The organism is Streptomonospora sediminis (assembly GCF_054778995.1).
In genome coordinates, this window is record NZ_BAAGYZ010000122.1 from 1 (window position 1) to 56,150 (window position 56,150).

Below are 56,150 nucleotides of genomic sequence, written 5' to 3' on the forward strand. Positions count from 1 at the left end.
CGCGTGCGCCGCCGCGGTGTCGGCGGCGGCGCGGACGAACGCGGCGAGCGCGCGGTCGCGGCGGTCCTGCGGCCAGGCCGCGATCAGGGTGGTGCGGCGGCCTTCGACCGGGACGGCGACCAGGCCGCGGCCGAGGCTGCGGGCCACCGACTCGGGCAGCACGGCGGCGATACGCCCGAGCGCGATCAGCTCGGCCACTTGGCCGGTGTCGCTGATGAGCGGTCCGCCGCCGGGCGACTCCCCGCTCCAGCGCGGAAAGGTCTCGCCGGCCAGTTCGGCCGGCCGCACCGCGGTGCGGCCGGCCAGCCGGTGTGTGGGCGCCAGCACGACCAGTTCGCGTTCGGTGAGCAGTTCCTCGGTGGCCAGACCGGACAGGTCCTGCTGCGGCAGGCGCAGTAGTGCGACGTCTGCGGTTCCGTCTCGCAGCAGGGCCTGCTGCTCGCCGATTCCGCAGATCAGGGTCTCGACCTCGACCGCGTCGGGGTGTGCGGCGAACCGGGCCAGGACCGGTTCGAGCAGCCCTGCGTCGCCGCCGGGTTTCGCGGCCACCGCCAACCGCGGCTCCGCCCCGGCGCGCCGCGCGAGCCGCTCGGCCGCTTCCAGGGCGGTGAGCGCCGCCCGGCCCTGCTCCAGCAGCACCTCGCCGGCCCGGGTCAGCGAAACCCGGCGGCTGGTGCGCTCCAGCAGCCGCACACCGATCCGGCGCTCCAGGCGCTGGATCGCGCGGGACAGCGGCGGCTGGGCGATCCCGAGCCGATCGGCGGCCCGGCTGAAATTGCGTTCCTCGGCGACCGCGACAAAGTAGGCCAGCTCTCGGGAATCCATACCCTCATGGTATAGCTGTGCGCTGCAATCGGTCTTGGTGTTCCACACCCGCGGCTGGTGGGCTGAAGCCATGACAGAAACCAGAATCGCCCTGGTCACCGGGGCGAACAAAGGGATCGGCCACGCCATCGCCGCAGGGCTCGCCGAGGCGGACATGACGGTGCTCGTCGGAGCACGGGACATCGAGCGGCGGAGCACTGCGGTGGACCGGCTGCGCGCCGCCGGCGGCGACGCGCACGGCATCACGCTGGATGTCACCAATGCCGACACCGTCGCAGCGGCCGCCACGGAGATCGAGCAGCGGTTCGGCCGGTTGGACGTCCTGGTCAACAATGCCGGGATCACCGGCGACAAGCGGCAGATACCGGGCACCGGCACCGACGTGCTTCCCGAGGTCCGCAAGGTGTTCGAGGTCAACTTCTTCGGCCTGGTCGCGGTGACCGAGGCAATGCTCCCGCTGCTCCTGCGCTCGCCCGCCGGGCGGGTGGTGAACCTGTCCGGGCGGGGCGGCTCGCTGACCGCGATGGCCGCACCGGACGGCGGATTCGCCGACCTGCCGGCGCTGCTGGCCTACCCGGCGAGCAAAACGGCGATCAACGCGGTCACCACGCAGTACGCCAAGCACCTGCACCCGCACGGAATCCTGGTCAACGCCGTCTGCCCGGGCCACACCGCAACCGAGGGCAACGGGTTCACCGGCGAACGCACCCCCGACCAGGGCGCCGCAATCGCGGTACAGATGGCAACACTGGCCCCGGACGGCCCATCGGGCACATTCACCGACGCCGACGGCCCGATCCCCTGGTAGCCGTCCGGCACCGGGCACCGGCCCACCCGCCGACGGCGTGCTGCCTGCCGGGGGCCGCGGCCATCTCGGCGCACTGCGGGCCGGGGTAGGGCGCGGAGGCGGGCGTGCCCCCTGGCCGGACACGAGTCAGGACCGCGTGGCGGTGACCAGCCAGCCGCGGGCCGGGATGCGGACTGCGCCGTCCACCTCGAAGGACCGCAGGATGTTGCGGACCGCCGCGTGTGCCCGTTGCCGGGCCGTCTCGTCCGCTGCACCGGCACCGCCGGCAATGGAGCGCAGTTGTGCGCTGAACAGGAAATCGGTCGCGTCGCCGGCGTCGCGGCCGATGGGGCTCAAGACCTCGAACCCGGTCGCCGACACCGATGCGAACCCTGAGGCGGTCAGCACCGCGCGGACCTGGTCGGGATCGGCGAAATCGGCCACGCCGGGCGCCTGCTCGGCCGGATCGGGCATGGGCAGGTGCTCGGCCACCGCCGCGAAGACCGCTTGGACGTCTTCGCCCGGCTCCCGGTGGCAGACGAAGGCCAGCCGGCCGCCCGGTTTGGTCGCGGTGGCGATGTTGGTGAACGCGGCGACCGGGTCGGCGAAGAACATGACCCCGGCGCGGCTGATCACGGTGTCGAAGCGGGCCGAGCCCAGCGGGTGGACCTGGGCGTCGCCCTGTTCAAAGGCCGCGTTGGCGATTCCTTCGGCAGCGGCGGTGCGGCGTGCGCGCTCAAGCATGGGCGCCGACAGGTCCAGTCCGACGGCGCGGCCCCGGTTGGCCGCGCGCGCGGCCAACCGGGTGGTGTGTCCGGTGCCGCAGCCGACGTCGAGCACCTGGTCGTGTTCGCCCAAGGCGGCGGCTGCCAGGAGCGGTGCGTTGTATTGGCCGGCCATGCGGTCGTAGCGCTCGTGGTACTCGGCCCAATGCCGGCCGTCGGTACCGTTCCATTCCTCGAACTGGCGGGTGTTGGCGATGGTCGGCATGAGGGCGCCTTTCCGTCCGTACTGCGGTCAACGGAAGGGATCCGGGCTCGGGTGCCCGCTCGCCGGGCCGGGCCGCCCGTATCGCCGCCGCCCGCACCGGTCGGTTCCCTATGCCGGTGAGAATCGCAGAGCGGCGCGCCGGGGGCGATTACCTGTCAGGTAAGGCGGCGCGGTCGCGCTGGGCCGCCCTGGGGATATCGGGGCTCCGGCCCGTGCGGCGAAGACCGCTCGGGCCGGGCCTGTCCGGACTGACCGCGCGGATCGGTCCGCCCGGCGCAGACCGCTCGGATCAGGCCATGGGGCCGGTCGCCGGTTCCTGCTCCTGCTCCTGCTTACGGACGGCGAGGCGTCCCGTGCGGTGCAGCCACCAGTCGGCGATCAGGGTGCCGATGGGAGGCACGGACGCGGCCAGGGCCACCAGCACCACCAAGAAGTTCCAGCGCAACTGCAGGGCGGCCGCCAGGGTGATGGCCACGTAGAGCAGGAAGGCGCCGCCGTGCACGGGGCCGAAGAACTCCACGCCGGCCTCGCTGCCGCTGCCCAGGTACTTGACGTACATCCCGCCCAGCAGCCCGATCCAGGTCAGGGCCTCGGCGATGGCCACCACACGGAAGGCGGTCGCTGTGACACGCGGACTGATGCGCACGCTGTTCCTCGAATCCGGTCGGGTCGTTCCCCGGCGGTCGCCGCGGCTCGTCGCTTCTCAGGCTAGGGCGGTGGCTGGGCTGCCCGGTGCCGGGGCCGGGCATCGAAGCGGAGAGGTTCGCGACACCCGGACGGCGCGCTCCACGGCGGCTGCGCGTCTGGGACGGCGACGGCATCGCCCCACTCCAGACCACTAGTTGCGTTCCGGAACGCGCTTCCGTATCTTTTCGGGATGGACGTCCCGTTTATGGCTCGGGCCGGACGGAAGAACGCCCATCCCGTCGGCAACCCCAGGAGAGACCCATGCAGTACCGCACCCTCGGCCGGACCGGCATCAAGGTCAGCCCCTACGCACTGGGCGCATTGATGCTCGGCGCCCCCATCGGCAACTCCGACCACGACGACTCGATCAAGATGATCCACAAGGCGCTGGACGCGGGCATCAACCTCATCGACACCGCCGACGCGTACTCCCGGGGCACATCGGAGGAGGTCGTGGGCAAAGCGCTCGCAGGGCGCCGCGACAGCGTCGTGCTCGCGACCAAGTTCGGGCTGCCCATGGGGGACGAGCCCAATCAGCGGGGCACCTCGCGGCGCTGGATCACCACAGCGGTCGAGAACTCGCTGCGCCGGCTGGGAACCGACTACATCGACCTGTACCAGATCCAGCGTCCGGACCCCGATACCGACATCGAGGAGACGCTGTCCGCGCTCACGGACCTGATCCGCAGCGGAAAGGTCCGGGCGATCGGCACCTCCACGACGCCCGCTTCCGACATCGTCGAAGCACAATGGACCGCCGAACGGCGCGGACTGGAACGGTTCCACACCGAGCAGCCGCCCTACTCGATCCTCAACCGCGGCATCGAAAGCGAAGTGCTGCCGACCGCCCAGCGCCATGGGATGGGCACCCTGGTGTGGGGCCCGCTCGCGCAGGGCATGCTCACCGGCCGGGTCCGCCGGGGGCAGGAGAGCGACCTCGTGCGCGCCTCCATGTCCTTCTTCACGGTCTTTGGCAACGAGCTCCGGCTGGATGCCGTCGAGCGGCTCATTCCGCTCGCCGAAGAGGCGGGGATGCCGATGACCCACCTCGCGATGGCGTTCGCGATCGCGCATCCGGGCGTGACGAGCGCGCTCCTGGGGGCGCGCACGATGGAGCAGCTCGACGACCTGCTCGCCGGTCTCGACGTCACACTCACCGACGAGATCCTCGACCGGATCGACGAGATCGTGCCGCCCGGCACCGACGCCGGCGCGCTCGACCAGCGGTACCAGCCGCCGGCACTGCTGCAGCCGGGCCTGCGCCGCCGGCCCGTCGGCGAACGCGCCGCCGTCTGAGCAAACTCCGCGCCCGCCGGCACGGCCGCCGGCGGGCGTTGGACCTTAGGATCGTCCCCATGGCGACGCGACTTGTTCAGATTGCGATGAATGCACGTGACAACTCCGCCCTCGGGCGGTTCTGGGCGGAGGCGCTCGGCTGGCAGGTCACCGGCGACGGACCCGTTGAGACCAACCTCGAACCCGAGGGTTCGGTCTATCCCGACCCTGCCGTCGTCTGCATCGATGTACTGCGCGTCCCGGAACCCAAAACGGTGAAGAACCGGGTGCACATCGACCTCGCCACCACCTCCGCGGACCACCAGGCGGACCTGGTCGCGCGGTTGCGGGATCTCGGCGCGGTGCCCGCCGACGTCGGCCAGGGCGACGTGCCGTGGACGGTCCTGGCCGACCCGGAGGGCAACGAATTCTGCGTGCTGGAGCCCCGACCGGTCTACCGGGACACCGGACCGGTGGCCGCGGTACTGGTCGACTGCGCGGATCCGCGGGCCATGGGCCGGTTCTGGGGCGAGGCGATGGACTGGACCCTGCACGAGGCGACCGCCGATCAGGCGGTGCTGCGCTCCGCCAAGGGCGTCGGCCCGTACCTGGAATTCATCCGCACGCCCGACACGAAGACCGTGAAGAACCGCATCCATCTCGACCTCCGGCCCTACCCCGGCGACGACCAGGACGCGGAGGTGGCCCGGCTGCGCGCCCTCGGCGCCACCGACACCGACGTGGGCCAGGGCGACGAGTCGTGGACGGTCCTGGCCGACCCGGAGGACAACGAGTTCTGCGTCCTCACCCCGCGCTGACGCGGAGCCGCTGCCCCTGCAGAGCGGGCGCCGGCCCGCCGCGCATCAACCGCGCGGCGGGCCGGCTGCGATTCGGCCCAGTCGCAGGCTTATCGCGGCCGTGAGCGTGAAAACCCCCGCCTGGTACAGCATCGCGTGCCCGAACGCGGCGCCGGAGTCCGCGGCAGGCGCGAAGTAGGCGAGGGCGGCGAGCGTGATACCGACCGACCCGCCGAGTTGCTGGGCGGTGGGGAGCAGCCCTGACAGCGAACCGGTGGTCTCGGTACCGGCGCGCGCCAGCACCAGCGAGAACACCGAGGCGGTGAACGCGCCGAACGCCGCTCCGCCCAGTGCGAGCAGCGGCGCCGCCGCCCACGGGTGCGGCGCACTACCCACGAGCGGGGTGAGCCCCGCCATGACCGCGGCCAGTGCCGCCGCGGCAGCGGTTAGCAGCCGCGGGCCGTGGTGGCGGGCCAGGCCGGGAGCGCACCGGCTGCCGGCGATGGCAGCGGCCGCGAACGGCGCCGACACCGCGGCGGCGGCCGGCGCGGAGTAGCCGGCGGCCTGCTGCAGGTGCAGGAACAGCAGGTAGGTGAACGACGGCACTCCGGTGTTGAATACGAAGACCAGCAGGATGCCGGTTCGCGCCGTCCGGTCGCGCAGGGCCGCGGGGTGGATCAGCGGATCCGGGCCGCGGCGCTGCACCAGGGCGAAACAGCCCAGCACGACCGCGGATCCGGCGAGGCTGCCCAGGGTCCACGGCGGCCATCCCGCATCGGGCCCCAGGGCGAGTGGCAGGATCAGCGCTCCGAATCCGACCGTGGCAAGCACCGCGCCGAGCCCGTCGATCCGTTGCCCGGGGGCGGGGCGCGACCGCGGCAGCACTCTTGCCCCCACCAGCGCGGCAAGGGCCACCGGCACGGCCACCAGGAAGATCGGCCGCCAGCCCATTCCGAGCAGGTCCGCACTGATCAGCAGCCCCCCGAGCAGCGGCCCGACCAGCGAGGCGACCCCCATCGTCGCCCCGTACAGCCCCAGGGCGTGCGCGCGCCGCGAGGCGGGCAGCGCCGTCTGGATGATCGAGAGGACCTGGGGAGCGACGAGGCCGCTCCCCGCGCCTTGGGCCAGCCTGGCGGCGATCAGTACGGCGGGTGTGGGCGCGAACGCGCACGCCGCCGAGGCGATCGCGAACACCGCGGTTCCGATGGTGAACAGGCGCCGGTAACCGTAGCGGTCGCCCAGCCGCGCCGCCGTGATCAGCAGGCACGCGTACGTGAGCGTGTAGCCCGCGAGCACGAGCCGCACCTCGCCCGGTCCGGCGTCCAGGCCGTGCTGGATACGGGGTGCGGCGACCTGCGCGATCGTTACGCTGAGCAGCTGCACGAACGTGGCGCTCAGCACCACGGGCAGCACAAGCTTCGGCGCGGCGGCGGGCCCGGCCTCTTGGGCCGCGGGCGGGGTTCCGGCGGTCATGGACGCCGTGCGTCCGCGAGCGCAGCCGCCAGTTCGGCGGGGCGCGCGGCAAAGGGGCTGTGGCTGCCCGGCAGGGTCTGCACGGTGAACGGGTTGCCGGGGTAGGCGGCGTCGGCCTCGGCGATCATCAGGTCCTGGACCGCGGGATGCAGCGCCCGGTCGTCGGCGCAGCGCAGGAACGTGCGCGGGATGCTGCCCCAGCCCCGGGCGGTCAGGGTGACCGGGCTCGCCGGAATTGCCATGGGCAGGTCGGGGCTGAGGGCCGTCCGCCACCGGTCGAACCGGTCGGCGGGTGTGTCGTGGTAATGGGTCTGGCGCAGTTCTTCGATGTAGCCGGGGTCGGCGGAGAGCGGGTTGATCCGCAGGGCACCGATGGCGTCGGGATCGGCGACCGGTAGCCCGCCACCGTGCGCGGCGGCGTTCTCGGGTGCGGACAGGTAGTCGTAGAAGCGCGGCCGCTGCGCCGGGACGAACGCGGACAGGTAGACGATGCGGTCGACGAGTTCGGGCGCGCGTTCCGCGGCCAGGGATGCGGGGCCGCCGCCCGCGCTGTGGGAGACGAGGACGACGGTGCGGGCGCGGGCGCGGACCGAGTGCAGGGTATCCAGCACCGCGTCGGCACACTCGTCCATCGTCATGCCGGCCAGCTCCGACTTCTCCGTCCGCATCCCGGGTTGGGCTGCGGTGAGGTAGCCGCTGGGCAGCGGAGCCGCGAACCCGTGGCCGGGCAGATCGATGGCGACACTCGCCGCGCCGAGTGCGGCGAGCGCGCGCTGGGTGGGGCCCCAGTGGGCGGCGCTGTGCCAGGCACCGTGCACCAGTACGAACAGTGTGTCCAGCCGGGTTTCCGTCTGTGTGGAGGTCATGGGCTCATTCCATCCAGGACGAAGCCGACTGTGTTCTGGTATGTCTTACTCGGCGGCGCTTGATATCTCTGGGATATCGGCTGCCCTCAACGCCAACCGAGGAAGGAAACCGCATGGAAGCACGGCATCTGCGCTACGCGGTGGCGCTTGCCGAGCATCGGAACTTCCGCCGGGCAGCGGCGGCCATCGGGATGGCGCAGCCGCCGTTGTCCAAGCAGATCGCGGCCTTGGAGAGCGAGGTCGGCGCCCGGCTGTTCGACCGGACCGCGCACGGCGTCGTCCCCACGCCCGCAGGTGAGGCGTTCCTGGTCAGGGCGCGCCGGTCGCTGGCCGAGGCGTCCGCGGCCGCGGTCGATGCCGCGCGGGCCGCCCGCGGCGAGACGGGGCGGCTGAGTCTGGGGTTCGTCGCCTCGGCACTGCTGGACCCGCTGCCCGTTGTGCTGAGCCGGTTCGGGGCCCAGCGGCCGGGCGTGCGCCTGATGCTGCACGAGATGGCCACGAGCAGGAGCACCGCCGCACTGCTGGCCGGCGAGCTGGACATCGCCGTCGGGCTGGGACCGCCGCGCGGGACCGGCGCGGAGTCGCTGGTCTCGGTCACCATCGGACGCGACCACCTGGTGGCCGTGGTCGCCCGGACCCACCCTTATGCGGGGCAGCGGACGGTTGCGCTGGAGCAGTTGCGGCACCAGCAACTCATCGTCGCCGCGGGCGAGGACGAGCCGGCCATCGCCGTCGGACTGCGCACTCTGCTGGGCGCCGCGGCGCACACGCTGGAGGGCGCCACGGTCGCCCGTGACGTCCACACCATCACCGGTCTGGCGGCGTGCGGGGTGGGTGTGGGCCTGGGCCCTTCGCGGATGCGGCTGAACGCTCGGCCCGACGTGCGGTTCTGCGATGTGGTGCCGCGGACCAGGCTGCCGGATCTGACGCTGTCGTTCCGCGCCGACGACCGGTCGCCCGTGCTGGCGGCTTTCTTGGAGACCATCCGCGGCAACTGCCCCGATGTGGGCGGGGCGCTGGACCAGCGGCTGGGGGCGCGTTGAGCGTTCCAGCGGAAAGGGCAACGCCGGTGGCGGCGGCCGGTGCCCCGCCGCACGCGCGGCCGCGCAGGCCAAGGAGCGTGGTCCCGGCCGATTCGCACCGACCGGGCCGACGACGGGCCGAACCGGGTCCGGCCCGCATCCGAGGCAGTGCCCGGAACAGCCCGTTCCGTCCGACCGCGGCACCCGGATACGTTGATGCTTCCCGTATCACGGCGTGTTCCAGGAGGGTCGGCGATGGCTGCGGTTGCGAGCCGGGTGGTACTCGGTGTGTGTTCGGCGTTTTCGGTCGCCGGCGGCGCGGCATTAGTGGCGATGGTCATCCGCTACTTCGGCGCCAATGACTACGTGCCTGTGTTAACGGATTTCGGCTGGTGGGGGATCCTCGCTGGAATGTGCGCTTTTGCCGTCTACGTCGGTGGCGCCTTCCGCGCGAACCTCTTGCTGCGCGTCGGCGCCGGCCTCGGGCTCGCGGGAGGTGCCTACGCGGTCAGCGCGGTCATCGCGTTCATCGTCTCGTTTCTGGGCGATCCGGGCGGCGAGCGGGGCAATCTTGCGGACGGCACCACCGGATTCCTTTGGCTGGCCGCCGGCGCATACTTCCTCTGGCAGTCGGTCTCCGGCAGGTGGCCGGTGAGCGGACAGGAGCGCTGAAGGGGCGGGGCGCGATTCCTATATTCGGTTTAGGTTTTTGTCCAGGTGGTGACGGCGGAGCCGCCTCCTTTACGGTGTAGATTCCCTCAACCGCGAACCGGAACCGCTGGTACCGCCCGACCGGGCAACCACTACACTGGAACCTGACATTGACGTCAGGTACAGCTCCGCGGCGGGCCGGAAAACGGACCGGAAAGACGGACGGCGGCGGATCCAGCGGAAAGAGAGCTCGGCCATGCGGATCGGCGAACTCGCCAAGCGCTCCGGGGTGAGCGTCCGCGCTCTGCGCTACTACGAAGAGCAGCGGCTCCTGGAATCGGCGCGGACCCCCGGAGGCCAGCGCGACTACCCCGAAGAGGCCGTCGACCGCGTGCAGCTCCTCCAGCAGCTCTACGCCGCCGGCCTGGCGAGCCGGACCATCGTCGATCTGCTGCCCTGCGTGACCACCGGCCGCGCGACATCGGAAATGCTCGAGCAGGTCACCGCCGAACGCGACCGCATCGCCGCGCGGATAGCCGAACTAGGGCAGGCCAAGGACAAGCTCGACAGCGTGATCGAGCATGTCGCCGCGGCCCGCGCCGCACCCCCCGGGTCCAGCTCCGCCGCGGACTGCGGATGAACGCCCCCGGGCGCGCGCCGGCGCGGGCACCCGCACCGGGCCGGAATACGAGCGCCTCCGCGGTGTTGTCGAAGCTGTGAAGAAGATCGGATTCCTCTCCTTCGGCCATTGGACGCCGTCACCGCACTCCCAGGTGCAGTCGGCCTCCGACGCACTGCTGCAATCGATCGAGCTGGCCGTCGCCGCCGAAGAGGTCGGCGCCGACGGCGCGTACTTCCGGGTGCACCACTTCGCCCGCCAGCTCGCGTCGCCGTTTCCGCTGCTATCGGCGGTCGGGGCGCGGACCAGCCGGATCGAGATCGGCACGGGCGTGATCGACATGCGCTACGAAAACCCGCTCTACATGGCCGAGGACGCCGGATCGGCGGATCTGATCGCCGGCGGGCGGCTGCAGCTCGGGATCAGCCGCGGCTCGCCCGAGCAGGTCATCAACGGCTATGAGTACTTCGGGCACCATCCGCCCGAGGGCGGCACGGACGCCGACATGGCCCGCGAGCACACCGCTGCCCTGCTCGACACCCTCAAAGGCGAGGGGTTCGCCCGGCCGAACCCCCGGCCGATGTTCCCCAACCCGCCCGGGCTGCTGCGGATCGAGCCCCACTCCCCCGGCCTGCGCGAACGGATCTGGTGGGGTGCCGGCAGCCGGGCCACCGCCCAATGGGCCGGCGAGCAGGGCATGAACCTGATGAGCTCGACCCTGCTGACCGAGGACGCCGGGATGCCGTTCCATCAGCTGCAGGCCCAGCAGATCCGGCTCTTCCGCGAGGCCTGGCAGGCCGCCGGCCACGGACACGAACCCCGCGTCTCGGTGAGCCGCAGCGTGTTTCCCCTGGTGACCGACTTGGACCACCAGCTTTTCGGGCGGCAGGCGGGCAGCACCGACCAGGTCGGAACCCTGGAGTCCGGCCGGGCCAGGTTCGGCAAAACCTACGCCGCCGAGCCCGACAAACTCGTCCGCGACCTCGCTCAGGACGAAGCCGTGGCAGCCGCGGACACGCTCCTGCTCACTGTGCCGAACCAACTGGGCGTCGACTACAACGCCCACGTGCTCGACAGCCTGCTGCGCTACGTCGCCCCGGAGCTCGGCTGGCGCTGAGCCGGCGGCCCGGCGGCCGGGCCGCCGACCGCGCTCACCGGGCGTCGCGCCACTGCACGACCAGGTGCGCCCGGCCCCGCTGGACCGCAAAACGGCCCTCCTCCGGTGCCGAGGCGGGCACCGTTGCGGGCCGGGGGTGCAGGGCGAAGGAGAGCCGGCGCCCGCGGTGGGGCTCCCACGCGGCGATCTCGGCGGCCATCTGCTCGGCAAGGCGCGCGCCGCCGCCGGTGTGGGCGATGACCCCGGCCTCGTGGCGGCCTTCGCCGCCGGCGGCCGGGCGCAGGGTCAGGTAGGCCAGGCCGCGGCTGTCGGGCGTGATGGCCGCCATGTTCCCCCACGGCAGCCGCGGAGTGACCACCTCGTCGTCGATGGCCTCGGGCCGCACCGGCATGCGCGAGAGCGAATTGTCCAGGCGCAGCGCGAGCCAGAGCCACATCGGGTCCAACGGCTCGTTGCCGCCGAAGGTGACGCCCGTCCAGAACTCGTGGCGGGGCTGGTCCAGTACGCCGCGCAACCGGTCCTCGTCGGCGAACTGGTCCTGGTTGGCCTGGACGACCACCGCGCAGTCGCCGGTCAGGTCGATCCGGCGGCGCGGGTCGTCGCCGGTGCCGCCGCGCAGCGGCACGAACGTGCACAGGGAGCTGTCGACGCTCGCCCAGTGGTCGCCGGCCGACTCAAAGGCGATGCTGCGCGAGACGTCGCCGGCGATACGCACCGGCGCCACCAGTCGCCCGCCTTCGGCCAGCTGGTCCAGCCAGGCCGGCGGCATGTGGTGGGTGCCCACGGTGGCGATGACCCGGTCATAGGGCGCCCCTGTGGCGTGGCCCAGCGCACCGTCGCCGCAGACGGCCTCGACATTGCCGGCGCCGAGCGCCGCGAGGCGGCGGCGCGCGGTTTCGACCAGGTCGGAGTCGATGTCGACGGTGGTCACCCGGCCGCGGCCCCCGACCAGGTGGCCCAGCAGCGCGGCGTTGTAGCCGGTGCCGGCGCCGAGTTCGAGTACGCGCTGGCCGGATCTGGCGCCGAGCTGGTGCAGCATGGTCGCGACGACGCTGGGCTGGGAGGCGCAACTGATCGCCTGGCCGGTTCCGTCGAGCTTGGTGTCGATGGTCTTATCGGTGTAGACATCCTCGACCGGCGCGTCAGGCAGGAAAAGGTGGCGCGGTACCGCAAGCAGCGCCTGCTCGATCGCAGCCGAGCCGAGCCGGCCGCGTTCCTTCAGCTCGCCCACCAGCTCGCGGCGCAGCTCAGCGGCAGTTGCGTGGTCGGCGGCGGATACAGGGTTGTCGATGGTGGACATCGGCGGCCTTCCGGGACGGGGACAGGGCACGGCAATCCGCTCGGACGCGTTGGATGCACGCCCCGGTACGGAGCGTAGCCCCCACCATCCTGCAACGGGAGTCCCCGCCGGATTTCGGTCAGTGCACTGGCCGCCGGGCCGCCTGCCCGCGAGCCGGCGGCCCGGCGCCGAAGGCCAGGGACCGCAACCATACGTGGCCTTCGTCACACCGGCCATCGGTGGTGCGGTACCGCCCCTGCGGTCGGATCCGGCGAATCGCGAGTCCGGGCTGCACAGGGTTCGCCACGATCGGGGTCCGGCCGCGTCCGGTGCCCTCCGGCCGCGGCGCGCCGGCAGCCGTACGGAAACAAACCGGCTTTGCAGCGGTGGACAACCGGGACCGCCGTCCACATCATCGGGGAAGGCGAAGAACGGCCGGGAACGGCCGGCCCCCACCCCCGTTCTCTTAGGCGGCACCCGGTGAAGTTCAGTTACGCCATGCTCCCCGACCACCCCCTATCGCAATCCCTGGACTCCATCGAACTCGCCGATGAGCTGGGGTTTTACGCCTGCTACGCCGCTGACGAAACCTGGCACAAGGACCTGTGGGCACTTTTCGCCGCCGCCGCCGGCCGTACCAGCCGGATCCGGTTGGGCCCCAGCGTCTCCCCGGTGACACTGCGGGAGCCCACCCTGATCGCCCAGGCGCTCGCCACCTCGACGAGCTCTCCGGCGGGCGCGCCGAGGCTGCGTTGTCCAGCGGGAACTTCGGGCTGCTGGCGCAGTACGGCATCGACTGGACCCGCACACGTCCGCTGTCCCGGGTCAAAGAGGCCCACCACGTGATCCGCACCCTGCTGGACGGCGGGGCGATCACCTACGACGGCGGGTTCTACTCCTACAACGGCCTGTTCACCTTCGCCCGGCCGGTGCAGCACCGGTTGCCGCTCAAGCTCGGGGCGATGCGCGGGCCGAAGTCCTTCGAGGCGGCGGGCGAGCTGACCGACGGCTGCCACCACGCGCTGAGCTACACCCGCGAGGCATACGACTACGCGGTGCACCACGTGCGGGCCGGGGCCGAGCGGGCCGGCAAGGACTGGCGGTCGCTGGACATCGGGGCATGGGTCGTCTTCGCGACCGGCCCCGACTCCGCAGCCGCCAAGGATGCGGCCCGCAGCATGGTCGGTATCTACGCGTCCTCCATGCCCGCGGAGCAACTGCGCCGCAACGGCGTCGACCCGGCCGAGCTCAAACCGATCGTCGACGCCATCGCTGCAGGCGACCTGGCCCGCGGGGTCGAGCTGACCACGCCCGACCTCGCCGACCGCCTCTCCATCGCCGGGACACCCGAGGAGTGCCTGGAGAAGATCCAGCGCGACATCGCCCCCAGCGGCGTGAACCACCTGATCTGTGCCGTCACCGACCGCGCGCTGGTCCGGGCCTTCACCGGCCGCGACGTTGCCGAGGCGGCCGGCGTGGACGCCCAGCTCCGCCTGATCCACGAACGCATCATGCCCGCGTTCGGCTGAGGGCGGCCGCGGCGGCGCGGTGCGGACCGCCGTGCGGCCCGGGCGGGCATTCCGCTGGACGTCTGGTTGCCCCGGTCTTGCCGGGGTTGCGCAATGATGGCCGGATTCGGCCAGCGGGGCGGCGTGCCGCAACCCCTGGAAACCTCTAGCGTTGTCGCGGCCTCAGATCCGTCCCGGTCCGTGCCGGACGGACGACCCCAAGCCCAGAGGGTGCGTGATCGTGCGAGCTTCGACCTGGGTTTTCCGCACCGCCGCGTCGGCGGCGCTGGCGGCAGGACTGACCGCCTGCGGCGGCGCCGATGGCGGCGAATCCGCCGCGGGCCCGTCTGCATCCGCCGCCCCGTCAGCGTCTTCGCCCCCGCCCGCATCGTCGCCATCACCACCGCCGACTTCGCCGTCGGCCGCTTCTTCGTCGCCGGCGGCGAACTCCGCCGCCGATACCGCCCGCGATGTCTGCGGCAAAGCCGTCCCCGCCGTCGAAGCCCGGCAGGCCGGCGACCTGCAGCTCGCCGAGAGCGGGGAGCGGCTCGCACTCATGATGGTGGTGTCCTCCACCCCCATCGACGACGAACTGGTCGAGATCTACAACGAGAATCCGGACCAGCAGAAGGCGGTGGAGCTGATCGCCGACTGGTGCGCGGAGAACGGCTACTGACGCGGTCCGGCGCCTGCCGGCCACGCGCCCGGCGAGGTTGGTGGCGACCATGCGGAAATGCCTGTCCGGCCTTTAAAATCCGGGCATATTTCTGCATGGTCATTTCGGTGCGCCGCCGGCCCCGGCCGCCTGCGGGCCGGACCAGTGCTCAGCCGTCAGCCACCGAACCCGATCCGCGTGGCCCGCCCGTCCGGCCAGGTGACGACCGCGTGTTCCGCACCCGGCCCGACCTGCACCGCGGGCCGCGGCCGGGCGGCGGTTTCCGTCCCCGCGCCCGCACCGCCCACGCGCACCAGGCAGGCCAGCACCTCGCCGGGCGCGACCTCGGCACTGAACCACGGGACCGTTGTCGTGCCCCGCAGCGGTCCGACGTCGCCCAGGTGTTCCTCGCCCGACAGCGGTGACGGGTGTTCGGTCAGCGCCGCGACCACCGACTCCAGCCCGCTGTCCGGTACCACCGGCCAGCCGCCCACCCGCAGCCGCCACCGCGCGCCGCCGCCGTGGACGGGTTCGGAGCCGACCCGCACCAGCCGCACCTCGTCCGGGCCGCGTACCGCCGACCAGACCTCCAGGGTCGGCCCCAGCCGGGTCTCGCCCCGGCGGCCGGACCCGTGGTCGGGGGTGGTGTCGCCGCCGGCCGCCACCCAGTGGGCGCGCCAGCGGGACCCGCCCACCGAGGCCGGCTCGTCACGGGATACTCCCAGGGCGGTGAACCCGGTGCGGTGGGTGGCCGTGCCGTGCTCGTCGAGGACGACCACGCTGTTGTCGAGCGGGGAGGCGAGTGTGTCGCCGATGAGCGGCGGGACCGTGCCCGATGAGTGGCCCAGCCGCGCATACAGCGGCGAATCGCTGATGAGGTCGCCTTCGGCGGCGTGGTCGGTGCCGTGGTTGACCAGGCGCACCAGGCCGTCTTCGGCGGTTGCGCTGAGGATCCACCCGGGCGCCCGCAGCTCCCGCTGGGCATCGCCGGTTTCCACGGGCAGGGGCAGCTCCTGCGCGGTCCACACCGGGTGGTCGGCCGGCAGCACCAGGCCGAAGAACCCCTTGGCCGCCCAGTAGGGCGACCCGCCCCCGGAATAAGACTGCTTCATCGCCGGCCAGGCGCCGTGCCAACCCAGTGACAGCAGCCCTTCGGCGCCGGGTGCGCCGTGGTCGTGGAAGTGGCGCAGGATCCCCGATGCGGCGCGGCGGATCCGGCCGGGCGCCAGCGTGGTGGCGCCGCTCCAGGCGCCGACCCACAGCGGGGCCGCAGCCGCCATCCGGTAGATGAGGCTGCGGCCCTGCAGCACGGGGCCGCCGTCGGCGCCGATCAGGTGGATGTGGTCCTCAAGGAACCGCGACAGGTCCGCGCGCCAGCCCGCTGTCCGCTCGGGCTCCGGCGGTTCGGCCGCCAGCGCGGCCCACACCAGCGGGTAGAAGTGCAGCGCCCAACCGCAGTAGTAGTCGAAGGAGCGCTCGGGGCCGTCGGAGAGCCAGCCGTCGGCGCGGGCGAGGCCCGCGTGCACGGCCAGCCCGTGGTCGATGTCGGCCCGGCTCCACGGTCCGCCCGCCGACCGGAGGAACTCTTCGGCGATGATCTGGAACCAGACCCAGTTGATCGGCGGGTAGGTCTCGCCCACGACCTCCGACATCCAGGTGAGCACCTGCCGCTGCTCTGCGTGGGCCATCCGGTCCCACAGCCAGGGCCGGGTCAGCATGAGCACCAGGGCGATCGAGGCGGCTTCGACCTTGGCCTGCCCCAGTTCGCCGGGACGCGGCCAGCGCTCCTCGCCGAGGGGGTCGGTGCCGGCGAGCAGCCCGCTGCGGTACCGGCCGAGGAAACCGTGCGGGTCGGCGCCGCCGTTTCCGGTGACGAGGAAGCCCGCCAGCAGGAAGGTGCGTGCGAAACCTTCCAGCCCGTCGCTGGCGGGCCCGCTCGAACTGGAGGGGCCGGGCAGGTCGAACCGGGCGCCGCCCGGCGAGGCGTAGGGGCGCACGCTCAGCAGCAGGTGTTCGGCCAGGGCGACCCAGTGGTCGCGGGTCCACCCGGTGTAAGGGGACAGCTCGCGGTCCTCGGGCGGCAGCCGCAGGGGCGGTGCGGCAGGCGATACCGGCGCGGACGGCGACGGAGACGGCTGTGGCGGGGTTGCGGTCATGCGGTCACCTCATAGGTCTCGCGGGTGATCGGGTGCAGGGCCGGCCGGCCGGTGCGGAACCTGTCGAGTTCGTCCAGGGCCGCGAGCGACATGCGTTCGGTTTCGGAGTCCAGGGATCCGGCGATGTGCGGGGTGATCACGACGTTGTCGCAGTCGTAGAGCACCGAGGTGTCGGGCAGCGGTTCGGGGTCGGTCACGTCGAGGACCGCGTACAGGCGGCCGGTGCGGCACTCCCGCTCCAGTGCGGGGGTGTCGACGAGTCCGCCGCGCGCGGTGTTGATCAGTGTCGCGCCGTCGCGCAGCAGTGCCAGGGCCGCCGCGTCGATCATGCGGCGGGTATCCGGTAGCAGCGGGGCGTGCAGGCTGACCACGTCGGCGCGCGGGTAGGCGTCTTCGGCCGTGGTCAGGCGGGCGCCGCTCGCCGCCACGTCGCCGGGGTCGGCGTAGGGGTCGACGACCAGCACCTCGAAGTCGAACGGGGCGAGCAGCCGGCCGAGCAGCCGTCCCACCCGGGACCAGCCGACCAGGCACACGGTGCGGCCGCGGTTGGTGAGCGGGCCGCGGCCGGCGGTGTAGGACCAGTCCGACCGGAAGGTGCGGGCGTCGCGCGCCAGGAACGGAACGCGCTTTCCGCACGCCAGGATCATCGCCAGTGCGTACTCGGCCACGGGGATCGCGTTGGCCGAGGCGGCGGTGGTCACCCGGATACCCCGCTCCAGCAGAGCGGGCGGGACGTGGTCGCGCACACTGCCCGCGGCGTGCAGCACGGCCCGCAGCCGCGGTGCGCCCGCCAGCACCTCATCGGTGATCGGCGGGCAGCCCCACGAGGTCAGCAGCACCTCGCACTCGGCGAGCCGTTCGCGTGCCGCGGGCCCGTCGAACGTGCCCACCCGGAGCGGATCTCCCAGTTCGGCCGCTGTTTCCAGCCGGTCGAGCACCGCCGGAGTGAACTGCAGACCGAAGGTCCGCCGGTCCATCGCCAGCAGCACGCGCGGCCGGGTGCCGCGCCGGCCGCCGCCGTCCGGGCGGGGTCCGTGGGCGGTTTCCGCGCAGATGCCCATCACTGCCCTTCCGTTGCTCGTCCGCGTACCCGGCCGGCGCTGCTGCCCACCGGCCGGCGGCCGTGCCCGGCAGCGGCGCGATCTTGACCGTGTCGCATCTCACCTCTACTGTGGAAAGCGCATTCCGTTGTGATAGACGTTACACCACCGCGCCGAGGCGCCTACCACCCACCCCCTGCCCCCTGCCCCACCCACAACGCGAGGAGAAGTGATGGGCGCGGTCTCCTTACCCGCCGCGCCACGGAAGCGGCCACCCCGGAACTGGACCGGGCTGGCGTTCGTGGCCCCCTTTCTGGTCGTCTTCGGCGCCGGCGTGGTGGCACCGCTGGGCTACGCGGCCGGCCTCAGCCTCTACCGCGACCAGCTGATCGGCGGACGCTCCTTTGTCGGCCTGCAGAACTACGCCGACGTCGCCACCGACCCGCGGTTCCTCGACGGTGTCACCCGGGTCGGGGTGTTCCTGCTGGTCCAAGTGCCGATCATGATCGGCCTGGCCCTGCTGGTGGCGCTCGCGCTCGACTCCGGGCGCATCCGGGGCATGCGGTTCATGCGGCTGAGCATTTTCATGCCTTACGCCGTGCCCTCTGTGGTGGCGGCCCTGATGTGGGGATTCATCTACGGCGACCAGTTCGGGCTCGTCGGCCAGTTCAACGCCGCGACCGGGCTGGGGCTACCGAGCCCGCTGTCGGCGGACTGGGTGCTCCCGGCCATCGGCAACGTTGTCACCTGGGAGTTCGTCGGCTACAACATGCTGATCCTCTACGCTGCGCTGCGGTCCATTCCCGAAGAGCTCTACGAGGCGGCCGACATGGACGGGGCCGGCGAGATCCGCAAGGCGTTCAGCGTCAAGCTTCCGGCGCTGCGGCCCGCCCTGTGGGTGGCCGCCCTGTTCTCGATCATCGGCAGCTTCCAGCTGTTCAACGAGCCCAACGTGCTGCAGTCGCTGGCACCCGCCGCAATCAGCACCCACTACACCCCCAACATGTACGCCTACCAGCTGGCCTTCAACGCCAACCAGGTCACCTACTCCGCGGCGGTGGCGGTGGTGCTGGGCCTGATCACGGTCGTGGTCGCCTATGCGGCCCAGCGGATGACCGCGCGAAGGGAGTCGCGATGAGCAGCAGCGCGACGGCCCCACCGGCCGCAACCGGCACCGCCGCGCCCGCACCCGCGGCACCGCGGTCGGGCCGGCCGCCGAAGCGGCGCAATGCGGGCGGGCCGCGCAAGCGGCGCACCAACTACGTCCTGCAGGCGCTGATGGTGCTGATGGTGGCCTACACCCTGCTCCCGCTGTACTGGCTCACCGTCAACGCGACCAAGTCCAACGGCGAACTGTTCCGGTCCAACGGCCTGTGGCTGGGCTCGGAGATCTCGCTGTGGGACAACATCGTCACCACGGTCACCTACCAGGACGGCATCTACCTCACCTGGCTGTTCAACACCGCGCTGTACTCGGTGGCGGGTGCCTTGGGGGCGACCATCATCTGCGCCTGGGGCGGCTATGCCCTGGCCAAGTACGACTTCCCCGCCAAACGCCTCGTACGCGCGATCGTCTTCGGCGCCATCACCATCCCGGCGACCGCGCTGGCCGTGCCCACCTTCCTGCTGTTCGCCGAGCTGGGGATCACCAACACCCGCCTGTCGATCATCATCCCGGCCCTGGTCAGCCCGTTCGGCCTCTACCTGATGACGGTGTTCGCCGCCGATTCCGTCCCCGACTCCCTGCTCGACGCCGCCAAGATCGACGGCGCCAACGCGTGGACCACCTTCTGGCGCGTGTCCTTCCGGCTGATGGCCCCCGGATTCGCGACGGTGCTGCTGTTCAACCTCGTCCACACCTGGAACAACTACTTCCTGCCGCTGATCATGCTCAGCGACCCGGATCTGTATCCGCTGACCGTTGGCCTGAACCAACTCAACAACCAGGTCACGACCGGCGCGAACCTCGAACCGGTCTACAACGTGGTGCTCACCGGATCGCTGCTGGCGATCGTGCCGCTGATCGCCTCCTTCCTGTTCCTGCAGCGGTTCTGGCAGTCCGGCCTGGCCGCCGGAAGTGTCAAGCAGTAACCCCCACCCAAGGAATCGCCATGCGCCTGTCCCGAACGATCCTGCTCACTGCGGCCCCGGCCGTGTGCACCGCCCTGCTCGCCACGGGGTGCGGCTCCGGCGGCGGCGACGGCGGCGGATCCGCCGCCGAACGCTCGGCCCAGATCGAAACCGCGTTGGAGGAGGGCGGTGAGCTGACCCTGTGGACCTGGAGCACGAAGTTCGACACGGCGGTGGCCGCCTTCGAGAAGGCCCACCCCAACGTAAAGGTCGACCTCGTCAACGCCGGCCAGTCGGCCGACCAGTACACCGCCCTGCAGAACGCGATCAACGCCGGCGAGAACATCCCCGACGTCGCCATGGTCGAGTACTTCGCGCTGCCGCAGCTCGCGCTGTCCGAACAGCTGGTCAGTGTCGACGACTGGGGGCTGGGCGGGCTCGAAAACCGGTTCACCGAGTCCTCGTGGAGCCAGATGACCTACGAGGGCGCCACCTACGGCCTGCCCAACAACACCGGGCCGCTGGTCACCATCTACAACAAGGAGCTCTTCGACGAGGTCGGGATCGAACCGCCGGCGACCTGGGACGAGTACGCCGACGCCGCGGAGAGGATCAAGGAGGAGAAGCCCGACTCGCGCATCGCCTCCATCGACCCCGGTGACGCCGGCGGCCTCGACAGCCTCATCTGGCAGGGCGGCGGCCGCCCGTTCCAGCACGAGGGCCAGAGCGTGACGGTCGACTTCACCGGCAAGGAGACCCGCAAGGTCAACGACTACTGGAGCGACCTGCTTGAGCGCGACCTGGTCACGGCCGAACCCGGCTGGACCGACGAGTGGTGGCGCAGCCTGGGCGACGGCTCCCTGGCCACCTGGACCACCGGCGCCTGGGCGCTGGGCAACATCTCCAGCACGCTGACCGACAACGCCGGCGACTTCCGTGTCGCACCGGCACCGGTCTGGGACGAGGACGACCCGCAGAACGCCGAGAACGGCGGTTCGGGGTTCTCGGTCCTCGAGGGCAGCGACGATGTCGCGCTGGCGATGGGTTTCCTGGAATGGTTCTCGACCAACGAGGCGTCGGTGGACGCGCAGGTCGAAGCCGGCTCCTTCCCCGCGCAGCGGGCGCCGCTGGAGGACCCCGAGTACCTGGAGAAGGAGTTCGACTACTTCGGCGGCCAGCAGGCCAACCAGGTCCTTGCCGACGCTTCCGGCGCGGTGGTCCCCGAGTGGCAGTATCTGCCGTACCAGGTCTATGCCAACTCGGTCTTCGGCGACAGCGTCGGCCCGAAGATCAGCGAGGGCGGGTCGGTCCAGTCCGGTGCCGAGCAATGGGGCGACCAGCTGCGGTCCTACGGCGAAGAGCAGGGATTCGACGTCGGCTGATGCCGCAGGGCCGACCCGAAACCGCGCGGTGCCCGCGCCCCGGGGACCGCCCCGGGGCGCGGGCCGGCAGAGAGAAGGACGAGGTCTGTGGACAGGACGGGCGGTTCCCCTCCTCCGGTCACCCTTGAGGACGTCGCCCGGCGCGCTGGGGTCTCCCCCGCGACCGCCTCCCGCGCGCTGAACGGCAGCGCCCGCAAGGTCCGCGACGAATACCGGACCCGCGTGCACGCGGCGGCCGTGGAACTGGGCTACACCGCCAACACCGCCGCCCAGGCGGTCGCCCGCGGGCGCGGCGAGCACCTGGCCCTGCTGGTGAACGGCATCAACGACGACTACTTTTCGCCGGTTGCCGCGGGTGTGCTCAAAGCGGCCGAGGCCGCCGACCGGATGGTCACCATGGTCTCCAGCCGCAACAGCGCGCAGCAGGCGGCGCAGATCGTGTCGGCGCTGCGCAGCCAGCGCCCGCGGGCGATCATCCTGGCCGGCGGCCGCTCGGTGACCAGCACCGTCTGGGAGCGGCGGCTGGTCGAGGAGCTCGCCGCCTTCCAGGCCGAGGGCGGGCGCGTCGTCGCGATCAGCGAGGAGGGCATGCCCTTCGACACGATCGCCCTCGACAATGTGGCGGCCGGCCGCGACCTCGCCGCCGCAGCGGCCGGCCTCGGCTACCGCGAGGTGGTGGTCCTGGGCGGGCCGGCCGACGCGCGCACCGCCTACGACCGGGTGCAGGGTTACCTGGCGGGCCTGGCCGAGTGCGGCATCGAGGTGCCGCCCTCGCGCGTCATCCACTGCGGGTTCGACCGCGACGGCGGGTACTCCGCGGCCGGCGAGTGCCTGCGCCGGCGCATGGGCATGGAGCTGGTGCTGGCGATCAGCGACACGGTGGCCGTCGGGGCGATAGCGCGGTTCCGCGAGGCCGGCATGGCGCTGCCGGGCGACGTGGCGGTGGCCGGGATCGACGATGTGACGGTGCTGCGCGACGTGACCCCGGCGCTGACCACCGTCCGCCTGCCCTGGCCCGAGGCAGGGCGCGCGGCGCTGGACCTCGCGCTGCGCGATACCGGGACCGGTACCGGCACCGAGCCGCGGCGGGTGCGCATGTCCGGGCACGTCGTACTGCGGGAGAGCACCCCCGGCACGGCCGCCGGGCGGACCTGAACAGGCTCCGCCCGGCGCGCCCGGCGCCCGCGCGGCGCGGCGCGGCGCGGGGCGGGGCGGCGTCAGGCCATCGGCAGCACGGTGGCGCCGATGAGCGCGACCAGCAGGGCGAACACCGAGGCCAGGAACTGCGCCAAGGTGTAGGTCTTGAGGCCGCCGGACACCGAGAACCCGGGGAGCTTGGCGGTCACCCAGAAGCCGCTGTCGTTGATGTGGCCCAGGCTCAGCGCACCCGCCAGGCACGCGACGGCCACCCACACCGGGTGGACACCGATCGTGGGGCCCAGCGACCCCATGATCGTCATCGTCGTGATCGAGGCGACGGTGCCGGAGCCGACCGCCACCCGGAAGGCCATCCCCACGCAGTAGCAGGCCAGGAGTGCGACGAAGAAGTTGCCGCCGAACGCCGCCACGGAGTCGGCGATCAGCTCGCCGATACCGGCCTGCTCGAGGATCGCGCCGAAGGCACCGCCGGCCCCGGTGATGAGCAGCACGATTCCGGCGCTCTGCACGGCGGTGGTGGCCGAGGCGTCCATCTCGTTCCTGCTCATGTTGCGCGAGGCAACGGCGTAGGCCACGAGCACGCCCAGCAGCAGCGCCACGGTCTTGTCGGTGACCAGGGCCAGCGCCGCGGGCATGCCGCCCGCCGCCGCGCTCCACACCGTGCCCGCGATGATGAGCAGGATCGGGGTGAACAGCGGCAGCAGCGAAATGAGGAAGCCGGGCTCGCGGCGTTCGGTGCCGGTGCTCTGCTCGGCAAAGGCGGGTGTGCCTTCCTCGTCGCGCTCCGGCCGCCAGATGCGGGGCAGGATCGCCGAGTAGGCGGCCACCGCGAGCAGCACCGCCACCAGCGCGCCCAGCCCGCCGACGAGCAGCATGATGCCGACGTCGAAGTGCATGATCTCGGCGGCGGCCAGCGGGTTGGGTGTCGGCGGCACCAGGGTGTGCGCGGTGCCCGCGCCCAGTGCCACCGCTCCGACCGCCAACGGCATGGGCTTGCCGGCCTCGCGGGCGATGGCCACGGCCAGCGGGACGAGGATGACGAAGGTGACGTCGTAGAAAACCGGGATCGAGAGCAGGAACGCGGCGCCGGCCAGGCCGTACATGGAAAAGCGCGCCGAGGTCGCGTTCACCAGGGTGCGGGCGATCACGCGGGCACCGCCGGAGTCGGACAGCAGCTGCCCGAGGATGATGCCGAATCCGACGGACAGCCCGATGCCGGTCATGAGCTCGCCGAAGCCGCCGGCCGCCGCACCGGCGAGCTCGGTCAGGGGGATGCGGGTGAGCAGCCCGAGCAGCAGCGTGCCGATCACCAGTGAAATGGCCGGGTGGATCCGGACCTTGATGATCAGCACGACGATCACCAGGATGCTGACCAGCAGCCAGAGCAGATCGATCATGTGCGCGACCACCGCTCCGGCAGGGTTGATGCGTCGGCCACTGGCTTCTCCTTTGCTTGCGGGCCGGTGTGCGGGCAGCCGGAAGGCCGGCGCCGCGCGGGATCGGACATACGCCGATCGCAGCGGAACCGCGCGCCTCCCGGCCGCCCCGAAGGCCCTGGGGTGTTCTAAAGGGTCAGAGCTGTGCGGCCACCAGGCGCTGCCGCTGGGGTTCGCCGAGGCCGTCGATGCCGATCTCCATGGCGTCGCCGGCCCGCAGGTACGGGAACCGCTTCGAGAGGGCGACGCCTTGGGGGGTGCCGGTGTTGATGAGGTCGCCGGGTTCCAGCACCGTGTAGTGGGACAGGTGGCGGACGATCTCGGCGACGGTGAAGATCATGTCCGATGTGGTGGAGTCCTGCCGGGCTTCGCCGTTGACCCGCGACCACAGCCGCAGGTCCTGCGGGTCGACCTCGTCGGCGGTGACCAGCTGCGGGCCGACCGGGTTGAACGTCTCGGCGCACTTGCCCTTGGACCACTGGCCGCCGGAGTCCTGGATCTGGTAGTCGCGTTCGGATACGTCGTTGCTGGTGACGTAGCCGGCGACGTGCTCCAGCGCGTCCTCGGCACTGGCCAGGTAGCGGGCTCTGCGCCCGATGACGACGCCGAGCTCGACCTCCCAGTCGACCGCTTCGGCGCCGGGCGGAACCGCCACGTCGTCGTAGGGGCCCACGACGGTGTTGGGGTGCTTGAAGAAGAGGATCGGCACCTGCGGCGGCGGGCTGCCGGACTCCGCGGCGTGCGCCGCGTAGTTCTGGCCGATGCACAGCACGGCGGTGGGCCGGGCGATGGGGGCGCCGATGCGCATGTCCGCGGCGCCGGACAGCGGCTCCAGCCGGCCGTCGGCGGCGGCCTCGCGCGCCCGGTCGATGCCGTCCGCGAGGAAGCCGCCGTCGATGTCGGCGGTCACCGGGCGCAGGTCCAGCCTGCGGCCGTCGCCGTCGACCGCGACCGGGATCTCCCGGCCGGGCTGTCCGAGTCTCATGAATCGCACGATCGAAATCTCCTACTGCCTAACTGATGGTCCGTGGACTAGGCCGCGTTTGGTGGGTCGCTGCCCTACTGCGCAGCACCCCGCACCGAAACGGCGCTTCGCGCATCCGGCGCGGGGCACACACCAGTGCGCCGCTCGCTACGGACGGACCCACCAAACACGACCTAGTGGGTGAAGGGGCGGGTCCGCTCGACCTCGGGGTTGAGTTCGACGCCGAACCCCGGGGTGTCGGGCACGCGCAGCCGGCCGTTCTCGGGCACCGGCTCACCGAGGAGCAGCGGTGCGAACATCGGTACGACCTCTTCGGCCGTCTCGTGCATCATCAGGAACTCCGCGAACGGGCTGTTCGTGCGCGTGGCGACGAAGTGGTACGAGTACACCGACGACCCGTGCGGGACGACCATCGCGCCGTGCGCGTCGGCCAGCGCGGAGATTTTGATGAGTTCGGTGATGCCCCCGCACCAGCCCACGTCGGGCTGGATGATGTCGGCACCGGTCTCCAGCAGCTGCCGGAACCCCCAGCGCGTCGCCTCGTGTTCGCCGGTGGTCATCAGCATGCCGGTCGGCATTTGGCGCTTGAGCTGCGCGTATCCCCAGTAGTCGTCGGGGATGAGCGCTTCTTCGATCCACTTCAGGCCGTAGTCCGCGGCCCGGTGCGCCAGCCGGGTGGCGTAGTCGACGTCAAGGGACATCCAGCAGTCCCACATCAGCCAGAAGTCGTCGCCGACCCGCTCGCGCATGTCGGCCAGTTCGGCGAGGTTGCTGCGCAGCCCTTCCTCGCCTTCGGCTGGTCCGTGGTGCAGCGGCATCTTGCCGCCGATGAAACCCAGTTCCTTGGCGATATCGGGGCGGCTGCCGGTGGCGTAGAACCGCAGTTCGTCGCGCACCGGTCCGCCCAGCAGCGCGTGCACGGGCTCGCCGCGCAGCCGGCCCAGCAGGTCGTACAGTGCCAGGTCGATGCCGCTGATCGCGTTCAGCACCACCCCGCGCCGGCCGTAGAAGAGCGTGGACCGGTACATCTGGTCCCAGATGCGCTCGATGTCGGTGACCGGGCGCCCTTCGAGGAAGCGCGACAGGTGTTTTTCGACGATCCAGGCGCCGATCTCGCCGGCCGTGGTCACCGCGAACCCGGTGGTGCCGTCGTCGGCCTCGATCTCGACGACCAGCGTGCCCAGCACGTTGAGGCCGAAGCTCTGCCGCGAGCCGCGGTACTCGGGGTAGCCCGACATCGGGGTGGCGATGTGGTCGTCGATCCAGTGGTAGCCCGGCTGGTCGTGGTAGTCGGCGCCTTTGCCGCGCACGGTGGATGCGCGAACGTGCGCGATGGTCCGCTCCATCGTTACTGCTCCTGGTCGAGTCGGATCAGGACCTTGCCGGGGGTGCCGTCGCCCGCGGCCAGCGCCGCGAACTCCGCGGGCCCCTGCGAGAGCGGCACCTGGCGCGAGATCAGCGCTCGGGCCTGGGGCGGGGCGGTGCCGATCCAAGCGGCGGCGTCGGCGAAGTCCTGGGCGGAGTAGGTGAACGAGCCCACGAGCGCGCGTTCCTGCGTGCTGATGAGGAAGGCGTCCAGGGCGACCGTGGGAGCGCCCATGCCCACCAGGCACACGGTGCCGCCCGTGCGGGTGGCGCGCAGCGCCGAGCGGAGGGTGGCCTCGATGCCCACGGCGTCGATGGCGCGGTCGGCCGGGCCGCCCAGGGCCTGTGCCACGGCTGCGTCGGCGTCCTCGGCGGCGGCGTCGACGGCGGTCACCCCGAGTTCCTCGATGAGCTCGCGCCGCGACTCCACGACCTCGGTGGCCGCGATGCGGCCGGCACCGAGCATCTGCAGCGCGAGCACGGTCGACTGGCCGATCGGCCCGCCTCCCACGACCAGTACCGCGTCGCCGGGTTGCACGCCGGCATTGCGCACGGCGTGGACCGCCACCGCCAGCGGTTCGATGAGCGCGCCGAGTTCGAGCGGCATGGCCGCCGGCAGCGCCACGACGTTGCGGGCGGGGACGACGATGTGCTGTGCGAACGAGGCGACGATGTCCGGGGTCACCCCGATCACCCGCTTGTTCGGCGACAGCTGCTCGCGTCCCGCGTAGTCGGCGGTGTCCTGGTCGGCGACCACGACGGGGTTGAACGTGACCGGGTCTCCGATGCCGAAGCCGTCGACGCCTGCGCCGAGTGCGGCGACGGTGCCGGCGGATTCGTGCCCCATCACCTGGCCGGGCACCCGGCGGCCGTTCTCGCCGGTGAATCCGTGCAGGTCGGAGCCGCAGACACCGGTCACGGCGATGCGGATGAGGACTTCGCCGGGCCCGGGTTCGGGGTCGCGGAGGTCGACGACCTCCATGCGTCCGAAGTCGGCGAGCTGCAGCGCCCTCATCGGGCGTCCTGCCCGCGGGCCGCCGTCGCGGCCGGAGCCGAGCCTGTCATGTGTGTCTCCCTTGAATCGTCATGTTTTCCTATGGTTCACATCTGTGAAACACAGTTCCTGACCATGAAGTCGCGGGAGTATGACACCTTGTCGCACGTCACACAATAGGGGGCGGATCAGGGGGACAGCGAACCCGAGAGGCCCATTGCGCTGCGAATACGGAGCGCGCCGTCGCGCAGCACCGGATACATCGAGTGGGGCCACCGGTCGTCGGTGCGCGATGTCGGCATCGTGATGCTCATGGCGGCGCACACTCCGGTCTCGTCCTCAGCCGTCACGGGAACCGCGACGCACCGGCAGCCTTCGATGAACTCCTCGTCGTCGACTGCGAACCCGAGGTCGCGGCTGCGGCCGATGGTGCGCATCAGGTCGTCGACGTCGGTGACCGTGTTGTGCGTGAGCCGCGGCAGCGCCACCGCCTCCAGCCGCCGCCGGGCTTCGGCCGGTGCCAGCGTGCTCAGCAGCGCCTTGCCGATCCCGGTGGCGTGCGCGTGCAGCCGCATGCCGACCGTCGAGGCCATACGCATGGGCTTGGGCGACAGGCGGATGGCGATGTAGACGTTCTCGATGCCTTCGAGCCGCGCCAACTGCACGGTCTCGCCGACCCGCGCGACCGCGTCGTCCATGACCTCTTGGGATGTCTCCAGCAGCACCTGGTGGCCCTGGTAGGCGTGGCCGACCTGCCAGGCGCGCAACCCCAGCCGGTAGCGGCGGGTCTGCGGGGAGTGTTCGAGCCACCCGGACTCGACCAGGGTGGCCAGCAGGCCGTGCGCACTCGACTTGGGCAGCCCGGAGTCGACCACGTCCTGGAAGGCCACGCTGCCGTGCTCGGCGACGAAGTCGACGATCTCCAGCGCCCTGCCGGCGGACTTGACCTTCTTCGGCTGCTGCTCCGCTGCGGTCATCGTCGGCCCCCTCTCACCTGCGCATCGCTTGGCACAGCCTACGGCCGCTCACAGGCGCGGCGGTTCCCGGCCGCGGGCTCTCGCGGCCGGGAACCGCGCGTTGGTCCGGCGCACGGCCAGGCGGATCAGCGGCCGGCGACTAAGGCGGTTTCATACCTGTTGGCGTGCTCGGACGAGGAACCGCATCGCGGTGCAGGCCGCTGTCAAAGGCTGTCGACGGCCCGGCGCGCATCCGGCGAGCAGCAGGAGTGCGGGGGGTGGCGTCCGCGGCGAGCACGGTGGCGTGGTGCCGGGGCCGGTGCGGGGGCGTTAGCTCCCGATCCCGTCGGTCTCGGCGTCCAGAAGCCGGTGATGGCGGAAGGTGAGTGCTCGTTCGATCCCCGCGAGGCCGGCGGTGACGGTGAGAACCGTGTTCGCCCATTCCGGAAGGCCGATGGGCGAAACGAACGGGGGGAAGCGATCGGCCCAGGGCCGCAGGTGGGTGGCCAGTTCGAGTAATTGCGGGGCGAGCAGGACCAGGTTGGCCGCCAGCACGATGACGGCGCAGGCGGCGAGGGCGCGTCCGACCCCGGGGTGCCGGCGGGAAAGTTGGGCGCGCCAGTGCTCGGGCGTGCCTGGAGCGGGATCGAGACGCCGCGGGCCGCCATCCGCGCTGATCAGATGGATCCGCCGCATGCCGTACCTGCTCGCGGCGACCTCGATGCCGCCCGATCCGAGCGGGAACCGGACCGGCATGTCGGAGGTCTGCACGTGCCGGCCGTCCCGGTAGAGCGAAGCCCGGCCCGACATGTGATCGACATCGACCGTCGCCGTCGACGCGCCGGCAAGGTCGATCGCGAACCGCGTGCGCTGCAGTGAGAGGGAGGGGCGGAACGGTGGCAACGGCGAGCCCGGCTCCGGAACGGGGGCCGGCCACTCTGCCGCATCGCCGTCGAGCCCGTCGAGCCCGTCGAGCCCGTCGAGCCCGCCGAGCGCGTCAAAGCCCTGCGGATCCTTCCGCGCCGCACCGGTCCAGGGGTCGCGCCGACCGTTCATGTCTCGCCCTGCCCGGGGTCGCAGCGGGACAGAGCACCACCGCGAAGCCTATTTAGCATATTCATGCCAATAAAATAGCACACGCATGCCAAAAAATGGCTAGGATGGCGCCATGCCCAAGAGAGTCGACCCGGATGTCCGCCGGGAACAGGTCGCCGACGCCGTGATCGACGAGATCGCCGCACATGGGATCCGCTCGGTGACCCTCGCCCGGATCGCCGCACGCACCGGCCTGGCCATCGGCAGCATCCGGCACTACTTCGGCGACACCGTCCGCGAGGTCATGCGCTTCACGCTCGGTGTCCTCATGCAGCGCGTCGCGCGCCGCGACACGGCGCTGTCCGACGACCCGGTGGCACGGATCGCCGATGTGATCACCTTTGCCGCGCCGACCAGCGAGCAGGAGCGCCTGGAGAACATCGCCCTTGTCGAATACCGGGTCATGGCGCGCACGGACCCGGAGTTTGCGGCCGACATCGCCGCGACGTCCCGCGCTGGTGCAGAGGTGATCCGTTCGCTGCTGTGCGAGGCACTGGCCGACCGCGCCATCGACGAGGAGGCGCTGCACCGCGAGGCGCTGCTGCTGTTCACCCTGGTCGAGGGCTTCTCGCTGAGTTCGGCGCTGTTCTCCGCCCCGTTGCATGAGACGGACGTCCGTACCGTCGTGACGGCGACCGTGCAACGCCTGCGCGACGCCTATCCGCCTTCCGGACAAGCCTTCGAGGGAACGGTTGGAGCCCCTGAGGCCGCTGAGGAGCCACAGAGCCGCAGCTAGCACGTCATTGTGAAACCGCGGCTAAGTTTCGACGCGGTACTCGCCGTAGCCGGGCGCCCCGGCCGCGCGGTAGACGAGCACGGCGGCGCCGGCCGGTGTCGTCTCGCAATGGGCGAGCTGCAGCCCGACCGGCGGACCGGTGTCGGGAAACAGGCGGCGGCCGGCTCCGACCACCACCGGCGCGACCACGAGCCGGAGCGTGTCGACCAGGCCCGCCGCCAGCATCGCCCCGGCCAGCCGGGCACTGCCGTGGATCTGCAGTTCCCTGCCGGGCCGCTGTTTCAGTTCGCGGACCTGCGCCGCGGCGTCTCCGGACAGGATGGTGGTGGGCCGCCAGCGGTCGGCCGTGCGCAGGGTGTTCGAGGCCACGTACTTCGGTAGGGCATTCATGGTCTCCGCGAACGGGTCTTCCGGGTCCGCGGCGTGGGGCCAGGACTGCTCGAAGATCTCATAGGTGCGGCGCCCCAGCAGCAGCCCGTCCGCCGCTGCGAGCCAGTCGACCGCGAGTGCGACGAACCGTTCGTCGATGTGGGGCACGAGCCAGCCGCCCCGGGCGAATCCACCGCTGGTGTCCTCATCGGGGGCGCCGGGCCCCTGGGACACCCCGTCGAGGGCCAGGAACCCTGTCACCGCCAACTCCATCGCCGGTACCTCGCATTCCGATCGCCGTGTCGCATCGAACAAAGGTTCGATTGAGTGTAGCAAACGGCGGCCTGCACCGCGGGTTTCGGCGCCACCGCGGCGCGGCGGTGCGCACGCGTACGCCCGGCGCGCCCGTCGCGCCCGATCGGAAACACCGCACACAACAGGGCTTCCACACTTCGGGAAAGCGCTTTATTTTCGCGGCTGCAAAGTTCACCATGGCAACCGGAGCCGCGCACTGAGACGTGAATCACTCGACCCGGCGCCATCAGGGCCGGTGCCCCGCTCCGCTGACCTCCCCACCCGTCCCATCGCCCACCCCGGAACCGCGATACACGGAGTGCCCCCATGCGTATTGAATCCCCCGCCACCACCCCGGAATCCGCCTGATGGCCCGGTCGCTGCGCGCCGAAGTCGAAAACGGCCGGATGTCGGGGTTCCAGTGGACCGCGGTCGCCGTGTGCTGGATCCTCAACATCCTCGACGGCTTCGACGTCCTCGTCATGGCCTTCACCGGACCGGCGGTGCAGGGCGAATGGAGCCTGTCCGGTGCACAGCTGGGCATGCTGCTCAGCGCCGGGTTCGTCGGCATGGCCATCGGGTCGATGCTGCTGGCGCCCTGGGCCGACAGGATCGGCCGCCGCCCGATGATCCTGCTGTGCCTGGCGCTGGCCGCCGCAGGCATGCTGCTCGCCGGGATCAGCCAGTCCGCCCTGCAACTGGGGCTGCTGCGGGTCGTCACCGGTGTCGGCATCGGCGGCATCCTGGCCAGCAGCAACGTCATCGCCAGCGAGTACGCCTCGCAGCGCTGGCGCGGCCTGGCGGTCAGCCTGAACTCCACGGGTTATGCCATCGGCGCCACCGGCGGCGGCCTGGCCGCGGTCGTGCTCATCGACCAGTTCGGCTGGCGCTCGGTGTTCCTGGTCGGCGGGGTGTGCACGGCCGTGCTGATCCCGGTGGTGCTGGCGCTGCTGCCCGAGTCGATGGACTTCCTCACCACCCGCCGCCCGGCCCGCGCACTCGACCGGATCAACGCCCTGGCCCGCCGCATGCGGCGCGAACCGCTGGACGTGCTGCCCGCGGCCGAGTCCGCGCCCACCGGCATGGCCGGCGGGTTCGTCCAACTGCTATCCGGCCGCCACCGCCGCACGACACTGCTGCTGTGGCTGCTCTTCTTCCTGATCATGGCCAGCTACTACTTCGTCTCCAGCTGGACACCGACCCTGATGGCCGAGGCCGGGTTCTCCGCCGACCAGGGCATCACCGGCGGCACCCTGCTCAACGTCGGCGGGATCCTGGGCGCGGCCATCCTCGGCCTGCTCGCCGCCCGGTTCGCCCTGCGCTCGGTGCTGATGAGCTATATGGTGCTCACCGCGATACTGCTGGCCCTGTTCTCGGCCTCGACCTCGGTGCTGGCGGCGGCGTTCCTGCTGGGCACCTTCATCGGGCTGTTCGCCAACGGCTGCATCGCCGGCCTCTACGCGATCGCCCCCACGGTCTACGGCCCCGGGCTGCGCGCGACCGGGGTGGGCACCGCGATCGGTACCGGCCGGATCGGCGCCATCATCTCCCCGACCGCCGCCGGAGCGCTGCTGGACATCGGTTGGACGCCGCAGGCGCTCTACATCGTGGTCGCCGGGATGTTCGTGGCGGCTGCGGCCCTGCTACTGCTGGTGCGTCCGGTCCGCGCCGCCGCCCCCGGAGCCGAGGAGCAGGAACCGGCCGCTGCGGCCACCGACACCACCGAGGATTGAGGCCGCGCCGCCGCCCTGCCTGCCGCCGATCAGCGGCAGCGGGCGGCGGCCCGCCCGCTGCCGGCTTGGCTCTTGCCGCTGCCGCGGATATCTGCGCGCCGCTCAGCGCGCCCCGCCGAATGCCGCGGCGGGCGCAGCGGGCACGTCGACGGGCAGGCGGAAGACCGCGCCGTCGGCGGCGCCGGCCGGGGCCAGGCCGACCGCGGCCGAGGAGACGAACAGGTGCGGCCCGGTCCGCCCGACCACGCACACGCTCGTGGGCTGCAGCGCCGGCAGCCGGACCACCCGGTCCAGTTCGCCTTCGGGCGTGTAGCGGTGCACGCACCCGCCGCCCCAGACCGCCACCCACAGGTGCCCCTCGGCATCCACCTGCATTCCGTCGGGGTTGCCTGCGGCCAGGCGGGCGAACACGCGGCGCTCGCCGAGTTCGCCGCCGGGTCCCACCGCGAACACGTCGATGCGGCGCTCGGCGGTGTCGGCGAAGTACATCAGCCGCCCGTCGGCGGAGAAGGCCGGGCCGTTCGGCACCGTGTAGCCCTCCAGCGCACGGTGCACGGTGCGGTCGGGGTCCACCCGGTACAGCGTTCCGGCGCCCGGGGTTTCGTCGTAGGCCATGGACCCGGCCCAGAACCGCCCCGCCGGATCGCAGCAGCCGTCGTTCATCCGCATCGCCGTGGGGGCGCCGTCCTCGGGACGCGCCAACCACTCCGCGCCGGGCGCGTCGGCGGCTGCGCCGAGGGTCAGCAGCGCCACCCCGGTACCCGCGGCGGCGATGAACGTACCGGCGGTGCCGTGGACGGGGGCGACCGCGCCCAGCGGCTGCTCGATCCGGGCCTGCGTGCGCACCGGCCCGGGGTTGTCCGGATCCACGGCGAACAGCCGTCCGCTGAGGATGTCGACCCCCAGCAGCTCGGACCCGGTCCAGCGCAGCCCCTCGCCCAGTTCGAACCGGTCATCGGTCCACGGCTCGGCCGATGTGTCCAATTCTCCGCCTCCCATTCGGCGAACCTCTCGCTCACGTGCGCGCCGAAAGAGTCGGCGGTCCTGGATCGAATGGCCGGACCGAATATCCGGTCTGCCGCCATTTTTCCGTAACGCCCCAACCATACGAGTGCCTGCAGCCATGCCCGCAACCGGGCTCATTCCGCGTCGGGCCGCATCCGGCCGAAGGAGCGCGGTGCGGGCGGCGGTGCGAGCCGGGCCAGTAATTCCGCGTGCACGGTGATCGGGGCCGCGGGTACTTCGGGCGGCTCCAGCTCGGCGACCTCCTCGGCGAACCTCGAAGGGCCCTGTCCGTGTTCGGGGCGGTGCGTCCGGAGTTCGGCGAGCAGCCGGCTGCGGGGATCCCGGAGCTGCTCGGCGGCTTCGTTGATGCCGGCGACCGCGGGCCGCTCGCCGAACACCCGGTGGCGCTCGGGTGCGCGGGCCGCGCGCAGGAGCCGCCGGATGTGCGCGTGCACGGCCGCGCTGCCGCAAGTGTCGGGTTCGAGGTCCAGGACCTGGAAGGGCGTCGCCCGGTACGGGTTGCGCCCCTCCTGCCACGCCCAGGGGTTGCCGGCCATCGTGCTCCTTTCCTATTGGGGATCGGCTCGTTGCTGGAGGTTTGCCACCGGAGACCTTGCCGGCGCTGAACCCGGCCGCCGCCGGGTTCAGCGGATGTTCCACTCGCGCAGCGAAAGCAGGGAACGGGTGCCGGCCAGCGTCCTGCGCTTGTCCGCAGGGATTGCCGGATGGCCGAGCAGGTGGTCGACCACCGCCCTTGCCCGGACCTGCTCGCGGCGGTCGGGGACGGTCAAGCGCGCGACGACCAGCGGGGCCAGCTCCGGCCGCCCCTCGGGGCCCGGCCGGGTTCCCAGCCCGCTCAGTGCCGGACCCAGGAACTTGCGCACGGCGTCGTCGCCGCACTGCGCCTGCTGGGTGAAGAACGCCGCGTACACGTACTGCTCGGTGAGCAGTTCCCGCGGTTCGCGGCGGAAACCGCCGCCGCTCAGCGCCGGATCGCGGGCCAGCGCCCGCTGCATATGGGCGACCGCCGCGCGGGCGTGGCCGGCCGCGGTCGGCGGGTCGTCCTGGGTCTCCAGCATCACCGCGCGCTGCTGGAGGCCGCGGCAGAACTCGAACCGGGCGAACTCCCGCACGGTTTCCGCTTCGGCTCCCGATCGCTCGTCGAGTTCGGTCCGGTCGGTGTAGGGCTGCACCAGGGAGGCGACCCGCTCCAGGAAACCGTGCAGGACGGGGCACCGGGTATCGCCGGCCCCGGCCGCGGTGGCGGCCTGGCGCGCCACCTGCAGCAGGGCCGCGACGAGGCGGGGGTTGGCCGGGTCGGCCGCGAGGTAGGTCTCGATCGTGTCGGCCGCGGTGCCGTACCGGCCGGCCCGGGCGCTGCGCACCGCTTCGGCAACGGCAGGCTCGGCGAACTCGCGCCGCGCCGCGGCGACGGCCTCGGGCGGGAGCCCGGACTCGCACACGGCGGTCATGTGCAGCCGGGCGTGATCGGGCCGGCTCGCGCACAGTTCCGCCGCCCGGGTCACATTGGGCTCCAGCAGGTCGCGCGGCAGGCCCGCCCGCACCGACTCCAGGACCTCCGCGGGCGGTTCGGCGCCCATGGCCGCGGCGAGGTGATCGCGCATGCCCGCCCAGAAGCGGTCGTCGGCCGCGACGCGGGCCCAGCAGCGCAGCGCGGCGAGCCAGTACTCGTGCGCGGCCTCGGCCGCGCCCTGCTGCTCCAGGTCGTAGGCGCGGGCGTGGTAGGAGACCGCCCGGTGGTGGGTGCGCCAGTGGCCGCCGCCCTGTTCCCAGGTGCGCTGCGCGGCGAGTGTCCAGGGGTGCCGTTCGCCGCCGACCGCGAGCTGGGAGTAGGCCAGCCGGTCCACCGACCGGGTGCTGCGCAGGTGCGTCCAGAGCCGGTCGGCCGTTTGCCGCAGCCGGCCCACCGCTCGCCCCGAACCGGTCATCGGCCGCCACCGCCGGTCGCCGCGGCGGTCGGCCCGCCGCCGATGCGGGCGAGGGCACTGCGCAGGTGCGGCCCGCGCACGGCGGCCGGCCGTCCGTGGGCGGGGCACCGCCCGGGTACGCCGGGGATGCCGTCGTGCGCTGCGGTCATCGGCTCACCTCCGTGCCGTCGCCTGCGCCGTCCGGATGACCGGGTGAGCGCCCGCCGGAGCCGCTGGAATCGGCCCCAGTAGCCGCTCGGTGCCGTGCAGCCTGTCCTGGGCGTCGCCGAACCGGTTGTCGTCGGCGGCCAGCGCGGCCGCGCCGAGCAGGCGGTGCGCAGCCACCGTGCGGATCGCCGCGAGTTCCCCGGCGTGGGCGCGGTCGTCCAGACCATTGAGGAGATCTGCGGGCAGGGCGGGGTCCGCCGACAGCGCCGCGGGGTCGTTGACCAGGCGGGACAGCACGGTCGCGGGGCCGAACGGGATGCGCTCGGCCCAGCCGGGGCCGTGCGCTGCGACAAGCTCGCGCGCCCCGGCGGCCAGCCGGGCGTTGTCGCCGGTCAGGACCGCGCGGATCAGGCGGGCCGCGGCGGCCGGCTGCGGGTCGGCCGGGCGCAGGCGGCTTTGGGCGCCGTCCAGCAGTTCGGTGGCCGCCGGGAGGTCGCCGCGGCCCAGCCGCAGCAGTGCCGCGGTCAGCCACACTTCCCCGGGCCACGGTTCCAGGGTGTCCGCGGCCGTGTCCGGGTCGGCGCCGCCGGGTTCGGGCCGGCCGGGTTGGGCGCCGTACGTTTCGCGGGCGAGGCGCAGTAGCAGCCGGTAGTCGAGGGCGTCCTCCAGCTGGACCGCTTCGGCGAGATATGCGGCGGCGGTGCGGGGGTCGCCGGAGGTCAGCGCGCGGTGGCCGGCGTGGGCCAGGTGGTGGGCCAGGCGCGGCGCGGCCGTGTCGCAGCCGGCGCGCAGCGCGCGGCGGAGCCTGTTCCGCGCCTCGCCGGTGTGGCCGCGGTCGTCGGCGGTTTCGGCGAGGGCGCACCACCAGTCGCCGGGCGTCGTGGGGGCGCCGTCGGGGGCGAGGGTCTCCAGCAGCCGCCATGCCGCTGCGCCGGGGTAGGGGTGGGCGCCGGTGTCGGCGTCGATGTCGCCGAAGACGCCCATTGCGGCGCGGCGGCGGAACCGGGCGCTGATCCGGTCCGGCGGGATTGCGGCCAGGGCGGTCGCCAGGTGTCCGTGGGCCGGTGCCGCGCCGCCGCTCAGCGCCCGCAGCGCTTCCCACGCACCGTCGAACCCGTCGGATGCGGCTGCGCCGGAGGAGTCGGATGCGTCGCCGGCCCCGGTACCGCAGGCCCAGGACCGGAGCACCGGCGCGATGCCCGCGGCGGTGAACGGCTGCGGGGCCGCGGCGAGCATGCGCAGGGCGCGCGCCGGAAGCCGGCCGGCGATCTCCGCGAGCTCGTCGAGCACCACGTCCTGTTCACGTTGCACCAGGTGCGGGGATGCGGCGGCGAGGAAGTCCTCGACCGCCGCCGCCCGCCGCCGGACGGCGCGCGGTTCCAGGCCCTGCAGCGCCGTGCGCAGTTCGCTTCCGGGGTCCGGCCGGCACCGGTACGCGGCGGTTCCCGCGGCCGCGAACCGGACGGCGCCGTCGGCGGCGAGGAACAGCAGCGCGGTGCCGGGCAGGACCAGCATGACGGGCGTCCCCGCCGCGATCGCAACGGTGGCGCCCAGCAGTGCCGCGGCGCGCAGGACGGCCGTCGCCGCGGCACCGCGCCCCGGCGACGGCGGCACCCTGGCCGGGGAGGAATCCGCCATGGGACCTCGACTCTTAGCTGGTTCTCGGCTGGCCGGCGCCTGGAAGCGGATGGCGGACCGCCGTTGCCCGGCCGTTTCCGAGCCGTTTCCACCGGCACGGGGAAATGCCGCGAGGTCCGATCGGGGGCGACCGGACGATCCGCTCCGGGGCTTTGGGTTTTCCAATTCCGAAGACGGGTTCCAGCATGTCGCGGCGGAGTTGAATAAGAGCTGTAGAACGGTTGAAGTACACCCCGAAAAGCCTGTTAATAGCTTTTCCGTTTTGTGGCGGTACAGCACGCCCACCCCGATTGCGGGGGAATTGATTTTTCCTTGTTCCGCCGATCTTGCACTTATGACCATTTTCGCCCGCCGGACCGGTAGGAGCGAGCGGAAAGTCCGGGATCGGCGGAATCGGCCACCCGATCGCACCGGCTTGTCCCGGTGAACGGGACGTCCCGCAACCGGCGGCCGGTGGTGTGGCAGACCGCTTCACAGCGACCGGGGCAGGGCGAGCCCGTACCAGCGTGCGGCGTTGGCGCCGAGTACGCCGGCCAACTCGGTGCCGGACAGCCCGGCGGCGCGCAGCGCGTCGGTCTGGTCGGTCAGCGCCCGGGCATAGGAGGCCCTGAGCAGCACGACCGGCCAGTTGCCGGCCAGGATCAGCCGCTGCGGGCCGAACTCCGCCACGGCCGCCGCCACCGGGGCCTTCAGCGCCGCGCCGTCCCACACCGGCAGCGCGGTCAGTACGTCCAAGCCCACCGACACCTTCAACGCGACGTTGGGCCGCGCCGCCAGCCGGGCCAGGATGCGCCGCCACGCCGCACGATCGGCCCCGTCCAGCGGCGGCCGGGCCAGGTGGTCGACGACGATGCTCAGCTCGGGGACCTCGGCGGCGATCCGCACCACCGTCTCCGCCTGCTCGGCCGTCACCGGAACGACCTCCCACACCAGTCCCGCGGCCGCCAGTTCGGCGAACAGCTCCAAGGCGTCGGGGGCGGTCAGGCGGTCCAGGCTGCTGCGGCCCACCAGGCAGCGCACCCCGCACAACCCGGGCAGCGCCGGCGCACCGGTGGGGCCGGGCGTGCGGATGCGGTCGAGTTCGCGGCGCGCCGCCTGCGGATCCAGCACCGGCAGCCAACCGACGACGCCTGCGACGAACGGCGCCCGCTCGGCGTAGCCGGCCAGCCGGTCGTTCTCGGCGGGCGTGTCCACCGACTGCACCAGCACCGTGGCCGAAACGCCGTTCTCGGCCAGGTGCCCGCGCAGGTCGGCGGGCCCGTAATCGGCGGCGATGGCGCCGTGGTCGGCGGTGCGCCAGGACTGCTCCTGGGCGGCGAGCTCCCAAAAGTGGTGATGGGCATCGATGGTGTACGCCAACGTCGCAACTCCTCGTCGTCACCCGCGGCGGTGCGTGCCGCCCGCCGCGGTGGTCTGCCGGCTGCCGGTCCGCCGGCCATCGCCCTCCGCCGGCTGCCGGCTGCCGGCCGGCTACTGGTCCGGCTGCTTGCCGAGCGCTGCGTTGGCCTCGGTGAAGAACGCGTCGGCCCCTTCCTCCGGGGTGGCGTGGCCGAAGGAGACGTCCTGGTAGGTGCGGATGAACGCCTGCTCGAACACGGCCTGGTACCCCGGCGGGTAGAGGATCGCGGGTGCCCCCCGGCGCACGATCTCCTGGTAGAGGTGCAGCTCCTGCTTCTTCTTCGGCGGCAGGTCCGGGTCGGCCAACTGGTCGTCGAGCAGCTCGGTGTTGGTGACCGCTCCGTTGTCGGAGGCGAATGCCCTGCCGGCATCGGGGTTGTTGGTCCAGAAGTCGATGAAGGCCGCGGCCGTGGACATGTTGCCGCAGCTGCGCGGGATCGCGAACCCCGAGGTGATGAGCACGTTGCCGGACCCCTCGGGACCCGAGGGCAGCGGCAGGGTGGTCAGGTCCTGGCCCTGGGCGTGGGCCCCGAGCGTCTCCTGGGCGGCCGCCAGCGTGTTGCCGGGCCGGGAGTCGCTCATCACCCGCCCGCGGGCGATGTAGCTCTCCTCGGGCTGGGTGGGTTCTTCGGCGACTGCGGCGGGGGTGGTGGTCGCCCCGTCGGCGCGCAGCCCCTCCCACATCCGGAAGTAGTCGGTGAGCAGCCGCTTGGGGAAGCCGAGGGTGCCGTCCTCGGCGAACATGCGCTTGCCGTGGCCTTGGATGTAGGCGATGAAGTAGTTGGGCTGGCCGCCGCGCAGGTTGGTCGCCGCGGTGCCCTCGGGCAGCCCCGACTGCGCCTTGCGGGCCCATGAGGCGAAGTCCTGCCAGTCGTAATCGGACGCGAGCATGCCCGCACCGGACTGCTCCGCCAACGTCGTGTTGACCATGAGCGCGTCGTAGGCGGCGCCGTAGGGGATGAAGTACAGCTTGCCATCGGGTCCGCGCCCGGAGTCGAGCACGTCGCCGGGGATGTCGCCGACGTCGATGGCCCCCGACTCCACCATGGGATCCAGCGGCAACAGCACGTCGCGGCTGGTGTAGTCGTTGAGCTGGCGGCCCTGCAACTGGGTCAGGCACGGCAGGTTCCGCCCCGCCGCCTGCACGTTGAGCCGCTTGAAGTAGTTGCCCATGTTGGTGGTCTCGCGGTCCACCTCGGTGCCGGGGAACCGCCGCTCGAACATGTCGGCGACGGCGTTGGTGCGTTCGTTGCGTTCCTGCGAGCCCCACCACGTCAGCCGGACGGTGCCGCCGACAGCGCCGGTGCCGTCGGTGGTGGTGTCGACCGTCGGCCGCGCGGAGGCCAGCCCGCAGCCGGCCGCCAGCAGCGCCAGCGCCATGGCGGCTGATGCCGCCGACACGGCGCGGGCGCGCCGCCGGAGGCCGTGCGCACCGCGCGCGGCCGGTGTGCCGTTTCCTCTTCTCACTGCTGCCCCCACTCTCGTTGGATGCTGGTCTGCGCCGGTGCCGGGCGTTCCGGTACCGGCGCCCGTCACTTCAGGCCGGTGGTGGCCACGCCCTCGATCAGCAGGCGCTGGGAGACCAGGAAGAAGCCCACGATCGGTGCGATGGACAGACTGGCCATCGCGAACAGCGCGCCGTAGGAGGACTGGCCCGAGGCGTCGAGGAAGGAGCCCAGGCCCTGGGCGACCGTCCACCGGTCGGGGGTGTTCAGGTACAGCAGCGGGCCCAGGAAGTCGTTCCAGGTGTTGACGAAGGTGAACATCGCCGTCATGCCCAGGGCCGGCAGCGAAAGCGGCAGCACGATGCGGAAGAAGATGCCCCAGTGGCCGCAGCCGTCGATGTGGGCGGCCTCGTCCATGTCGCGCGGCAGGCCGCGGATGAACTGCACCATCAGGAACACGAAGAAGGCGTCGACCGCCAGGAACCGCGGCACGATCAGCGGGAGGATGGTGTTCACCCACCCGAGTTCGTTGAACAGGATGTACTGCGGGATCAGCGTTACGTGGTACGGCAGCAGCAGCATGCCGATCACCACCGCGAACAGGGTCCGCTTGAACGGGAACTCCAGGCGGGCGAAGGCGTAGGCGGTCACCGAGCACCCGAAGATGTTCCCGATCACCGCCAGCACGGTGATGGTGATGCTGTTCAGGAAGTAACGGGAGAATTCAAGCTGCCCGCCGCTCCAGCCTTGCCGGTAGTTGTCCAGGGTGTAGTTGCCGGAGAGCAGCCCCAGGCTGGTGAAGATCTCGTTCTCCGGGCGGAACGACGCCGCCAGCATCCACAGCAGCGGGTAGAGGATGATCCCCAGTACCGCGATGAGGGTGGCGTGGCGGGCGACGGAGCGCACCATGCGGCTGCGCACCGCGCGTCTGCCGAAGATCGGGCGGGGAGGGGCGGTCCGGTGCCGCCGCCGCGGCGCGGTCGTGGTCATCGTTGGTCTCCGTAGTGCACCCAGTAGCGGGAGGTCCAGAACAGCAGGCCGGTGAAGGCCGCGAGAGCGATGACGAGCACCCAGGCCATCGCCGAGGCGTATCCCATCTGCAGTTGGCCGAAGCCCTGCTCGTAGAGGTAGAGGGTGTAGAACAGCGTCGAATCCGACGGGCCGCCGGTGCCGTTGCTGATGATGTAGGCGCTGGTGAACGCCTGGAACGCGTGCACGGTGGTCAGCAGTAGGTTGAAGAAGACCAGCGGCGTGAGCATGGGCAGCTTGACGTGGCAGAACCGGCGCAGCGGCCCGGCACCGTCGACGGCCGCCGCCTCGGTCAGCTCGCGCGGGATCTGGCGCAGCCCGCCCAGGAAGATCACCATCGTCGAGCCGAACGCCCAGACGTTGAGCACCACGATCGTGTAGATGGCGGTGGCGGGGTCGCCGACCCAGCTGCCGTGCTCGATACCCACCAGTGCGAGCGCGAGGTTGAAGATCCCGTCTTCGCCGAAGACCTGGCGCCACAGCACAGCGACGGCAACGCTGGTGCCCAGCAGCGTGGGCAGGTAGAACAGCACCCGGTAGCCGGCGAGGAACCGGATGCCGCGTTCCAGCACCACCGCCAGCAGCAGCGAGAACGCGAGTACGAGCGGCACCGACAGCCCGACATAGCCCAGGGTCACCCCGACCGAGGACCAGAACCGCGGGTCGGCGGTGAACATGCGCACGAAGTTGTCCAAGCCGACCCACTCGGGGCTGCTGAGCACGTCGTAGCGGGTGAACGAAAGGTACAGCGAGGCCAGCATCGGGCCGAGTGTCAGCAGCACGAGCCCGGTCAGCCACGGCCCGAGGAACGCGGCGGCGGTGAGCGGGTTGGTGCGTCCGGGCCGGACGCGCGGCCCGCGCAGCCGCGGCCGGCGTGGAACCGGCCTTTCGGCGGTGGAGCCGGGGCCGGGTTGCAGAGGTGCGGTGGCTGTCATGGGCTTTCCTGCTTCCTCCGATGTCGCGAAGAGATCCGCGAAGGAGCCGCCGGCACGCCGAAGGAGCGGACACGCTCGGCGTTCGGCGCGCGGCGTGCTGCCGCAGGGGTCAGGACGGCGGCATCTCGCGGGCGTGGGACTCCACCCGCTCGGCGAGGGTCTGGGCGAGCAGCCCGGCGACGGGGACCTGTACTCCCGCCGCGCGGGCCGCCGCGGTGATCTCCCACAGGTCCTTGGACCAGGGGCGTTCGGCGACGGGTGTTCCGCCGGAGTCGTAGGCGCGGGCGACCCGGTCGAAGAAGCCCCAGTTGCGGGCCGTCCAGGAGTCGCCGGTACCGGTGCGCACGGCGGCCAGCACGTCGGTGCCGGCGACCCCGTAGGCCCCGGCGAGGTCGAGCGCCTCGTGGACACCTGCCAGGGCGGAGAACATCATCAGCTGGTTGGCGAGTTTGACCGCCGCCCCGGCGCCGGGCGGGCCCACGTGCAGCACCTCGGCGGCGACCGCGTCCAGCAGCGGGCGGACGGCGGCGACGCCCTCGCGTCCGCCGCCGACCATCGCAGTGAGTGTGCCCTGCAGCGCCCGTTCGGCGCCGCCGCTGACCGGCGCGTCGATCAGCACGTGGCCGTGCTCGGCGGCGGCCGCGGCCAGGCGCTCGGCCGTGGCGGGCAGCACGGTGCTGTGCACGACCACCGCGGTTCCGGGCGCGCAGACGGCGAACAGGCCGGCGGGCCCTTCGCAGACGGCCTCGACCGCGGCGTCGTCGGGTACGGCCAGTGCGACCGCGGCGCAGTCGGCGAAACCGCCGGGCCCGGCTGCGACCGCCGCCCCCTCTTGCTTGCAGGCCGCGGCGGCTTCGGGATCGCGGTCGTGCACCGCGACCGCCCAGCCGGCGCGGAGCAGTGCCAGGGCCATGGGCGAGCCCAGGTTGCCAAGGCCGATGAAACCGATACGGGAGGTGGCTGCCGACAGGGACCGGGACAGAGACACTGTGCGCCCTTTCAGTGCGGTGGGGACGGCTGCGGGAAGCCGCGGGAGGCGGCAGGCGGGTGCCGGGCGGGGGACGCGGGGGATGGAGCCGGTGGCGGCGCGGAAGGTTCCGGCCGCGCGCGGCCGTCCCCGCGCCGGCTGCCCAGGAGGCCTAGGAGGCTGAGCCGGCCCAGGAGGCCCAGGAGGCCGGCCCCTAGCGGACCGAGTCGTCCAGCGGCCGGCCGAGCTGTTCGTAGATCCTGCGGCGGCCGATCTTGTCGTTGTCCAGTTCCTGGCGGGCGTACTTGGCCACCTGCTCGGCGTATTCGGCCGGGACCGCGACCACACCGTCGTAGTCGGCGACGATCACGTCGCCGGGCCGCACCAGCACACCGCCGACGTTGACCGGGACCTGGGTGGCGTCGAACTCCACGCGGCCCTGGACCATCTTCTGCGCGCGGTAGCGGCAGAAGACCGGGACCTGCTGCATGATGCATTCGTCGGTGTCGCGCACGCCGCCGCTGGTGAGGACGCCGCGGGCGCCGGCGGCGTACCACTCCAGGGAGTTGTTGGAGCCGACCTCGCCCACGTCCAGGCCCGCGGACTCGATCACGACGACCTCGCCGTCGACCAGGTCGCGCTTGACCGGCGGCGAGTACAGCTCCTTGTACCAGTAGCCGTAGGCCCAATCGGTGTAGGCCTCGGGCGTGAGCGCGGGGACGTCCTTCTCCGACGGGCGGAGCCGCATGGTGCGGGCGACGCCGGTCATCCGCGCGCCCTGCCACAGCGGCGTGATCTCGGGGGCGACCGTCCCCTTGTGGTGGAGCCCCACCCAGTCCATGCCGTCGCGGACGTCGGCGACCCGCAGCCCGTCGAAAAGGGCGACGACTTCCTGCACCTGCATGTGATCTCCTCTGCTCGGTTCCGCCCCGTGTGAAGTACGTCTCGGGGTGGTGTGGTTCTATCTATAACAGAGGCCGACTATTGTCTACAATAGTTTGAAGTCAGAACGACGCACGATGGACTCCCACGGCACTCGACCGACGAAGGAGCAGATCATGGCAGGAGCGGATGCCCCGCGGGGCTCCGATGCAGGCTCGGACGGCGCTCCGCTCGACCCGCCGAGCATGGTGCAGATGGCCCAGGAGCGCATTCGCCGGCTCATCTTGTCGGGTGAGGTGGGACCCGACGAGCGCCTCGCCGAGGAACGGCTCAGCGAGCGTCTGGGCGTCAGCCGCCCGCCGCTGCGCGAGGCCATGCGGCTGCTCCAGCAGGAGGGCCTGGTCGTGGCCAAGCCCCGCCGCGGCTCGTTCGTCGCCGCGCTCACCGACACCGACGTGCACGAGATCCTCACCCTGCGCACCGCGCTGGAACGGCTGGCCGTCGACCTGGGCGTGCCGGTGCGCGAACCCGAGCGGCTGCGGCCGTGCTGGGCGGCGCTGGAACGGATGCAGGAGGCCGCGAAGCACGCCGACCGCGGCGCGCTCGTCGAGTCCGGTTACGCCTTCCACGCGGCGATCGTGGCGCTGGCCGGGCACCGCAGGGTCAACGAGATGTACCACTCGCTGCAGCAGCAGCTCCTGCTGTGCATGGCCCGCAACCTGCACGTCCGCGAGAACTACTTCGAGGACCTGGATTCCCACGTCGACCGGCACCGGCACCTGCTGCGGCTGATCGAGGCCGGCGACCCCGCCGCCGTGCACGCCGAGATGGCGGTGCACGGCGAGCGGTCCTTCCTCGCAGTCGACGCCGCCGCCGGCCCGGGCGCGGGCGGTGGCGCTGATACGGCGCAGGGGGCCGCGGAGCCGCCTGCGGCGGGCGCGTCCGGTGGCGGCAGCGGCGGGGAGCTGCCATGACGGACACCGTGCTCATCACCGACTGCGACATGGGCGAGGCGGTCCTGGAACGGCGTGTGCTGGAGGAGGCCGGCTACCGCGTCGTGCACGCCGCCTGCCGCAGCGAAGAGGAGACCGCCGCCGAGGCCGCCCGCACCGGCGCAGTCGGGCTGCTCGTGCAGTACGCGCCCATCACCCGCCGCGTGCTCCGGGCCGCCCCCGGCGTGCGCGCCGTCGTGCGCTACGGGGTGGGTCTGGACAACGTCGACCTGGACGCGGCCGGAGAACTCGGCGTGGCCGCGCTGAACGTGCCCGGCTACGGCTCGGCCGAAGTCGCCGACCACGCCATGGCCCTGCTGCTGGCGTCCCTGCGGCGGATCCCGCTGTGGGCCGGCGAAACCGCGCAGGGGCGCTGGCCCGCCCGCGGTGCGCTTCCCGACCCTTTGGAGCTGGGCCGGTGCCGCCTGGGCCTGTTCGGCTTCGGCGCGATCGCCCGGCGCGTCGCGTCGCGGGCGGCGGCCTTCGGGATGGACGTCGCCGCGCACGACCCCTTTGTCGCGCCCGCGGACATGGCCGCGGCCGGAGTGCGTCCGGTCGAGTGGACCGAACTGTGGGAGAACAGCACCGCGGTCAGCGTGCACGCCCCGCTGACACCCGATACCCGCGCAGCCGTCGGCGCCGACGCGCTGGCGCTGGCCGAGCCCGGTCTGGCGCTGGTCAACACCGCGCGCGCCGGCCTGGTCGACCGGGCCGGGGTCGCCGGCGCGCTGGAGACCGGCAAGCTCGGCGCGGCGGCCTTCGACGTGTGGTGGCAGGAGCCCGCCGACCCGGCCGACCCGCTGCTGGCCGATCCCCGGGTCCTGGTCACCCCGCACGTCGCCTGGCTGTCCCCCGGATCGCTCCGCAGGCTGCGTTCGGGCGCGGCCGAGCGGCTGCTGGAGGCGCTCACGTCCGGTCCCTGAGTCTGAGCCTGGCCTGCTGCGCCTCCTGCACCGCGCAGCAGCGCGCAACCCCCACCCCGCGGCGGCGGCCCGGCAGCCCGCCGCCGCACGCACCGATCCGCAAAGGACGACTCCCATGGCCGAACAACGCCGTCCACCGCTGGACGGGGTCACCGTGCTCGAAGCGGGGGTGTTCATGGCAGCCCCGTTCGCGACCATGCAGCTCGCCGACCTCGGCGCACGGGTCCTCAAGATCGAGAACCCCGATGGCGGCGACCCCACTCGCGAGACCGGGCCTTTCGTCGCCGGCGAAAGCTCCCCCTTCCTCCGGCTCAACCGGAACAAGGAGTCGGTCGCGCTGAATCTCAAGTCGCCGGCGGGCAAGGAGGCGTTCTTGCGCCTGGCCGGCGGCAGCGACGTGGTGGTGGAGAACCTGCGCCCGGGCGCGATGCGCCGCCTGGGACTGGACTACGAGAACGTGAGCCGGGCCAACCCCGCCATCGTCTACGCATCCGCCTCGGGCTGGGGCCAGGACGGCCCGCTGGCCGGGCAGGCCGGATTGGACATCATGGCCCAGGCCCGCTCGGGTCTGATGAGCATCACCGGCGAACCCGACGGCGACCCCGCCAAGGTGGGCGTTCCGGTCTGCGACCTGGTGTGCGGGCTGTACACGGCGCTGGCCGTGGTCGCGGCACTGCACGAGCGCCGCACCGGCGAGCGGGGCCAGTACATCGACGTGTCGCTGCTGGAGTCGGCGGTGTCGCTGTCGGTGTGGGAGGCGGGCCGCTACTTCGCCACCGGCCAGGCCGGCGGACGGTACGGTTCGGCGCACCAGGCCCACGCCCCTTACCAGGCGCTGCGCACCGCCGACGGGCATGTGACGGTCGGTGCCACCACCGCGCGGACCTGGCGGGCGCTGTGTGCGGTGCTGGACCTGGGCGGCCTCGCCGGCGACGAGCGGTACACCACCGCGTTCACCCGCCGCGAGCACCGCGACACCCTGATACCGGCCATCGAGGCGGTGACCCGGCGCCGGAGCAGCGCCGAACTGCTGGACGCGCTGAGCGAGGCGGGTGTGCCTTGCGCGCCGATCTCGGAGTACGGCGAGGTCTACACCGACACGCACCTGCACGCCCGCGACTATTTCTGGGACGCCGAGCATCCGGCCGCCGGCGCCATCCGCCAACTCGGCTCGCCCATGCGGTTCTCGGACACGCCCGCGCGCCGGGGGACGGCCGGTCCGGTGCTGGGCGCCGCCACCCGCGCCGCGCTGCGCGGCGCCGGTGTGGGCGAGGACGAGATCGCCGCGCTCCTCGCCGGGGGCGCCGGACGGCCCGAGGAGAATACGTCCGGGCCCTGAGCGCGGGCCGGGCGGGCAGGAGGCGGCGATACCGGCGGGAGTACCGGGACACCGCAACACTGCACCACCGCAAGATCGCAACACCGCAACATCGGGACCGAGGCGGAAGAAGGGCGGCACATGAGCGAGGACGCGGCGGCAGGGCCGGCGGAGTCGGCAGAATCGGCGGAGTCCGCGGCAGCGGCGGCGGGCGAGGCGGGCGGCGGCAGCGGGCCGGGCGGCCCGGAGTTGCTGGTGGAACGGCGCGGCGGCGTGCTGGAGGTGACCTTCAACCGCCCGGCCCGCCGCAACGCCATGACCTGGGCGATGTACGACGGCCTGGCCGAGGCGTGCGAACGGGCCGACGCCGACGAGGACGTCCGCGTCCTGGTACTGAGGGGCGCGGGCGGCGCCGCGTTCGTGGCCGGCACCGACATCGGCCAGTTCGCCGGTTTCACCAGCGGCGCCGACGGCGTCGCCTACGAGCACCGCATCGGCGCGATCATCGACCGCCTCGCCGCGGTCCGCGTCCCCACGCTCGCGGTCGTGCGCGGCTACTGCGTGGGCGGCGGGCTGGCCATCGCCGCAGCCTGCGACCTGCGCATAGCGGCACCGTCGGCCCGGTTCGGCGTCCCCATCGCGCGCACGCTCGGCAACTGCCTGGCGCTGCCGACCTACAAACTCCTGTCCGACCACCTGGGCCCGGCCCGCACACTGGACATGCTGCTGACCGCGCGGATGCTCACCGCCGAGGAGGCCCACGCAGCGGGCTTCGTACCCCGCCTGGCCACCGAGGACACCCTCGACACCGAGGCGGCCGCCCTCACCGACCGCCTGTCCTCGCACGCCCCGCTGAGCATGTGGGCGGCCAAGGAGTCGGCCCGCCGCCTACGCAACACCGGGCTGCCCGAGGACCGCGACATCATCGAACGCGTCTACGGCAGCGAGGATTTCCGCAACGCGGTCGCCGATTTCGCCGCCAAAAAGACCCCCAACTGGCGCAACCGGTAACGGGCGGGAACGGTACAGGGCAACGCCCGAGGGCGCGGCTGACGCTCGGGCGGCCCTGAACCGCTGCACGGGCCGTCCGCCGACGGGCATGCAGCCTGCCACGAACCCGCCGCCACGCACAACTTCCCCGTCCCCGTGGGCGTCCGCGCCTGCGGCGGCGCAGATCAGTGTGGGTGGGGCGGAGTGCGGGAGCTGCGGGGGCGGCGTGCGAACTCGGTCACATTGATTTTTTTCGGGGTATTGACGAAATTATGTGACGGGTCGCATGCTGTCGGCATGTCGTCCCAGGCCGGCCCCCTCACACGACTTCGACGGGGGCACAAGGAACTCGTACTGGAACTGCTCGGCAAGCACGGCCCACTGAGCCGCGGCAGCCTCGGCAGTCTCAGCGGGCTGTCCAGGACGACCCTCTACGAGATCGTCGCCGAACTGATCGCCACCGGCGCCGTGGTCGCCTCGCCGCCCGAATCCACCCAGCGCAAGCGCGGCCGCCCCGTTGAGAAGCTGACCCTCAATCCGGGGGCGGGCCAGGTCATCGGGATCGACTTCGCGCGGCGGGCCGTGCATGTGGCCGCCGTCAACGTCGCGCACGAGATCATCGGAACGGCGAGCGAGGCCCACGCGGCCGACCTGCCCTGGAAGGAGCGGGCCGCCCTCGCCCGGCGCCTGGTCGACTCGCTGGACGACGGCTCCCTGGAACTGGGGGCCCTCACCGCGGTCGGTGCCGGGGTGGTCGGCCCCGTGTTCAACCCGGGCAACGAGGCCGCACCCGCGCACCGGGTCGACGACCTGCCCGACCTGCTGCGCGACCACTTCCACGTCCCGGTGGTCATCGACAACAACACCCGGCTCGCCGCACTGGCCGAAGCCACCTGGGGCTCTGCGGCCGGCAGCCGCGAAGTGATCTACCTGCGGCTGTCCTACGGCGTCGGCGGCGGGCTCGTCTTCGGCGGCACGCTGCACCGCGGGCCGCAGGGCCTGTCCGGGGAGTTCGGCCACATCCCCGTCGCCGACAACGGGCGGCCCTGCTGGTGCGGCGGCACCGGCTGCCTGGAGACCGTCGCATCAGCCGGAGCGGTGCTCGACGCCTACCGTGCCGCCGGCGGCACGGCCGAGGACGTCCCCGCACTGGCCAAGGCGGTGCGCAGGGGCGACAAGACGGCCCGCGAACTACTCGCCGAGGTCGGCACGCGCGTCGGCACCGTGCTCGGCGGGCTGTGCAACGCGGTCGGCCCCGGCCTCGTCGTGATCGGCGGTGAGCTGGCCGAAACCGGGCAGGCGCTGTTCGGGCCCCTGGAGGAAGCGCTCTGGGCGCACATCATGCCGATCTCGCAGCACTGGGCGGACCTGCGCCCGGCAACCCTCGGTGAGACCGGCGGCGCGCTGGGGGCCATCGCCCTCGTGCTGCACGAATCGCCGCTGCTCTCCCGCTACCCCACGAACTCGAAGTCCGAGGAGGATTCCCGATGAGCAAGCCCCCGATCGGGCTGGAGAAGCCATGGCCGTGATCACCACACCACCGAAGGAATCACCGGCCAAGCCGCCCGCGCGCCGGCGCTCCGGGCGGCGCCTGCAGCGGTCGCACGTGCTGAACGTCGCGTCCCTGGTGATCGGCATCGCGGTCTGGGCCGCGGTGTCCTCGATCGAGGCGATCGGCCTTCCCGGGCCGCTCGCGGTGGTCACGCGGGCCGGCGAGATGATCGCCGACGGGACACTGACCAGCGATATGGCCGCCAGCCTGCGCCGGGTGTTCACCGGCTTCGCGCTCGGCACCGCGCTGGCCGTGCCGATCGGGTTCCTCATGGGCTGGTACCCCACCATGCGCGCGCTGCTCGAACCGTATGTCCAGTTCTTCCGCATGGTGCCGCCGCTGGCCATCATCCCGCTGGCGATCGTGCTGCTCGGCATCGGCGAGGTGCCGAAGATCTTCGTGATCTTCCTTGCGGCCTTCCTGTTCAGCGTGGTCGCCACCCTGCAGGGGGTGGTCAACGTCGAACCCACGCTGATCAACGCAGCCCGCGTGCTCGGCGCACCGGACCGGACAATCTTCCTGAAGGTGATCATCCCGGCTTCGGCACCGTTCATCCTGGTCGGCATGCGGACCGGGCTCGGTGCCGCGTGGGCCACGCTGGTGGCCGCCGAGCTGATCGCCGCCCAAGCCGGGCTCGGCTACCGGATGCAGCAGGCCCAGCTCTACTACGACCTCCCCACGATCTTCGTGGGGCTCATTACGATCGGCGTGCTCGGAATGGCCATGGACCGCCTGCTGCTGCTCGCCGAAAAGCGCCTTACCGGTTGGCAGGAGCGCCGATGACCGCCCAGACCGCAAACAAGATCGAATTCCGCGGCGCCGTCAAGTCGTACCCGATGCACGACTCGGTCTTCACCGCGCTCGACGGCGTCGACCTGGCGATCGCCGACCGCGAGTTCGTCACCGTCGTGGGGCCCTCCGGCTGCGGCAAGAGCACGCTGCTCAACATGGCGGCGGGCCTGGACCAGCCCACGGCCGGAGAGGTCCTGGTCGACGGCGCGCCCGTGAGCGGCCCCGGGCCGGAGCGGGGGGTGATCTTCCAGCAGTACGCCCTGTTCCCGTGGCTCACCGTGCGCCGCAACGTCGAGTTCGGCCTGCGGATCGCCGGTATCTCCGCCGAGGACCGCACCCGCCGCGCGCAGCGGGCCATCGACCTCGTCGGGCTCACCGAGTTCGCCGACGTCCTGCCCAAGACGCTCTCGGGCGGCATGAAGCAGCGCTGCGCCATCGCCCGCGCCTACGCGGTCAGCCCGCAGGTGCTGCTGATGGACGAACCCTTCGGTGCGCTGGACGCCCTGACCCGGGTGCAGCTGCAGGACCAGCTCCTGGAGACCTGGACCCAGGAGCAGCGCACCGTCATGTTCATCACCCACGACGTCGACGAGGCGGTCTACCTCGCCCGGCGCGTGGTCGTGATGGCGGCCCGGCCGGGCCGCATCCACACGGTCATCGACGTCGACCTGCCCTATCCCCGGACGGAGGAAGTGCGGCTATCCGCCGACTTCAGCCGCATCCGCAACCACGTGTGGCACTCCGTGTACCACCAGGAATCGACCGCGCCGGCGTCCTGACCGGCCGCGGCCCGCCTCCGCTGCACACGACCGGACCCCGCGGCGCCGTATCCGAGTCCCCATCCGGTTTCCGCTCGATCCCGGCATCCCCCGGTTCCCATTCGCCTCCGCTGCCAGATCCCCATGAACTCCCCATAACCATCGTTTCCCTCTGGAAGGACCGATCCGCCATGCGTATACCTCGTCGCACCGTTGCTTCACTGCTAAGCGTGACCATGGCGTCACTGTCGATGGCGGCGTGCTCCGCCGGCGGGGGCGGCGGCGAAGAAATCCAGTTCGGCTACATCAGCGACTACAACGGCGCCAGCCTGCTGGCCATCGCCGAAGAACAGGGCATGTGGGAGGAGGCCGGCGTGAACGCCAGCGTCAAGTCCTTCACCAACGGCCCCGTGCAGATCCAGGCGCTGGGCGCCGGCGACCTCGACTTCGGCTACATCGGGCCCGGCGCGATGTGGCTGCCCGCCTCCGGCAAGTGCGAGGTCGTGGCCATCAACACGCTCGCCTACGCCGACCGCGTGATCGCCCAGCCCGACATCACCTCGGTCGAGGACCTCAAGGGCAAGAAGGTCGGGGTTCCCGAGGGGACCTCCGGCGAGATGGCGCTCAACCTCGCGCTTGAGGAAGCCGGCATGTCGCCCGACGACATCGAGAAGGTGCCGATGGAGCCCTCCACCGTCGTCTCCGCGTTCTCCTCCGGGCAGATCGACGCCGCGGGCATCTGGTACCCGCTGATCGACAACATCAAGCAGAAGGTGCCGGAGCTCAACGAGGTCGCCAGCACCCGCGACATGGGCGACAAGGTCTTCCCCACCGCCTTCGTCGGCGGCAACGACGTGGACAAGGCGACCAAGACCAAGGTGATCGGCGTGCTCAAGGAGGCCAACGACTGGCGAGCCGAGCACCCGGATGAGTCGATCTCGCTGACCGCGGAGATGCTCGACATCCCCGAGAAGGACGTCAAGGCCGACGCCGCCAACGTCGAGACCCTGCCGACCGCCGAACTGGTGAAGGCGACCGAGGACGGCACCGCGGGCGAGTGGCTCAACGGGCTCAGCGAGTTCTTCGTCGACACCGGCCAGCTTGAGTCCGTGCCCGCTCCCGAGGACTACTACACCGGCGACCTCTACACGGAAGCGTCCAAGAAGTGAACCTGCTCTTCCTCATGACCGACCAGCACCGCGTCGACACCCTGGGCTGCTACGGCAATCCGCACGTGGCCACACCCAACATCGACCGGCTGGCGTCCACCGGCACCCGCTTCGACCGGTGCTACACCCCGACCGCCATCTGCACGCCCGCGCGGGCCAGCCTGCTCACCGGCCAAGCGCCGTTCCGCCACCGGCTGCTGGCCAACTACGAGCGCAACGTGGGCTATCTGGAGGACCTGCGCGAGGACGCCTTCACCTTTCCCGAGGCCCTGCGCGAGCAGGACTACCAGCTCGGCCTGATCGGCAAGTTCCACGGGGGCACCCACCGCAACGCGGCCTCCTACGGCTTCGACGGGCCCGATCTGCAGGGCTGGCACAACCCGGTCGACCACCCCGACTACCTGGCCTACCTGCAGGAGCGCGACCTGCCGCCGTACCGGATCACGGATCCGGTGCGCGGCACCACGCCCAACGGCAACCCGGGCAACCTGCTGGCGGCCCGGCTGCAGCAGCCGGTCGAGGCGACCTTCGAGTACTACCTGGCCAGCCGCGCCATCGAGCAGCTGGAGAAGTACGCGGCCGACGGCCGGCCGTTCTTCCTCGCCAACCACTTCTTCGGCCCGCACCTGCCCTACCTGCTGCCCGACGAGTACTACGACCTTTACGACCCCGACCTGGTGGAGCTGCCGCCCTCGATCGCCGAAACCTTCGAGGGCAAGCCGTCCGTGCAGCAGAACTACAGCGCGCACTGGACCTTCGACACCATGCCGATCGAGGTCACCCGCAAGCTGATCGCGGTCTACTGGGGCTACGTCACGCTGATCGACGAGCAGATCGGCCGGATCCTGGACCGGGTCGACGAGCTCGGGCTGACCGACGACACCGCCGTGTTCTTCACGGCCGACCACGGCGAGTTCACCGGGGCCCACCGGCTGCACGACAAGGGCCCTGCGATGTACGAGGACATCTACCGCATTCCCGGCATCGTGCGGGTTCCGGGCGCCGAACCCCAGGTGCGCGACGAGTTCGTCACCCTCACCGACTGCACCGCGACCATCCTGGAGCTGGCCGGCTGCGACACGTCGGCGGCCGTGGACAGCCGCAGCCTGCTACCGCTCATCCGCGGCGAGCAACCCGACTGGCCCGCCGAGCTCCTCGCCGAGTTCCACGGCCACCACTTCCCCTATCCGCAGCGGATGATCCGCGACGACCGCTACAAGCTCATCGTCAACCCCGAATCCGTGAACGAGCTCTACGACCTGCACGCCGACCCGCACGAACTCAGCAACCGGTACCCGCACCCGGAGATGGCCGAGACGCGCCGCCGGCTCATGCGGCGGCTGTACGACCTGCTCCGCGACCGGGGCGACAACTTCTACCACTGGATGACCTCGATGTACGACATCGGCGCGGCTGACTACGACCCCAGCCTCAGCGCCTTTGAACCCTCCGGCACCACCCGGTAGGCGCACGGCAGGGCCGGAACCGGGGCCGCACCGCCGCCCGGTCCGCGCGGAGCACACCGCTCCGCGGATCGGGCGCACCGAACGCCGCGGGGGGCACGGGTGCCCGCCCGCCTGCAGCGCTATGCCCGCTGCAGGCACCGGGTACCCGCCCGCGGATCTCCGCGCACCGCCCGAGAGCGGGCGGCGCGCACGCAGCAACCACTACTCCAGGACCCGGCCATCCCCCTGCAATCCGGGCACCGGCGTTCTGGACGTGAAGGAGGCCGTAACCCATGGTCAACTCCGAGAACAAGTTGCACGTCGACCGCCGGACCCTGCTGGCGGCTTCCGCCGGCCTGGCGACCGCGGCGGCCCTGCCCGCGCCCGCTGCGCTGGCGGCTCCGGCACCGGCAGCCGGCGGGGCGGGCGGGCGCTACCCGTCGAACTGGCCCCAACCCGAGCCCTACGGCATCGCCGACACCCGCAAGGACCTGTGGCCGCGCGAGGACAACTCCTTCGTCCTCCCGTTGGAGCCGCGCCCCCGCGACGAGGAGCTCGGCCGGGTCTGGATGCGCGACACCTACGTCAACTGCTTCCGGGTCGGCGGGCGGCCGATGTACGTCGCCACCGGCACCTCGCGCGTACCCGGGCTCGACAAGGCCGCCCCGTACAACGACGGCATCTTCGTCTGGGTGGCGCCGTCGCTGCACGGGCCGTGGCGGCTGGCCGACACGACCGGGTTCCGGCCCGGTGCCGAGAAGGGCAAGGTGTGGTCGCCGGAGTTCACCGACGAGAACCGGCCCGGGCGCACGGTCGTCGCGCCGTGGCAGGAGTACTGGCACGACGACCGGTTCGGTAAGCGCGGCAACGTCTGGGCGCCGGAGGTGCACTACTTCCGCGGCACCTGGTACATCACCGCCTGCATGGGCGACCACTCCCAGAAGGTCGGGTCGTTCATGCTGGTCAGCGAGGGCGGTGTCGAGGGGCCGTACCGGCTCATCGAGGGCAGCCTGGAGAAACCCTTCGGCGACCCGTTCATCGGCGGCCCCGGCTTTATCGAGGACGGCGCCTACCACCACATCGACGGCGGCCTCTACACCGAGGGCGACGAGGCGTGGCTGGTGCTGCACAACGACCTCTACGCAAAGTTCCGGGATGACATGGAGGACATCGTCCCGGCGACGGACCTCCCGGCGTTCCAGCAGCAGCCGTACTCGCCGGAGCCCTACATCGAAGGCGCCTACGTGCACAAGCACCACGGCAAGTACTACCTGCTCGGCAGCGTATGGAGCCGGAAGTCGACCAACGACGACGGCAGCACCCGCTGCGCCTACGACCCGCGCGGTCCCGGACGCGAGCAGTACCAGTACGACACGGTCGCCGCTGTGGCGGACAGCTTCGAAGGACCGTACTCCAAGCGGTGGACCGTCGGTGTCGGCATCGGCCACAACAACATCTTCGCCGACCACCGCGGCCACCTGTGGGCCACGTTCTTCCGCAACCCCGCCCAGGGCTACTGGGCCGATCCGTCGCGGATCGACGATGCGGCCGTGCCCGGTGTCGTGTCCCTGGAATGGACCGGCCCGGAGGGCAACCGCATCTACGTCGAGCGCCGGCACGGCAACCACCACGATGACTAACGGCCGGCGGGCCCAGGCCGTGTTCGGCGGGTCGCCGCCGTAATGCACGGCCGCGTCGAGCCGGGAGCCCGGACATGCTCGTGCCCGGGCTCCCGCGCATCGATGGCCATGCAGAAATGCCCGGATGTCACAGCCGAGACGGGTATTCCGCATTCCTGCATGGTCGCCACCAACTTATTGCCGGACTAAGTCGTGTGCACGGCAGCGGTGGCCTTCGGGCCCTTTTTGTCGCAGGTGCAGTGCCGGACGGATTTTCCGCATCCTCCGGGGCACTGGTCGGTGGGCGGATATGCTTGCATGGCGGTTCTCCATTCACGGTGTGGGTGGAACTGCGCCCTTGGTGCTCGGCAGTGGCGGGGGCGCGGCCGTTGTGGGCCGTCCCGGAGGGCAATCCGGGGCGGCCCGTCGTATGTGTGTGCTCGGTGTGCCTCCGTGGTGTCGTGGGGTGCGGTGGGCGGGTCCCCGCCCGCGGAGGATGGACACGGAAGCGCGGGCGGGGACGTCTCTGGGTGCGGTCGGGTGTCGATGGCCCGGTCGGGGGCTGCGCTTCCCGGCCGCGTCGGGGGGTGCGGTCACCGGGCCGGGCCGTATCCGGCACGAGGGGCACCGCGGTCGGCCCGGTCGCGGGGTCAGAGAATGGGCCGGGCGGTTTCCCACTCGTGCCAGGCCGCGGTTTGGCCTTCCAGCCATTCGCGGACGCGGTCTTCGCTGGACCAGGTGTTGAGGATGCGGCGGACGCCGTAGGCGAGGGCTGCCTCGGGGACCGGGTCGTGGCGCTGGACGGTCCACCATTCGTTCCCGCACCACAGGAAGCAGCGGATCCGCCAGGTGCAGGAGTAGTCGGCCACGACGGTGC

The 56,150-nt window shown here is 71.9% G+C and carries 51 protein-coding genes and 1 pseudogene (1 of these 52 running past the window's edge); 25 read left to right on the top strand and 27 right to left on the bottom strand.

Features of this window, described 5'->3' with window-relative positions; all coding sequences use genetic code 11:
• On the bottom strand, positions 1-825 hold an 825-nt coding region (locus ACYVD5_RS23745), incomplete at its 3' end, for a LysR family transcriptional regulator (RefSeq protein ID WP_461003350.1).
• Between the two features lie 70 nt (positions 826-895).
• Between ACYVD5_RS23745 and ACYVD5_RS23750 the strand changes: the two genes are divergently transcribed.
• Entirely contained in the window at positions 896-1,633 is a 738-nt protein-coding gene (locus tag ACYVD5_RS23750; protein WP_461003351.1) for an SDR family NAD(P)-dependent oxidoreductase, read from the top strand.
• Positions 1,634-1,759: 126 nt separating this feature from the next.
• On the opposite strand, the gene ACYVD5_RS23755 is transcribed toward ACYVD5_RS23750, so the two are convergent.
• Both ACYVD5_RS23755 and ACYVD5_RS23760 read right to left on the bottom strand, forming a co-directional pair.
• Positions 1,760-2,602 (bottom strand): class I SAM-dependent methyltransferase, encoded by an 843-nt coding sequence (locus tag ACYVD5_RS23755; RefSeq protein ID WP_461003352.1) that lies wholly within the window; start codon positions 2,600-2,602, stop codon positions 1,760-1,762.
• A gap of 289 nt (positions 2,603-2,891) precedes the next feature.
• Positions 2,892-3,248 carry a DUF3817 domain-containing protein gene (locus ACYVD5_RS23760; protein ID WP_461003353.1) on the bottom strand — a complete coding sequence of 119 codons (357 nt, stop codon included), beginning with the start codon at positions 3,246-3,248 and terminating at the stop codon, positions 2,892-2,894.
• 302 nt (positions 3,249-3,550) lie between these two features.
• On the opposite strand from ACYVD5_RS23760, the gene ACYVD5_RS23765 reads away from it, so the two are divergent.
• Positions 3,551-4,585 (top strand): aldo/keto reductase, encoded by a 1,035-nt coding sequence (locus ACYVD5_RS23765; RefSeq protein ID WP_461003354.1) that lies wholly within the window; start codon positions 3,551-3,553, stop codon positions 4,583-4,585.
• 86 nt (positions 4,586-4,671) lie between these two features.
• On the top strand, positions 4,672-5,382 hold the full coding sequence (locus ACYVD5_RS23770) for a VOC family protein (RefSeq protein WP_461003355.1): 711 nt from the start codon (positions 4,672-4,674) through the stop codon (positions 5,380-5,382).
• Between the two features lie 45 nt (positions 5,383-5,427).
• Here the strand turns inward: ACYVD5_RS23770 and ACYVD5_RS23775 are convergent, their stop codons facing one another.
• Both ACYVD5_RS23775 and ACYVD5_RS23780 read right to left on the bottom strand, forming a co-directional pair.
• Positions 5,428-6,834, bottom strand: coding sequence for an MFS transporter (locus ACYVD5_RS23775; RefSeq protein ID WP_461003356.1), 1,407 nt, complete (start codon positions 6,832-6,834; stop codon positions 5,428-5,430).
• Positions 6,831-7,700: an alpha/beta hydrolase gene (locus ACYVD5_RS23780; RefSeq protein WP_461003357.1), complete on the bottom strand. Its 870-nt coding sequence runs from the start codon at positions 7,698-7,700 to the stop codon at positions 6,831-6,833. Before ACYVD5_RS23780 ends, ACYVD5_RS23775 begins: the two co-directional genes overlap by 4 nt.
• 113 nt (positions 7,701-7,813) lie before the next feature.
• Between ACYVD5_RS23780 and ACYVD5_RS23785 the strand changes: the two genes are divergently transcribed.
• The 4 genes from ACYVD5_RS23785 (at position 7,814) to ACYVD5_RS23800 (ending at position 11,109) form a co-directional block, all read left to right on the top strand.
• Complete coding sequence (locus ACYVD5_RS23785; RefSeq protein WP_461003358.1) at positions 7,814-8,743, top strand: LysR family transcriptional regulator; 930 nt, start codon at positions 7,814-7,816, stop codon at positions 8,741-8,743.
• Positions 8,744-8,977: 234 nt separating this feature from the next.
• Positions 8,978-9,394: a hypothetical protein gene (locus ACYVD5_RS23790; protein ID WP_461003359.1), complete on the top strand. Its 417-nt coding sequence runs from the start codon at positions 8,978-8,980 to the stop codon at positions 9,392-9,394.
• Positions 9,395-9,629: 235 nt separating this feature from the next.
• Positions 9,630-10,013 (top strand): MerR family transcriptional regulator, encoded by a 384-nt coding sequence (locus tag ACYVD5_RS23795; protein ID WP_461003360.1) that lies wholly within the window; start codon positions 9,630-9,632, stop codon positions 10,011-10,013.
• A 76-nt stretch (positions 10,014-10,089) separates the two neighbouring features.
• Positions 10,090-11,109, top strand: a complete 1,020-nt coding sequence (locus tag ACYVD5_RS23800; protein ID WP_461003361.1) for an LLM class flavin-dependent oxidoreductase — start codon at positions 10,090-10,092, stop codon at positions 11,107-11,109.
• A 34-nt stretch (positions 11,110-11,143) separates the two neighbouring features.
• Here the strand turns inward: ACYVD5_RS23800 and fxlM are convergent, their stop codons facing one another.
• Positions 11,144-12,409 (bottom strand): methyltransferase, FxLD system, encoded by a 1,266-nt coding sequence (gene fxlM, locus ACYVD5_RS23805; RefSeq protein WP_461003362.1) that lies wholly within the window; start codon positions 12,407-12,409, stop codon positions 11,144-11,146.
• Between the two features lie 477 nt (positions 12,410-12,886).
• Between fxlM and ACYVD5_RS23810 the strand changes: the two are divergent.
• Both ACYVD5_RS23810 and ACYVD5_RS23815 read left to right on the top strand, forming a co-directional pair.
• Positions 12,887-13,917 (top strand): annotated as a pseudogene (locus tag ACYVD5_RS23810) (LLM class flavin-dependent oxidoreductase).
• Between the two features lie 220 nt (positions 13,918-14,137).
• Positions 14,138-14,572, top strand: a complete 435-nt coding sequence (locus ACYVD5_RS23815) for a hypothetical protein (RefSeq protein WP_461003363.1) — start codon at positions 14,138-14,140, stop codon at positions 14,570-14,572.
• A gap of 155 nt (positions 14,573-14,727) precedes the next feature.
• On the opposite strand, the gene ACYVD5_RS23820 is transcribed toward ACYVD5_RS23815, so the two are convergent.
• Together ACYVD5_RS23820 and ACYVD5_RS23825 are read right to left on the bottom strand one after the other, a co-directional pair.
• Positions 14,728-16,707 carry a DUF2264 domain-containing protein gene (locus tag ACYVD5_RS23820; RefSeq protein ID WP_461003364.1) on the bottom strand — a complete coding sequence of 660 codons (1,980 nt, stop codon included), beginning with the start codon at positions 16,705-16,707 and terminating at the stop codon, positions 14,728-14,730.
• Positions 16,704-17,768: a hydroxyacid dehydrogenase gene (locus tag ACYVD5_RS23825; RefSeq protein ID WP_461003365.1), complete on the bottom strand. Its 1,065-nt coding sequence runs from the start codon at positions 17,766-17,768 to the stop codon at positions 16,704-16,706. Before ACYVD5_RS23825 ends, ACYVD5_RS23820 begins: the two co-directional genes overlap by 4 nt.
• Before the next feature lie 280 nt (positions 17,769-18,048).
• Between ACYVD5_RS23825 and ACYVD5_RS23830 the strand changes: the two genes are divergently transcribed.
• The 4 genes from ACYVD5_RS23830 (at position 18,049) to ACYVD5_RS23845 (ending at position 22,354) form a co-directional block, all read left to right on the top strand.
• On the top strand, positions 18,049-18,885 hold the full coding sequence (locus tag ACYVD5_RS23830; RefSeq protein WP_461003366.1) for a carbohydrate ABC transporter permease: 837 nt from the start codon (positions 18,049-18,051) through the stop codon (positions 18,883-18,885).
• Positions 18,882-19,838 carry a carbohydrate ABC transporter permease gene (locus ACYVD5_RS23835; protein ID WP_461003367.1) on the top strand — a complete coding sequence of 319 codons (957 nt, stop codon included), beginning with the start codon at positions 18,882-18,884 and terminating at the stop codon, positions 19,836-19,838. The genes ACYVD5_RS23830 and ACYVD5_RS23835 overlap by 4 nt, the downstream gene beginning before the upstream one ends.
• 20 nt (positions 19,839-19,858) lie before the next feature.
• Positions 19,859-21,199, top strand: a complete 1,341-nt coding sequence (locus tag ACYVD5_RS23840) for an ABC transporter substrate-binding protein (protein ID WP_461003368.1) — start codon at positions 19,859-19,861, stop codon at positions 21,197-21,199.
• Positions 21,200-21,286: 87 nt separating this feature from the next.
• Positions 21,287-22,354, top strand: coding sequence for a LacI family DNA-binding transcriptional regulator (locus ACYVD5_RS23845; protein WP_461003369.1), 1,068 nt, complete (start codon positions 21,287-21,289; stop codon positions 22,352-22,354).
• A 62-nt stretch (positions 22,355-22,416) separates the two neighbouring features.
• On the opposite strand, the gene ACYVD5_RS23850 is transcribed toward ACYVD5_RS23845, so the two are convergent.
• The 6 genes from ACYVD5_RS23850 to ACYVD5_RS23875 all read right to left on the bottom strand — a co-directional run bounded on the left by ACYVD5_RS23850 (position 22,417) and on the right by ACYVD5_RS23875 (position 29,149).
• Positions 22,417-23,754 carry a GntP family permease gene (locus ACYVD5_RS23850; protein WP_461003370.1) on the bottom strand — a complete coding sequence of 446 codons (1,338 nt, stop codon included), beginning with the start codon at positions 23,752-23,754 and terminating at the stop codon, positions 22,417-22,419.
• Between the two features lie 175 nt (positions 23,755-23,929).
• Complete coding sequence (locus ACYVD5_RS23855) at positions 23,930-24,778, bottom strand: fumarylacetoacetate hydrolase family protein (protein ID WP_461003371.1); 849 nt, start codon at positions 24,776-24,778, stop codon at positions 23,930-23,932.
• 173 nt (positions 24,779-24,951) lie between these two features.
• Positions 24,952-26,124 (bottom strand): L-rhamnonate dehydratase, encoded by a 1,173-nt coding sequence (gene rhmD / locus ACYVD5_RS23860; protein ID WP_461003372.1) that lies wholly within the window; start codon positions 26,122-26,124, stop codon positions 24,952-24,954.
• Between the two features lie 2 nt (positions 26,125-26,126).
• Positions 26,127-27,158 carry a zinc-dependent alcohol dehydrogenase gene (locus ACYVD5_RS23865; protein ID WP_461003373.1) on the bottom strand — a complete coding sequence of 344 codons (1,032 nt, stop codon included), beginning with the start codon at positions 27,156-27,158 and terminating at the stop codon, positions 26,127-26,129.
• 167 nt (positions 27,159-27,325) lie between these two features.
• Positions 27,326-28,114, bottom strand: a complete 789-nt coding sequence (locus ACYVD5_RS23870) for an IclR family transcriptional regulator (RefSeq protein WP_461003374.1) — start codon at positions 28,112-28,114, stop codon at positions 27,326-27,328.
• 309 nt (positions 28,115-28,423) lie between these two features.
• The gene (locus ACYVD5_RS23875; protein ID WP_461003375.1) at positions 28,424-29,149 is read right to left on the bottom strand and encodes a hypothetical protein; all 726 of its coding nucleotides are present in this window, start codon (positions 29,147-29,149) and stop codon (positions 28,424-28,426) included.
• Between the two features lie 112 nt (positions 29,150-29,261).
• On the opposite strand from ACYVD5_RS23875, the gene ACYVD5_RS23880 reads away from it, so the two are divergent.
• A complete protein-coding gene (locus ACYVD5_RS23880; protein ID WP_461003376.1) occupies positions 29,262-29,924 on the top strand; it encodes a TetR/AcrR family transcriptional regulator in 663 nt (220 codons plus the stop codon).
• Between the two features lie 21 nt (positions 29,925-29,945).
• Here the strand turns inward: ACYVD5_RS23880 and ACYVD5_RS23885 are convergent, their stop codons facing one another.
• Positions 29,946-30,566: a dihydrofolate reductase family protein gene (locus tag ACYVD5_RS23885; RefSeq protein WP_461003377.1), complete on the bottom strand. Its 621-nt coding sequence runs from the start codon at positions 30,564-30,566 to the stop codon at positions 29,946-29,948.
• 389 nt (positions 30,567-30,955) lie between these two features.
• Here ACYVD5_RS23885 and ACYVD5_RS23890 point away from each other — a divergent pair, with 389 nt between their 5' ends.
• On the top strand, positions 30,956-32,320 hold the full coding sequence (locus tag ACYVD5_RS23890; RefSeq protein ID WP_461003378.1) for an MFS transporter: 1,365 nt from the start codon (positions 30,956-30,958) through the stop codon (positions 32,318-32,320).
• A 102-nt stretch (positions 32,321-32,422) separates the two neighbouring features.
• Here the strand turns inward: ACYVD5_RS23890 and ACYVD5_RS23895 are convergent, their stop codons facing one another.
• The 11 genes from ACYVD5_RS23895 to ACYVD5_RS23945 all read right to left on the bottom strand — a co-directional run bounded on the left by ACYVD5_RS23895 (position 32,423) and on the right by ACYVD5_RS23945 (position 43,737).
• Complete coding sequence (locus ACYVD5_RS23895) at positions 32,423-33,319, bottom strand: SMP-30/gluconolactonase/LRE family protein (RefSeq protein WP_461003379.1); 897 nt, start codon at positions 33,317-33,319, stop codon at positions 32,423-32,425.
• Positions 33,320-33,459: 140 nt separating this feature from the next.
• Complete coding sequence (locus tag ACYVD5_RS23900; protein ID WP_461003380.1) at positions 33,460-33,882, bottom strand: hypothetical protein; 423 nt, start codon at positions 33,880-33,882, stop codon at positions 33,460-33,462.
• A gap of 87 nt (positions 33,883-33,969) precedes the next feature.
• The gene (locus tag ACYVD5_RS23905; RefSeq protein WP_461003381.1) at positions 33,970-35,274 is read right to left on the bottom strand and encodes a hypothetical protein; all 1,305 of its coding nucleotides are present in this window, start codon (positions 35,272-35,274) and stop codon (positions 33,970-33,972) included.
• Positions 35,271-35,423, bottom strand: a complete 153-nt coding sequence (locus tag ACYVD5_RS23910) for a hypothetical protein (protein WP_461003382.1) — start codon at positions 35,421-35,423, stop codon at positions 35,271-35,273. Before ACYVD5_RS23910 ends, ACYVD5_RS23905 begins: the two co-directional genes overlap by 4 nt.
• A gap of 4 nt (positions 35,424-35,427) precedes the next feature.
• Complete coding sequence (locus tag ACYVD5_RS23915; protein WP_461003383.1) at positions 35,428-37,059, bottom strand: hypothetical protein; 1,632 nt, start codon at positions 37,057-37,059, stop codon at positions 35,428-35,430.
• Positions 37,060-37,530: 471 nt separating this feature from the next.
• Entirely contained in the window at positions 37,531-38,418 is an 888-nt protein-coding gene (locus ACYVD5_RS23920) for an amidohydrolase family protein (protein WP_461003384.1), read from the bottom strand.
• Between the two features lie 111 nt (positions 38,419-38,529).
• Positions 38,530-39,924 (bottom strand): ABC transporter substrate-binding protein, encoded by a 1,395-nt coding sequence (locus ACYVD5_RS23925; RefSeq protein ID WP_461003385.1) that lies wholly within the window; start codon positions 39,922-39,924, stop codon positions 38,530-38,532.
• 65 nt (positions 39,925-39,989) lie between these two features.
• Positions 39,990-40,892 carry a carbohydrate ABC transporter permease gene (locus tag ACYVD5_RS23930; protein WP_461003386.1) on the bottom strand — a complete coding sequence of 301 codons (903 nt, stop codon included), beginning with the start codon at positions 40,890-40,892 and terminating at the stop codon, positions 39,990-39,992.
• Positions 40,889-41,866 carry a carbohydrate ABC transporter permease gene (locus ACYVD5_RS23935; protein WP_461003387.1) on the bottom strand — a complete coding sequence of 326 codons (978 nt, stop codon included), beginning with the start codon at positions 41,864-41,866 and terminating at the stop codon, positions 40,889-40,891. Before ACYVD5_RS23935 ends, ACYVD5_RS23930 begins: the two co-directional genes overlap by 4 nt.
• 109 nt (positions 41,867-41,975) lie before the next feature.
• On the bottom strand, positions 41,976-42,854 hold the full coding sequence (locus ACYVD5_RS23940) for an NAD(P)-dependent oxidoreductase (protein ID WP_461003388.1): 879 nt from the start codon (positions 42,852-42,854) through the stop codon (positions 41,976-41,978).
• 193 nt (positions 42,855-43,047) lie between these two features.
• Positions 43,048-43,737 (bottom strand): RraA family protein, encoded by a 690-nt coding sequence (locus tag ACYVD5_RS23945; RefSeq protein ID WP_461003389.1) that lies wholly within the window; start codon positions 43,735-43,737, stop codon positions 43,048-43,050.
• A 154-nt stretch (positions 43,738-43,891) separates the two neighbouring features.
• On the opposite strand from ACYVD5_RS23945, the gene ACYVD5_RS23950 reads away from it, so the two are divergent.
• From ACYVD5_RS23950 to ACYVD5_RS23995, 10 genes are all read left to right on the top strand, one after another.
• Positions 43,892-44,689, top strand: a complete 798-nt coding sequence (locus ACYVD5_RS23950) for a GntR family transcriptional regulator (RefSeq protein WP_461003390.1) — start codon at positions 43,892-43,894, stop codon at positions 44,687-44,689.
• The gene (locus tag ACYVD5_RS23955) at positions 44,686-45,630 is read left to right on the top strand and encodes a C-terminal binding protein (RefSeq protein ID WP_461003391.1); all 945 of its coding nucleotides are present in this window, start codon (positions 44,686-44,688) and stop codon (positions 45,628-45,630) included. The genes ACYVD5_RS23950 and ACYVD5_RS23955 overlap by 4 nt, the downstream gene beginning before the upstream one ends.
• Before the next feature lie 115 nt (positions 45,631-45,745).
• Entirely contained in the window at positions 45,746-46,969 is a 1,224-nt protein-coding gene (locus tag ACYVD5_RS23960) for a CaiB/BaiF CoA transferase family protein (RefSeq protein ID WP_461003392.1), read from the top strand.
• 120 nt (positions 46,970-47,089) lie between these two features.
• Entirely contained in the window at positions 47,090-47,959 is an 870-nt protein-coding gene (locus ACYVD5_RS23965) for an enoyl-CoA hydratase (protein ID WP_461003393.1), read from the top strand.
• Positions 47,960-48,235: 276 nt separating this feature from the next.
• Positions 48,236-49,429 carry an ROK family protein gene (locus tag ACYVD5_RS23970; protein ID WP_461003394.1) on the top strand — a complete coding sequence of 398 codons (1,194 nt, stop codon included), beginning with the start codon at positions 48,236-48,238 and terminating at the stop codon, positions 49,427-49,429.
• 28 nt (positions 49,430-49,457) lie between these two features.
• Positions 49,458-50,273, top strand: coding sequence for an ABC transporter permease (locus tag ACYVD5_RS23975; protein WP_461003395.1), 816 nt, complete (start codon positions 49,458-49,460; stop codon positions 50,271-50,273).
• A complete protein-coding gene (locus ACYVD5_RS23980; protein WP_461003396.1) occupies positions 50,270-51,061 on the top strand; it encodes an ABC transporter ATP-binding protein in 792 nt (263 codons plus the stop codon). The genes ACYVD5_RS23975 and ACYVD5_RS23980 overlap by 4 nt, the downstream gene beginning before the upstream one ends.
• A gap of 215 nt (positions 51,062-51,276) precedes the next feature.
• Positions 51,277-52,209, top strand: coding sequence for an aliphatic sulfonate ABC transporter substrate-binding protein (locus tag ACYVD5_RS23985; RefSeq protein WP_461003405.1), 933 nt, complete (start codon positions 51,277-51,279; stop codon positions 52,207-52,209).
• The gene (locus ACYVD5_RS23990) at positions 52,206-53,675 is read left to right on the top strand and encodes a sulfatase-like hydrolase/transferase (protein WP_461003397.1); all 1,470 of its coding nucleotides are present in this window, start codon (positions 52,206-52,208) and stop codon (positions 53,673-53,675) included. The genes ACYVD5_RS23985 and ACYVD5_RS23990 overlap by 4 nt, the downstream gene beginning before the upstream one ends.
• A gap of 272 nt (positions 53,676-53,947) precedes the next feature.
• A complete protein-coding gene (locus ACYVD5_RS23995; protein WP_461003398.1) occupies positions 53,948-55,294 on the top strand; it encodes a family 43 glycosylhydrolase in 1,347 nt (448 codons plus the stop codon).
• A 629-nt stretch (positions 55,295-55,923) separates the two neighbouring features.
• On the opposite strand, the gene ACYVD5_RS24000 is transcribed toward ACYVD5_RS23995, so the two are convergent.
• Positions 55,924-56,150 carry the 3' portion of a hypothetical protein gene (locus ACYVD5_RS24000; protein ID WP_461003399.1) on the bottom strand. 82 nt of this gene lie beyond the right edge of the window, so 227 of the gene's 309 nt are visible here — the last part of the coding sequence; its start codon lies off the right edge, out of view; it ends in the stop codon at positions 55,924-55,926.

Excerpts from the sequence above, each read along its gene's own strand:
- ACYVD5_RS23875 (WP_461003375.1), bottom strand. The coding sequence starts at position 29,149 with ATGAACGGTCGGCGCGACCCCTGGACCGGTGCGGCGCGGAAGGATCCG.
- ACYVD5_RS23850 (WP_461003370.1), bottom strand. The coding sequence starts at position 23,754 with ATGATCGATCTGCTCTGGCTGCTGGTCAGCATCCTGGTGATCGTCGTG.
- ACYVD5_RS23785 (WP_461003358.1), top strand. The coding sequence starts at position 7,814 with ATGGAAGCACGGCATCTGCGCTACGCGGTGGCGCTTGCCGAGCATCGG.
- ACYVD5_RS23995 (WP_461003398.1), top strand. The coding sequence starts at position 53,948 with ATGGTCAACTCCGAGAACAAGTTGCACGTCGACCGCCGGACCCTGCTG.
- ACYVD5_RS23770 (WP_461003355.1), top strand. The coding sequence starts at position 4,672 with ATGAATGCACGTGACAACTCCGCCCTCGGGCGGTTCTGGGCGGAGGCG.
- ACYVD5_RS23950 (WP_461003390.1), top strand. The coding sequence starts at position 43,892 with ATGGCAGGAGCGGATGCCCCGCGGGGCTCCGATGCAGGCTCGGACGGC.
- ACYVD5_RS23895 (WP_461003379.1), bottom strand. The coding sequence starts at position 33,319 with ATGGGAGGCGGAGAATTGGACACATCGGCCGAGCCGTGGACCGATGAC.
- ACYVD5_RS23960 (WP_461003392.1), top strand. The coding sequence starts at position 45,746 with ATGGCCGAACAACGCCGTCCACCGCTGGACGGGGTCACCGTGCTCGAA.
- ACYVD5_RS23825 (WP_461003365.1), bottom strand. The coding sequence starts at position 17,768 with ATGGGCATCTGCGCGGAAACCGCCCACGGACCCCGCCCGGACGGCGGC.
- ACYVD5_RS23840 (WP_461003368.1), top strand. The coding sequence starts at position 19,859 with ATGCGCCTGTCCCGAACGATCCTGCTCACTGCGGCCCCGGCCGTGTGC.
- ACYVD5_RS23765 (WP_461003354.1), top strand. The coding sequence starts at position 3,551 with ATGCAGTACCGCACCCTCGGCCGGACCGGCATCAAGGTCAGCCCCTAC.
- ACYVD5_RS23985 (WP_461003405.1), top strand. The coding sequence starts at position 51,277 with ATGGCGTCACTGTCGATGGCGGCGTGCTCCGCCGGCGGGGGCGGCGGC.
- ACYVD5_RS23930 (WP_461003386.1), bottom strand. The coding sequence starts at position 40,892 with ATGACCACGACCGCGCCGCGGCGGCGGCACCGGACCGCCCCTCCCCGC.
- ACYVD5_RS23975 (WP_461003395.1), top strand. The coding sequence starts at position 49,458 with ATGGCCGTGATCACCACACCACCGAAGGAATCACCGGCCAAGCCGCCC.
- ACYVD5_RS23865 (WP_461003373.1), bottom strand. The coding sequence starts at position 27,158 with ATGAGGGCGCTGCAGCTCGCCGACTTCGGACGCATGGAGGTCGTCGAC.
- ACYVD5_RS23750 (WP_461003351.1), top strand. The coding sequence starts at position 896 with ATGACAGAAACCAGAATCGCCCTGGTCACCGGGGCGAACAAAGGGATC.
- ACYVD5_RS23980 (WP_461003396.1), top strand. The coding sequence starts at position 50,270 with ATGACCGCCCAGACCGCAAACAAGATCGAATTCCGCGGCGCCGTCAAG.
- ACYVD5_RS23855 (WP_461003371.1), bottom strand. The coding sequence starts at position 24,778 with ATGAGACTCGGACAGCCCGGCCGGGAGATCCCGGTCGCGGTCGACGGC.
- ACYVD5_RS23935 (WP_461003387.1), bottom strand. The coding sequence starts at position 41,866 with ATGACAGCCACCGCACCTCTGCAACCCGGCCCCGGCTCCACCGCCGAA.
- fxlM (WP_461003362.1), bottom strand. The coding sequence starts at position 12,409 with ATGTCCACCATCGACAACCCTGTATCCGCCGCCGACCACGCAACTGCC.
- ACYVD5_RS23915 (WP_461003383.1), bottom strand. The coding sequence starts at position 37,059 with ATGGCGGATTCCTCCCCGGCCAGGGTGCCGCCGTCGCCGGGGCGCGGT.
- ACYVD5_RS23790 (WP_461003359.1), top strand. The coding sequence starts at position 8,978 with ATGGCTGCGGTTGCGAGCCGGGTGGTACTCGGTGTGTGTTCGGCGTTT.
- ACYVD5_RS23795 (WP_461003360.1), top strand. The coding sequence starts at position 9,630 with ATGCGGATCGGCGAACTCGCCAAGCGCTCCGGGGTGAGCGTCCGCGCT.
- ACYVD5_RS23885 (WP_461003377.1), bottom strand. The coding sequence starts at position 30,566 with ATGGAGTTGGCGGTGACAGGGTTCCTGGCCCTCGACGGGGTGTCCCAG.
- ACYVD5_RS23945 (WP_461003389.1), bottom strand. The coding sequence starts at position 43,737 with ATGCAGGTGCAGGAAGTCGTCGCCCTTTTCGACGGGCTGCGGGTCGCC.
- ACYVD5_RS23835 (WP_461003367.1), top strand. The coding sequence starts at position 18,882 with ATGAGCAGCAGCGCGACGGCCCCACCGGCCGCAACCGGCACCGCCGCG.
- ACYVD5_RS23900 (WP_461003380.1), bottom strand. The coding sequence starts at position 33,882 with ATGGCCGGCAACCCCTGGGCGTGGCAGGAGGGGCGCAACCCGTACCGG.
- rhmD (WP_461003372.1), bottom strand. The coding sequence starts at position 26,124 with ATGGAGCGGACCATCGCGCACGTTCGCGCATCCACCGTGCGCGGCAAA.
- ACYVD5_RS23820 (WP_461003364.1), bottom strand. The coding sequence starts at position 16,707 with ATGACCGCAACCCCGCCACAGCCGTCTCCGTCGCCGTCCGCGCCGGTA.
- ACYVD5_RS23965 (WP_461003393.1), top strand. The coding sequence starts at position 47,090 with ATGAGCGAGGACGCGGCGGCAGGGCCGGCGGAGTCGGCAGAATCGGCG.
- ACYVD5_RS23910 (WP_461003382.1), bottom strand. The coding sequence starts at position 35,423 with ATGACCGCAGCGCACGACGGCATCCCCGGCGTACCCGGGCGGTGCCCC.
- ACYVD5_RS23780 (WP_461003357.1), bottom strand. The coding sequence starts at position 7,700 with ATGACCTCCACACAGACGGAAACCCGGCTGGACACACTGTTCGTACTG.
- ACYVD5_RS23905 (WP_461003381.1), bottom strand. The coding sequence starts at position 35,274 with ATGACCGGTTCGGGGCGAGCGGTGGGCCGGCTGCGGCAAACGGCCGAC.
- ACYVD5_RS23890 (WP_461003378.1), top strand. The coding sequence starts at position 30,956 with ATGGCCCGGTCGCTGCGCGCCGAAGTCGAAAACGGCCGGATGTCGGGG.
- ACYVD5_RS23880 (WP_461003376.1), top strand. The coding sequence starts at position 29,262 with ATGCCCAAGAGAGTCGACCCGGATGTCCGCCGGGAACAGGTCGCCGAC.
- ACYVD5_RS23775 (WP_461003356.1), bottom strand. The coding sequence starts at position 6,834 with ATGACCGCCGGAACCCCGCCCGCGGCCCAAGAGGCCGGGCCCGCCGCC.
- ACYVD5_RS23955 (WP_461003391.1), top strand. The coding sequence starts at position 44,686 with ATGACGGACACCGTGCTCATCACCGACTGCGACATGGGCGAGGCGGTC.
- ACYVD5_RS23870 (WP_461003374.1), bottom strand. The coding sequence starts at position 28,114 with ATGACCGCAGCGGAGCAGCAGCCGAAGAAGGTCAAGTCCGCCGGCAGG.
- ACYVD5_RS23970 (WP_461003394.1), top strand. The coding sequence starts at position 48,236 with ATGTCGTCCCAGGCCGGCCCCCTCACACGACTTCGACGGGGGCACAAG.
- ACYVD5_RS23755 (WP_461003352.1), bottom strand. The coding sequence starts at position 2,602 with ATGCCGACCATCGCCAACACCCGCCAGTTCGAGGAATGGAACGGTACC.